Genomic DNA, 55,256 nt, shown 5'->3' on the forward strand with positions numbered 1-55,256 from the left:
TGATACGATCGCCCACCTTCCATCGGGTGACATCCCGCCCCACCTCCGCCACGATTCCCGCCAATTCGTGACCGGGCACATGGGGCAGTTGAATGTCAGGGTCATGACCTTTCCAGCCATGCCAGTCGCTTCGGCATACGCCCGTACCCAGGACTTGAACAACCACACCGTGACGCTCGGGGGTCGGGTCTTCGACTGTCATCAAACGTGGGGGTTGGGAAAAGGCTTCGTAAACTACGGCTTTCATGAGAATCCCTCTACTTTAGAAAAGCGCTCTGTCTGAATCCTGGCTCGCGGACCGACCTTGCCGCGAACCAACGCCGACAGTAACCACAAATCCCCCGACACGTAAGAATCCCCGTCACTTATAGGTTGCAGCTGTACTGATATTCGAAGGGGAAGAATACGGTATCGACCACCAGTGAGAACGGTGCGTCGATAAGCAAGAAAGGGATCAGCTTTCCTTTGGACGTGCCCACCAGCCACCAGTCAAAGCGCAGGCCAATATAGGGGCACCGATGCTTGTCGTAATCCATCCGCATCGCGGTGGCCATGCAGCCGCCTAAGCTGGCGACCAGAATCAGCAGAATCACTTTCTGTAGCACGTAATGTCCTTATTACTTCTTTGCGAAGAGCTGCATAGACGCTTTCGCGAAAAGCGAGTCCCCCCTTCCAAGTCACCAACGTAGCCACCCGCAGCCTAGTTGGTGCGCTTACGCTCCACGCTCCATGCCGGGCGCGCAAAACGTGGACTTGAAGAAGATGCGCAATGTATAAATCGTTTTTTTACAACCACGGAAGGAATCGACAAACGATGCACAGACAACTTTTAATGGCTGCAATGTCACTGACTTTTTACTGTACCTCTGCAGCAGCCCACTCCTATTCGGACCTCAACACCCCCGACAAATCGGGTTTCATGTGGGGGCAGGTCTATCAGCATACAAAAGCAGCGTGCGGCACCTTGCCCGAAGATCTCGAAGACGACTACGCGAAAGCAATCCGACTCCTTTCGGAGGCCAGTCCTGAGTTTGGCCCAACCTATCAAGATGGCCTGAAACCCAGCGCAAAGAAGGATCCTTTGAGGTCAGTCGAGGAACTGGAGGATTTATGCGTAAAAGGTCAGGTAGGCCTTAGAACCTAGGTGAAGCTCGCACGATACTGGTTTTCTGGAAAATGGTAGGCGGGCGGGCAGACCGTCGGCGTTGATTCAGAGCGCTGCACTATCCTGCTATCGACGTCCAAGCTTCCACCGAGTGACATCCCTCCACGATCCCTGCCAATACATTGAGCGTAACCCATACCACCACGGACAGGGCTCACAACGCCGCCGAGATAAAATCCGAACAGACACTGCTGCACAATAAAGTCGACAACCTGATCAGCCTCGGCATCAAGACCGCCAGCGGCAAGACGGTCACCTTCAGCCTGACCAGCCAGGACGATGGACTTGGCGTTCAGGCTACGATGGACGGCGGCCCGCTGAGCGAGGACGAACTCAAGGCGATTGGCGTTCTGGGCAGCGCCTTTCAAGCGGCTGTCGACTGGCTGACCGCCGAGCCGCCCAAGCTCGACCTGAGCAAGCTGACGCAGTTCGACTCCAGCGTATTGGCTCGCCACCCTCCACAGTTCGGTGCTGAACTCGGCAACGAGACACTGAATGCTGGTCAGGATCACCGGTAAGCGGGGGTATCACGGCGGACCTCAATCCGGTGTCGTCTCTTACGACAATGGAACAACCCTGAGCCTGTTTGATTCGACCGTCGCAGCCATCTGCATTGCCTGCGGATAAGCCAGCAAACACTCAGCGATGGCAGGCTCCAGCTCAACCCGCACTTGCCTTGTCAGGGCCCGAGCACCGAAGCGTGGGTCATGCTTTTGGCACAGCCAGTCGCTTGCCGCAACGTCCAGGACCAGCGTACGGCGATGCTGACCGAGACGTTGGTTGAGTTTGTTCAGTTCGATCTGCAACAACGCTTCCAGCCATTGGGTTTCGATGCGTTGGAAAACCAGGATGCGATCAATACGGTTTAAAAACTCCGGTTCGAACCACGCGTGCAACGCCAGCTCCAACATAGCCTGCTCACCTTGTGGGGCGATGCCGAGCCAGCGCCGCCAACCGCGTGAAAAACGTTCCCTGTAGGTGGTCGCTTGCCGGGCTCCAATGTTGCTGGTCATGAAGATCAGGCTATTGCGAAAATCCAGTGTTCGGCTACCGCCCGCCAAGGTCAGTTGGCCGTTCTCAAGAATGCCCAGCAAACTGCGCACCACTTCCTTGCTGGCTTTTTCCAGCTCATCGAACAGCACGATGCCTGGGCGACTGTAGGTGCCTTGAATCAATTCGCTATTGAACAGACTGACGCCCTCTTTGCTCCCCACATAACCAGGTGGCGCTCCGGTGAGCGCCGCCGAGTAATGCTCCTGGGCCAAGGTGTGCATGTCGATGCGACAAAAAGCATCGGCGCGACCGTGTATGGCCAGTGCCAGCAGACGTACTATTTCGGTCTTGCCGACACCGGTCGGCCCCATGAACAGGTTCACCGTCAACGGTCTCTCACGTTCACCAATATCGACCTTAACCACGTTTAGCAACGCCTCGACTGCGCTCATGGCGTGTTCTTGGCCGACAATTCGACTGCGCAACAACGCCATGACTTGGGCGGGATTGAAGACGAAGCGTGAGGTCAACACATCTGCTGCCGGTGATGCGCTGGTCAGGCTAGGCTGGGGGTGGTTTGGGTCGATGCGATCTTTCACGAAAGGCATGGTTTAGCCTGCGTGTTTTTCTTTACCGTCGTGGGGAAGCTCTCCCACCGGGCAATGAGCCACGCCGACGGTGCTACGGGTCAGTTTTTCGACGTTTTCCTGGGCTTTCTGCGCGTCCAGTACCCAGGTGCGGTAAAAGTCGAACGGGCAGTCAGCCACTCCCTTGTCGCCGTCCCCGGAGTGATAGACCCCGGTGTAACCGCGATGCAGCAGCTTGAACAAATGATTCTGTGATTGGTCGTTCGCTCGCGCATCGCGGATTTGCGAAACGGATAATTGTGCGTACTGAATGCCCATTTCCTCTTCACCGCATTCGCCCAGGGTGCGACCGTCGAAGCCAATAATCGCCGAGTGACCAAAGTAGGAATAGACCCCATCGAAGCCGGCCGCATTGGCCACTGCCACATAGCAATTATTGGCCCAGGCCATGCTTTTGGACATCATCACCTGCTGCTCTTTGGCCGGGTACATATAGCCCTGGCAACGGACGATCAACTCCGCCCCTTTCATTGCACAGTCGCGCCAGATCTCCGGGTAGTTGCCGTCATCACAAATGATCAAGCTGATTTGCAGGCCCTTGGGCCCCTCGCAGACATAGGTCCGATCACCCGGATACCAACCTTCTATGGGGCACCAGGGAATGCACTTGCGGTACTTCTGGACGATTTTTCCCTGGTTATTGATCAACACCAACGTGTTGTACGGGGCTTTGTAGGGATGTTCCTCATGCCGCTCACCGGTCAGTGAAAACACCCCCCACGTGTCAGCCGCACGGCACGCGGCGGAAAAGATCGCAGTCTCTTCGCCTGGAATACTGGCGGCAGTCGCCATCATCTCATCGTGGTCGTACATGATGCCCATGGTGCTGTATTCAGGAAACACCACCAGGTCCATGCCGGGGAGACCGCTTTTCATCCCCGTGATGATGTCGGCAATCTTGCGGGCGTTTTCAATGACCTCGGCTTTTGTATGCAGCCGCGGCATTTTGTAATTGACGACCGCGACACCCACGGTGTCCGGGCTGCTGGAAATATCACCATGACGCATGAGATTAACCTCTGTTAATGACTGATCATCCAAGGTCTGGAGCCGGTTTTACGCTTGAGCCCCTGTGGATTTTCTTTGGTCGGGGCCAGCGGTTTGCTCGGTGTGCAACAACTGCACCCACTGGGATGACGACGGTTCTGCTGGTACTCGCCAAGCGTCTGCGGCGCGTGGGCACTTCGCTCGTTGGTCGCCATGGCCTGGCGTTGACTGCTCGACAACGTCGTCAGTGCCGGCGCAGACAACAGCAACCGCCCTCCCGGGCCCGCGCAAGACGGGCACTGGCACGACTCGTGCCGTTGGGCCATGGGCCGCAACATTGTGAAAGAACCACAGGTTTGACATTCGTACTCATAGGTCGGCATGACGCTCTCCAGATATTGATCGAGCTCGGGCGTGTCTCACAGGTCCGGGGCGATCGGCAGATCGATACTGCCGTCGAGGTGTTTGATGGGACCGTTGGCGTTGGGGTTGATGTCGAACTCGAAGATTTCGGTGGGTAACCAGAGGGTCGCGCAGGCGTTGGGGATATCGACCACGCCGCTGATATGCCCTTGCACCGGCGCAGAACCCAACAGGGCATAGCCTTGGGCGGGGGAATAACCAAACTTGGTCAAGTAGTTGATCGCATTCAGGCAGGCCTGGCGATACGCGATATTCACGTCCAGGTAGTACTGTTTGCCGGCTTCATCCACCGAGATACCTTCAAAGATCAGGTAGTTCTGGTAGGTCGGGATGATCGGGCTGGGTTTGAACACCGGGTTCTTGATCCCATACTTGGCCATGCCGCCCTTGATCAGCTCGACTTTCATATGAACCCAGCCGGCCATCTCGATAGCACCGCAAAAGGTGATCTCGCCGTCGCCCTGACTGAAGTGCAGGTCCCCCACCGACAACCCGGCACCTTTGACGTAGACCGGGAAGAAAATCTTCGAGCCCCGGGACAAGTCCTTGATATCGCAGTTACCACCATGTTCGCGCGGTGGCACGGTGCGCGCGCCCGTTGCCGCGGCATCATCCCGGGCCTGGCCCTTGAGCTTGCCCATGTGTGCGGTGGCAGCCAGCGGCGCGTTGGCCAGGGGCGGCACGCGGGTCGGGTGGGTGTCGATCAGTTCCTGCTCACGGCGGTTCCAGTCGCCGAGCATTACCGGGTCGGGCAGGCAACCGATCAATCCGGGGTGGATCAGGCCGGCAAAGTTGACCCCGGGAATGTGCCGCGAGCTGGTAAACATGCCTTTGAAATCCCAGATGGCTTTCTGTGCGCTGGGAAAGTGATCCGTGAGGAATCCGCCACCGTTCTGCCGCGAGAAGAAGCCGTTGAAGCCCCACATCGATTCGGTCTTGGCGCCGATGTCCAGCAGGTCGACCACCAGCAGATCCCCCGGCTCGGCGCCGTGCACGCCCACTGGACCGGACAGGTAGTGCACGGTGGACAGGTCGACGTCACGCACATCCGAGGCGTCGTCGTTGTTCTTGATCGCGCCAGCGGTCCAGTCGTAAGTCTCAAGAATAAAGTCATCCCCCGGCGTGACCCAGCAGGCCATGGGAATGTCCGGATGCCAGCGGTTGTGGATCTGTTCGTTCTCGGTGGCGGGCTGGTTGAGGTCGACTTTGATCAAGGTATCGGTCATGGCGAAGCTCCTGAACATTAGGGATGTACCGCGTTGGAACCAGTCTCGAATGGCGGCACGAATCGGCCAATACGTTGGATGACGTACCCCTTTGAGCTGGCTTGCCAGCTGCTACAAGGGGGCCGATCGCGCCTACACGCAGAGGTAGCGACTGATGGTGGATTCGTCGACCTTGTCCCGGGTCTCCTCAATCACGAAGCGCCCCTTCTCGATCACCAGGAAGCGGTCGGCGATTTCCAGGGTGAATGACAGCACCTGCTCGGAGACCACAATGGTCAGGTCGCGCAGGTGGCGGATCTCTTTCAAAGTGCGGGCGATGTCCTTGATGATCGACGGCTGGATGCCCTCGGTGGGTTCATCGAGCAACAACACCTTGGGATTGGTCGCCAGTGCCCGGGCAATCGCCAGTTGTTGCTGCTGCCCGCCCGAAAGGTTGCCACCCTTGCGCGAGCGCATGTCGTGGAGCACCGGAAACAACGCATAGAGATCTTCGGGCACCTGGCCCCGGGCCGATGCCGGCAGGCCGGTCTGTATGTTTTCCAACACCGTCATGCTAGGGAAAATCATCCGCCCCTGAGGCACATAGGCGATGCCGTGCTCCACCCGCTCGTGGGTTTCCAGATTCGAGACTTCCTGACCATCGACGCTGACCTGCCCCCGCCACTGCGGAAGGATGCCCATCAAGCTCTTGAACAGCGTGGTCTTGCCCATGCCGTTGCGTCCCATCACGGCGACGATTTCGCGTTTGGCCACGGCCAGGTCGAGGTCGTGAAGGATCTGACTCTGGCCGTAACCACAGGACAGCTTGTCTACGTTGAACATGCCTGCTTCCTCAATGGCCTAAATAGACTTCGATGACTTTCGGGTTGTTCTGCAGCGACTCCATGCTGCCCTCGGCCAGAACCCTGCCCTGATGCAGCACCGTGACCTTATGGGCGATGCTCTTGACGAACTCCATGTCGTGTTCGATCACCAGCACCGAGCGGCCCTGGCTGATGCGCTTGAGCAGTTCCGCAGTCTGTACGCGCTCGTTGACGCTCATCCCTGCGACCGGTTCATCGAGCATCAACAGGTCAGGGTTCTGCATCAGCAGCATGCCGATCTCCAGCCACTGCTTCTGGCCGTGGGACAGCAGGTCGGCCTGTTGCTGCAACAGCTCGCCGAGAAAGATCTCCCGCGCCACCTCTTCAACCCGGGCAATCACTGCGGCACTGCGCTTGAAGAACAACGCGCCAAACACCTTGCGCCCGGCCGGGTAGGACATCTCCAGGTTCTCGAACACCGTGAGGTTTTCGTAGATCGACGGGTTCTGGAATTTGCGCCCGACACCGGCACGGACGATGTTGTACTCGCGCATCTTGGTCAGTTCCTTTCCATCGAACTGGATGCTGCCGCTGGTGGCGCGGGTCTTGCCGCAGATCAGGTCGAGCACCGTGGTCTTGCCTGCGCCGTTGGGCCCGATCACCACCCGCACTTCATTGCGGTCTATGTACAGGTTGAGGTTGTCCACGGCCTTGAAACCGTCGAAGGACACCGTCAGCCCCTCGATAACCAGCACCGGCTTGTTCATCTGAAAACCTACGGCGGTCATGGCTGCGTCTCCAGCGAAGGGCGTTCAGAAGCAGGGGTCGGCGTCTCCGGCAGGGGCGCGGCAACGGCAGCTTGCTGCGGGGTACGCCGCAATAAACGGCCAAGGGTCTGGCGGCCATGGCTGTCCCAGAGTCCGGCCAAACCATTGGGGAAGTACATGACCACGGCAATGAACAGCCCGCCCATCAGGTACAGCCACAATTCGGGGAAGGACTCGGAGAAATAGGTCTTGCCGTAGTTCACCAGCAAGGCCCCATACACCGCGCCGAGCAGCGACATGCGCCCGCCGACAGCGGCAAAGATCACCATCTCGATGGATGGCACGATGCCGACGAACGAAGGCGACATGAAGCCCACCTGCAAGGCGAACATGGCGCCGCCTATGGCCGAGAAGGCAGCGGCGATGCAGAACACGAAAATCTTGAAACTGGCCACGTCATAACCGGAGAAGCGCACCCGCTCCTCTTTATCGCGCATCGCCATCAGCAGCCGCCCGAGCTTCGACGCAAGGACGAAACGGCCGATGAAAATGCAGCCGAACAACAAGGCCGCGTTGATGAAGTACAGCAGCAGCTTGGCGCTGTCACTGCGCAGGTCCCAGCCGAGCAGCGTCTTGAGATCGGTGATGCCGTTGACTCCGCCGGTCAGGCCCTGCTGGCCGACGATCAGCACCGTGAGAATCAGCGCGATGGCCTGGCTGACGATAGAGAAATAAACATCCCCCACCCGCCGCTTGAACAGCGCCATGCCAATGATGAAGGCCAGCACTACCGGCACCAGGATCACCGCCAACAGGGTGAAGCTGAAACTGTGGAACGGTACCCAGAGCCACGGCAGTTCGGTGATCTGGTTCCAGTCCATGAAATCCGGAATGCCCGGCGTCGACTGGATTTTGGTGCTCTGCGGGTCGGAGGCTTCGAGCTTGAGAAACATCGCCATGCAGTAGCCGCCGACGCCGAAGAACACCCCTTGCCCGAGGCTGAGAATGCCGCCATAGCCCCAACACAGCACCAGGCCGACAGCGACGAAGGCATAGGTCAGGTACTTGCCCACCATGTTCAGGCGAAAGGCATCCAGGGTCAGCGGGAAAACCACGAGAATCAGCAGCGCCAACAGGGCCAAGCCCAACAGGTTCTGCTTGCCCGCCAGCATCTTGTCTAAAAGCTTCATTGGCTCGCCTCTACTTGCGCACTTTGATGGAGAACAACCCTTGAGGGCGCAACATCAGGATCAGAATCACCCCGGACAGGGTCAGCACCTTGGCCATCGAACCACTGAGGAAGAACTCCGAGATCGATTGGGTCTGGGCAATGACGAACGCCGACGCAATAGTGCCGAACAGGCTTTGTGCGCCGCCGAAGACCACCACCAGGAAGGTGTCGACTATGTACTGCGAGCCCGCGGTGGGCCCGGTGGAGCCAATGGTGGTAAAGGCCGCGCCGGCCACCCCCGCGACACCACAACCGAGGGCAAAGGTCATGCGGTCGACCTTGCGCGTATTGATGCCCACGGCACGGCTCATCAGCCGGTTTTGCACCGTGGCCCGCACTTGCAGGCCCCAGCGTGAGCGGTAGAGCAAGAGAAAAATGGCCGCGGTGAGCAGCAGAGTCAGGGCCATCATGAACAGGCCGTTGCGCGGGATCTCGATGGACTCGGTGAAGTTGAACGAGCCCATCAGCCACTCCGGCGGCGTGGCGCTGACTTCACGGGCGCCGAACACCGAACGGAAGGTCTGCTGCATCACTAGGGACAGCCCCCAGGTCGCCAGCAATGTGTCCAACGGACGCTTGTAGAGCCGACTGATCATCGCCCACTCCACCAGCCAGCCGATGGCCCCGGCCACCAGAAACGACAAGGCGATGGCGATGAAAAAATAATAGGGTTGAAACCACGGGGCGAAATGACTGGTCAGGCTCGAACAGACATAGGTGGTGTAGGCGCCGATCGTGAGGAACTCGCCGTGGGCCATGTTGATGACCCCCATCTGGCCGAAAATGATCGCCAGCCCCAATGCCATCAACAGCAGCACACAGAACACGGACAAGCCGTTGAACCCCTGCATCGCCGCGATGGCACCAAATTCCGATAGCCATTCCATGATGATGGACTCCTGCTTGGAGGAAGGATGTGGAAAAACGTTGGAGCTCCATCGCCGGCAAGCCAGCTCCTACAGAGTGTTGGAGTCGGCCTGCCGCGATGGCCCAGACCTTACTGATAGCCTTTAGGGAACGGATTCGGCTCGATCAGATCGGACTCGTACACCACTTTGAACTGGCCATCGGGCTGCACTTCACCGATGCGGGTCTTGCTCCACAGGTGATGGTTTTCATGCACTTTGACGTAGCCTTCAGGCGCGGTTTTCAACTCGATGCCCGGCGAGGCTGCAACCACTTTGTCGACATCGAAGCTGCCGGCTTTTTCCACCGCAGCCTTCCACAACCATGGGCCCAGGTACGCGGCCTGGGTCACGTCGCCGATCACCGAATCCTTGCCGTACTTGGCCTTGAAAGCGTCGACGAAGGCTTTGTTGTTGGGGTTGTCCAGGCTCTGGAAGTACTTCATCGAGGCATAGAAACCGGCCATGTTCTCGCCGCCGATGCCCAGCAACTCATCTTCGGTGACCGAGAGAGTGAGCAAGGTCTGCTTGGCCGAATTGACACCCGCCGCATTGAGTTGTTTGTAGAAGGCCACGTTGGAGCCACCCACCACTGCCGCGAACACCACGTCGGGCTTCTTCAACTTGACTTTGTTGATCAGCGAACCGAACTGGGTGTTGCCGAGCGGGTAATAGTCTTCGCCGACCACGGTGCCGTGCAGCACGTTTTCAATGTGCTTGCGGGCAATCTTCATCGAGGTGCGTGGCCAGATATAGTCCGATCCCACCAGGTAGAAGGTTTTGGCGCCTTTGGTCTTGGCGATCCAGTCGAGGCTGGCGAGGATTTGCTGGGTGGCTTCCTGGCCGGTGTAGATCACGTTCTTCGACTGCTCCAGCCCTTCGTAGAAAGTCGGGTAGTAGAGCAGGCCGTTTTCTTTCTCGAAGATCGGCAGCACAGCCTTGCGCGACGCCGAGGTCCAGCAGCCGAACACCGTGGCCACCTTGTCGTTGACCAGAAGCTTCTTGGCCTTCTCGGCGAAGGTCGGCCAGTCGGAGGCGCCGTCTTCTTGGATCACCTTGATCTGCCGACCGAGGATGCCGCCTGAAGCGTTGATCTGCTCAATGGCCAGGCGTTCGGCCTGGATCGAACCGGTCTCGGAAATCGCCATGGTGCCGGTGGCCGAGTGCAACTGGCCGACCGTGACTTCAGTGGCGGTCACCGCCAGGCCGGTGCTATTGGCCTCGTCGGCCCATACACCCTGGCTGAACACACTGGCAGCCAATAGCGACAGGGCCGCCGCCCCCAGCGCCAGGCGGCGCGGCAACAGGCCTTTGGTCCGGATCAATCGTGGTTCCATGCTGCTACTCCTCTGCGGTGACGCTGACAGCTCGCCTTGGGACGGCCGGCAACGGTGGTGGCATCAGCATGGCGGCGCGGATCGGCGACGGGTATACGCAGCCTGACGTAAGCGCATACGTCATTTGACGTAGGGAAAAATGCACCAAGGCGGCGCAGGCTATCGCTCCAGGCACCGCCTGAACGGAACTGCGCGGACACGCGCGCAGCCAACAGTTGGCGCGGCACGACGGCGCGGCGCGGGGCATGAAAATTGCTCGGTTATCCGCCACGGGCACACCCGCCAGGCACGGAGCGCCTTGACCCCAGGAGTCTTTCGCCGTGCTTCCACCTGGCACCCAGCGCATCGCCAAGATCCGTCGCGACTACAACAGCTGGGTCGCCGACGAAACCATGGAAGACTACGCCCTGCGTTACACACCAAAGTCCTTTCGCAGATGGTCGGAGCTGCGCATCGCCAACACCGCCCTGGGCGCGGTGTCGTTCCTGGCCCTGGAGGCGATTGGCGGGGTGCTGGCCCTGAGCTACGGCTTCACCAACACCTTCTGGGCGATCCTCGCCGTGAGCCTGATCATCTTCCTCACCGGCCTGCCCGTCAGCTACTACGCCGCCCGCTACGGCGTCGATATGGACCTGTTGACCCGCGGTGCCGGCTTCGGCTACATCGGCTCGACCATCACCTCACTGATCTACGCCAGCTTCACCTTTCTGTTCTTCGCCCTGGAAGCAGCGATCATGGCCCTGGCCTTGGAGCTGTACTTCCATATCCCATTGGCCTTTGCTTATGTGATCTGCTCTGTGCTGGTGATCCCCCTGGTGGCCTATGGGGTGACCCTGATCAGCCGCCTGCAACTCTGGACCCAGCCGTTGTGGCTGGTGCTGCTGGTGCTGCCCTATCTGTTTGTGCTGCTGAAAAACCCCGAGGCCTTCAGCGACTGGACCAGTTTCCAGGGCCGTGATGCCAGCGGCGACTTCAATCTGCTGGCGTTTTGCGCTGCCTGTACCGTGGCCCTGTCCCTGGTGACGCAGATCGGCGAACAGGTCGACTACCTGCGCTTCCTGCCGGAAAAAACCGCGTCCAACCGCAAGCGCTGGTGGGCCGCCCTGATCTGCGCCGGCCCCGGCTGGATCCTGCCCGGCGCCCTGAAAATGTTCGCTGGCGCCTTCCTGGCGTTTCTCGCCCTGCAACACGAGATCCCCATCGAGCGCGCTACGGAGCCGACCCAGATGTACCTGGTGGCCTTCGGTTATGTGTTCGCCTCGCCGGAATGGGCCCTGGCGGCCATGGTGCTGTTCGTCTTCGTCTCGCAGATGAAGATCAACCTGACCAACGCCTACGCCGGCTCCCTGGCCTGGTCGAACTTTTTCGCCCGGGTCACCCACAGTCACCCCGGCCGCGTAGTTTGGCTGGTGTTCAATGTGGCGATTGCCCTGATGCTGATGGAGCTGGGGGTATTCGACGTCATCGACCAGGTGCTCGGTCTCTACGCCAACATCGCCATCGCCTGGATCGGCTCGGTGGTCGCCGACCTGGTGATCAACAAACCCTTGGGGTTGTCACCGAAATACATCGAGTTCAAGCGCGCTCACCTCTACGACATCAACCCGGTGGGCGTCGGCTCCATGCTGATTGCCTCGCTGCTGTCGGTCCTCGCCCACTTCGGTCTGTTTGGTGCGCTGGCCCAGGCCGCCCCGCCCTTCGTCGCCCTCGGCACCTCGCTGGTCATGACCCCGCTGCTGGCCTGGGCCACACGCAGCCGCTATTACATTGCCCGCACCCGCGATCCGCTACTGCTGCAACCGGTGGCACCGAGCACGCTGATCACCTGCGGCCTGTGCAGCAACCCGTTCGAAACCGCCGACATGGCTTTCTGTCCGGCCTACAGCACGCCCATCTGCTCACTTTGCTGTTCGCTGGACGCGCGTTGCGGAGATCGCTGCAAACCTCACGGGCGTCTGTCGGCGCAGTTCGAAGCGCTGTTGCATTGGTTGCTGCCCAATGCAACGGTGCCACGCCTGCACACCCGGCTAGTGCATTACCTGGGCCTGCTGCTCGCGCTGATCCTGATGCTCAGCGGCGCTCTGGCGCTGATCTATGGCCAGGCCTCCCAGGGACTGCCCCACTCGCCGCAAGCCCAGGCGACGCTGTACCAGGCATTTTTCCAGGCCTTCCTGACGCTCTCGGTACTGGCGGCCATCCTCGCCTGGTGGGTCGTTCTGACGCGGGAAAGCCGCCGCGTGGCCCAGGAAGAATCGGACCGCCAGACCCTGCTGCTGATGCAGGAAATCGAAGCCCACCGCTTGACCGACCAGGCCCTGCAAGATGCCAAGGAGGCTTCCGAGGCGGCCAACGCGGCCAAGAGTCGCTACGTCACCGGACTGTCCCACGAACTGCGTACGCCGTTGAACAGCATCCTCGGTTTTACCCAGATCCTGCAGCGCGACGCGGCCATGCCGGAGCAGCATCAGGATGCCCTGGCGACCATCCTGCGCAGCGGCTCGCACCTGCTGTCGCTGATCGACGGCCTGCTCGATGTGGCCAAGATCGAGGCTGGCAAATTGCGCCTGGAGCCGACGGAAATCCCCTTCCCGGAACTGATCCACGATCTGGAGCTGATGTTCACCCCACAAGCACGGGACAAAGGGTTGCGCTTTAGACTGGAGCTGATCGGCAAGATGCCGGCGGTGGTGCGAGGTGACGAAAAGCGCGTCCGGCAGATCCTCATCAACCTGTTGGGCAATGCGGTCAACTTCACCGACAGCGGCGAGGTCTGCCTGCGGGTCAGTTACATGCGCGAGACGGCAACCTTCGACATCATCGACACGGGTATCGGCATCGACCCCGAGCACATCGAGCGAATCTTCCAGCCTTTCGAACGCGGTGATCTGATGCGCCAGGACAAGGGCGTTGGCCTGGGCCTGACCATTACCCGCATGCTCACCTCGCTGATGGGCGGCGAGTTGCAGGTCAAGAGTCAGCAGGACAAGGGCACCTGTTTCCAGGTGCGCCTGTTTCTCTCGCAAGTACGGGTGCCGCAAGCGGTGATCCATGTCGAACACGACATCATCGGCTACCAGGGGCCGCGACGTCTGGTGCTGGTAGTGGACGACCATGTGGACCATCGCAAGGTCCTCAGCGGCATGCTTACGCCCCTGGGCTTTGAAGTGGTCCAGGCCAGCAACGGCCAGGAAGCGATTCGCCAGGTCGCCCTGCTGGGGCCGGACCTGATTCTCATGGACCTGTCGATGCCGACGATGGATGGCTGGGAAACCAGCCGGCTGATCCGCCGCAATGCGTTGTCCACGGCACCGATCATCGTGATATCGGCCAATGCCTTTAACGACGAGCGCGAGCGCAGCCTGGCCAGTGTCTGCAACGACTACCTTGCCAAGCCGGTACACACCCCGGAGCTGCTTGAGCGGATCCAGAAACAGCTCGACCTGCACTGGCTGCGCCGCGAAAAACCAGCCCCTGCGACATTCCCCGAACCGGGGATATTGCCCTCACAACCTGACCTCATCGCCCTCGGCGAACTCAGCGCCATCGGCTACGTACGCGGTCTGCACGAAAAACTCGACGCCATCCAGGCCGAGACGCCAGCCACCGCCCCTTTCATCAGTTCGCTACGCAAGCTGCTGAAAAATTTTCGCCTGGACGAAATCAACCGCGCCCTCAAGGAGGCAGAAGATGAATGCACTGACCACAGTCGCTGAACCCGGTGTCGTGTTGATTGTGGACGACACCCCGGACAACCTCGCCATGCTCTCCGACGCCCTCAACGATGCCGGCTACATGGTGCTGGTGGCCCTCGACGGGCTCAGCGCCCTGAACCGCATCGAACGCCGGCGTCCAGACCTGATCCTGCTGGATGCGATGATGCCGGGCCTGGACGGCTTCGAGACCTGCCGGCGGATCAAGGAGCAACCGGCCAACGCCGATATTCCGGTGCTGTTCATGACCGCGCTGACGGAAAGCAGGCATGTGGTCCAGGGCTTTGAAGTGGGTGGCAGCGACTACGTGACCAAGCCGATCCAGACCGACGAAGTGCTGGCCCGGGTCGCCGCGCACCTGCGCACCTCGCGCATCCTGCTGTCGGCCCGAGCGGCGTCACAGCCAGCCCCGCCGAGCCTGGACGACGAGCCGGCGCACAGGGTGCTGTCGGCACGCTTTCAGCTCACCGGTCGGGAAGTCGAGGTTCTGCGCTGGGTGGCCTGCGGCAAGACCAACCGCGACATCGGCACCATTCTTGATCTGAGCCCACGCACCGTGAACAAACATCTGGAACATGTGTATGTGAAGTTAGGTGTAGAAACACGCACAGCAGCGACCTCCGTGGCCTTGTCGGCCATGACCGATTCTCGCAACAGTGCTTCAAGGTAAGCCACGATAACCGGACGTATTGTTGGATGAGCACTGGGGCCGTTTTCGTCCATGACAGAACCTGGTGGATGAAGCAGGAACGTTGGAAACGGCTCTGGATTTTCAGCCCTGCCACCCAGGCAATGCGGGGGTATTTTTTAGGCATGAAAAAGCCCAACCTTTCAGATTGGGCTAAGTCATTGAATAATATGGTCGGGACGGAGTGATTCGAACACTCGCCCCCTAGCACCCCATCTCCTTTTGCATACTTCTTGAAAGCTTCGAAAATTTCACTCTGGATTTTTCCAAACGAGTATTTACTTGAGCTCCAGCGGTGTTCTGCTCTACGAGAGTCCAGTAACGTCCATCAAGAGCCGATGTTTTTGTGGGGGGAAAAGTAGGGGTAACTCATCTTATGGCCAAAATCACCATCAAAGAACTCGAGTCGCTGACCGCATGACCTGCGCCGCACGGGGGCGATCCACTCGATATCTTCGGCAGACAACGCCAGCAGACCTGGCTTATCGCCGCAGCCCATGGCTGCAAAAAAAAAACTTCACAGTCTGGACATTCTCTTGGGTGCTCATCGAAATCTCTCCATATCCTTTACCCAGGATCGTGTCCGATCTAATCGGGCACGTTGTGGGCCTGCTGGTGAGGACGTGGTGTCGGTGATTCAGCCGATATCGACATTCATGGCGATATCCCAGGTGCCGCCGCCGTTTTTAGCCAGGCCGATCATCATCAGACCGAGCCACTCGAGCGACTGGGCCATCTGCAGGCCGCCAACATCCAACGGACGTAGCCCGAGACTTTCGAGGAAGGTCGAGACGCGTGCCTTGGCGTCCACATCGTCAGCCGCGATGTACGCGTCGAGGCGTTCATCCTTGGCAAGTACTCGGCCGAAGAGGGTATTGAACGCTTTGACGACATGCGCGCTGGCCGGTGCGCCCTTGGCGATCTCCTGCGCGCCGGAGCTGCCGTAGGGGGTAACGAGGCCCGAGAGATCGGGAGCGATCGGGTTGGTGATATCGATGATCACCTTACCGTCGAGCGCATTCCCGAAGTCGGCCAGCACCGCCACCGCACTGGTGTATGGCACGGCGAGAATGACGATGTCGCCCGCCGGACTGGCGCCGTAAGTGCCGGTGATCGCTGCGGATGCGAGCTTGTCGGCAAGCGCCTGCGCCTTGGCGGGATCGCGGCTGGTCACCTCGACGGTGTGTCCGGCCTTGGCGATACGGCCAGCCACTGCCGTGGCCATGCCTCCCGAACCGATGATGCTGATGGTGCTCATGTTCAGTCTCCGTTATGAAATCAGGTGTTTTCCAGATTTTCCGGACGGGTTACGCCGTCGCGGCCTGGCCACCCGCCGGGCGCAGTGACCCGACGGTTTGCCGTCATCAGTCGGCCGGGAAGTAATGACCGTTATCAAGATCGGCGAAGAGTCCGGGCTGGGTCGGTTCCCAGCCAAGAACCCGGCGCGTGATGGCGTTCGACGCGGGGAGGCCTAGCGTGGCCATTGCCCGCGCCTTGGCGGCGTCACGACTCATCACCTCGACAATATGTCCGGCCTTGGCGGCGAGGCCGCCGATCGCTGCGGCCACGTCACCCGAGCCGATGCTGCTGATAGTGCTCATGTGCAGTTCCCTTACAGAGATGGGTTGAGCATTCGAAAGACTGCCGGCGTGTTCCGTCGACCTCATTCAACGTACGATCCATGCTGGTCGCATCACTTGCAAAAAGCAAGTGAACAACAGAAATTTACTTGCACGACGCAAGCGATGCTAAGATCCCGCCATGAAAAAGACCCTTAAAGAAGACTTCCGGTCCCATTGCGCGGTGAACTACGGCGTGGAGATTTTCGGCGACCGGTGGTCGCTCCTGATCATTCGCGACATCATTTTTGTTGGAAAGAAAACCTATGGAGACTTCCTGAAATCGGAAGAGGGAATTGCAACCAATGTCCTTGCTTCCCGACTTGCCTTCCTGGAGGAACAAGGCGTTCTCTCGAAGGCCCCCAGCCCCGACGACAGACGCAAGGACTTCTACACGTTGACCGAGAAGGGTCTGGACCTCATTCCCATCGTGATCAACATTGTGCTCTGGAGCGCGAAGCATGATTCGAAGTCGTACGTGCGGCGCCGCGAGGAGTTTGTTGCTCGATTAAGTCAAGATCCGATGCGGGTGAGCGAGGAAGTGAAGGCGCTGGTCCGCAATGGCGGGTGCATCTTTCCCGAGGGTGGGGGGTGAACAAGGCGGTAAAATGCGCCCTGTTACCGCGCAATTGCCACCTGTCCAATCAATCGAACTTGATCAAATCCTTAAAGATCAGTTGTCCCCAGCTATTGCCGCGCGCCTGCACCAGCAGTCCACCTTCCGAAAGCCCGCCAAGTTTGACCGGCGAAAAACCGAGATTTTCCGCAAGCGCACCAATCTCCGTGGCGGCGTCGTCATCGTCGCTCGCCAGGAACACGACTCTCCTGCCTCCCTGTACGGCCGGGTCCTGACCTAGAACGGCAGCGACCAAATGGTTGAAGCCCTTGACCAGTCTTGCGCCCGCGAAGGCCTGCGCAACGACCTTGGAGGAAGGCTGTCCTCCCAGTTCCTCAGGAGGCACACCGTAGGCATTGGTCACATCGATGATGGTCTTGCCCTTCCAGATCGGCAGCGCCTTTGCGACTTCCCGGTGCGACTCGTAACGGACCGCCAAGAAGACGATGTCCGCTTCGATGGCTTGCGCCAGTGTTTTTGGAATAATCCCGGGGCCTATCGCGGCCGCATCGGCTGCAAAACTTTCCGGGTCGCGTGTGGTTGCAACGGATACTTCGATGCCTTTGCGGGCAAACGCCTTGGCAAGCGCCTGGCCGAGCTTGCCGAAGCCGATGATTGCGTAACTCATAAAAATCTCCTTTGGTCTGCCACGCCCTGCGGGCTCCAAGGATGGAGTGGAGTCACCGCCCGGGCGTAGCGAATCAGATTTGCGCCAGGCCGCCGTCGACGGCGACCTCACTGGCGGTCATGAAGCTGCTGTCCTGCGACGCGAGAAAGGCGGCCACCGCTCCGATCTCCACCGGCTCGGCCATGCGCTGGAGCGGATTCATCGAGGCAAAAACCTTCATGCCTTCCTCGCCGAGCGCTGCCTTCGCGAGTTCGGTCGCCGTCGGCCCGGGCGACAGCACGTTGATCCGAATGCCGGAGCCCTTCAGGTCCTGCGCCCAAGTCCGGGCGAGGTTGCGCACTGCCGCCTTGCTTGCGCTGTAGACGCTGAATGCCGGGGCGCCCGTGGTGCCGGCGCTCGATCCGGTCAGGATGATCGAACCGCCCTGCCCCATCAGCGGCAGCGCCTTCTGGACCGTGAAGATCAAGCCCTTCACGTTGGTCTCGAAAGTTTCGTCAATGTGCTCGGCGGTAATATTGCCGAGCGCAAGCGGGCTTCCCGTGCCGGCATTGGCGAAGACGATGTCGAGGGTTCCGCGCTCGGCCTTTACCGCCGTGTAGAGTCGATCGAGGTCGGCAAGATCGGAGACCGAGCCCTTCACCGCGCGGGCATTGGGCCCGAGGTCGGCCATGGCGGCGTCGAGCGCTTCCTGGCGGCGGCCGAAGATGAAGACGAAGGCGCCTTCCTCGATGAAGCGCTTCGCGGCGGCGAGGCCGATACCGGTAGCGCCGCCGGTGATCACGGCGGTCTTTCCATTCAGTCTGGTCATGATGTGCATCCTTCGTTGGCGTTGTAACCAAGCAGGAAATTGCTTGCTTGAGACGAGGATGCAGCGCTGATAACCTAAGGACAAGTATGCACCTTTTGGTAAGTATCAAAAAATGACAACGACATCTGAAATCTGCGACACCGGTTGCGGGCTCAACGCCACGCTACGCATCATCTCGGGCAAGTGGAAACCGCTGGTCCTGTTTTTCCTGCGCGGCGGCCCGAAACGCTATGGCGAGCTCAAGCGTTTGATGCCTGGCGTCAGCGACAAGGTCCTGATCCAGCAGTTGAAGGATCTGGAAGCCGATCAGGTGCTTGCACGGACCGATTACAAGGAAGTGCCCCCGCGCGTGGACTACACGTTGACCCCCCTGGGCCATAGCCTGGCTGAGGCGATCGTTCCCCTGTGCACCTGGGGAACCGAGAACGCTGCGCAAATGGCAAGCATCTTCGCCAAGCGCGACGCGTTGGCGTAGATGGATGCAGACAAATCGCTGATTGGTTGGGGGGCAAGTCTCGAGTATTTACGCTTTTTGCTTCATCAGATCCCGCTGAACCAGTTATAGCCCTGATCTTCCCAATACCCGCCTGGATTATCATGGCTGACGAAAATCTCAACGATATGCTTGGGATTTTTGAAGCCCAGCTTGGTCGGTACTCGAACCCGTAGTGGATAGCCATACTCCGGCGGCAACGCGACTTCGCCGTAATCCAGTGCCAGAAGCGTTTGCGGATGCAATGCCGTCGGCATGTCCAGGCTGGAGTAATAACGGTCAGCACACTTGAAGCCGACAAATTTAGCCGTGGTGTCGGCCCCAATGTGTTCCAGGAAGGTTTTCAGCGGCACGCCACCCCACTGCCCGATGGCGCTCCAGCCTTCAACACAGATCAGACGCGTAATGTCAGTGCGCTGCGGCAGTTTGCGCAAGCCTTCGAGCGTCCACGGCGCCTTGTCCCGTACCCGTCCGGAGACGGCCAGCGAATAATCGGACAGGTCCACCTCAGGTATATCGTCCTGACCGTAGAATGCATTGAATGGAAATGGCGTGGTCATTTGCGCCTTGGTGAAGGTCGGCGCCAGTTTCTGCCCGCTGAACAGCCAGGCCTGAACCCGGTCGTTCCAGCGCGACATCGCCCACAGCACCTTATCGACCTGATCGCCGTCCTGCAGGTTACAACCGCTCAGCATCGCCATCGCACCGACGGTCAAGCCACCCCGGAGAAAGTTCCGGCGCTGGATATTTTCCAGCTGAAGCTGCTGTGCGGGCTCAAGCTTGATGCGCTGAATCGCGTGCTTTTCGGGTTCAATCATGGTCGGTTTTTCCGCTTTCAATGGGCCGTACGCCACCCGTGATCATGGGCAGCAAGGTTTTCGGCACCAGCATCACCAAAGTCAGATGCACAATCACGAACGCGCCAATCACCGCCATCGCCGCGAAATGCACGTACCGGGCAATGTCGTAGCCGCCCAGGAGCGCGACCAGTTCTTGCAGTTGGATGGGCTTCCAGATCGCCAGCCCCGAGACGACGACCAGTACCCCTGCCGCCAGCACCATCCAATACATCAAGCGCTGCACCGCGTTGTAAACGCCCTTCTCGTGCACCAGTCGAAAACGCAGTGCATCGGTCAAATCATGTTTTAGCGCCGGGAGGCTGATCGGCAACCAATCACGTTTGAAATGGCGGCTGATCAACCCGTACAGCACATAGACAAGGCCGTTGATGAACAGCAGCCACATAAACGCAAAGTGCCAGGCCAGTGAGCCGCCAAGCCATCCGCCCACCGTCAACGCCACCGGAAACTTGAAGGCGAACAACGGAGAGGCGTTGTAAATCGCCCAACCGCTCATGAACATGCAGGTCATGCCGATGGCGTTGAGCCAATGGGTGAGGCGGACGGGCCAGGAATGGATTGATTCTTTACTCATGTTTTTCCCACTCAGAAACCATCCGTGCGCTGGAGCGATGCCGGACGACGTCGCTCCAACCTGTTCAGGTGATTACATCGGTGGCTGGAACCCATCCTTACCGACGGCAATACCGCGTGCGGTTGTGCCGCCCTCGGCCGGGAACACGACAATTTTCGCGCCTTTGACCAACTCACTGGCTTTGCCTGGTTCTACGTAGGCGATGGGTACATCTTCCGGCACGACGAGTTGCTTCTCGCCGCCCTTGTAATTGACGGTCAGCGTGCGGCCATTGGTTTTGGACAATTTGCCCACGGTGCCGTTGGTCATGGTGCCTGTGCTGCCATCCGCGTTTTGCCAGCCATAGTGACCTTCACCGCTGCCCTTGAGGCTGGACTCGAATACGGTGACTTCCAGCGCCTTCAGCGAACCGTCGGCCTGTGGAATGGCCGCAGAGCCAACGAAGCTGTCGGCTTTGATCGAATCGATATCAGTCTTTGATACCCGGTTGATACCGGTCTTGTCAGTCAGGCCTATGGTCTGCTGTGCGCCGGAACGGGTGGTGAAGGTCAGCGTGTTGTTGCTGACACTTTCGACGGTGCCCCGCAGCGGCTTGATCACCGGCATATCGGCCGCAGTGGCCATGACAGCGGCACTGAGCATCAGCAAACCGAAGGTGGTGGACAGAGCAGTCTTGAGCTTCATTGCGACAATTCCTCACGGGTTTAAGTGCCGCTATCCTCGCCCTCGGATCGGGACCTCACGATGACCGCCGAATGACATTTCTGTCATTCGCAACGACGCCTTTACGAATGACAGAAATGTAACCGACTCAACCTTCTCAGCTGGTTACACTGCAATTCTGAAACACCGATACCGCGGGTTGAATCCCGTTATACAAGAGACCCGAGCGCCCCCTGACGATGCATATCCTGCTGATCGAAGACGACACCAAAACCGGCGAGTACCTGAAAAAGGGACTTGGCGAGTCCGGCTACAACGTCGACTGGACCCAGCACGGCGCCGATGGCTTGCACATGGCGCTGCAAACGTCCTACGACCTGATCGTGCTGGATGTGATGTTGCCCGGCATCGACGGATTTCAAATCATCGAGCTATTGCGCGCCAAGCAAGATGTGCCGGTGCTGTTTCTCACCGCTCGCGATCAGTTGCATGACCGTATTCGCGGTTTGGAACTGGGCGCCGATGACTATCTGGTCAAACCGTTTTCCTTCACCGAATTGCTGTTGCGCATTCGCACCATCCTGCGCCGTGGCGTGGTGCGCGAAGCCGATCATTTCCACATCGCCGACCTGGAGCTGGACCTGGTGCGTCGCCGCGTCACGCGCCAGCAGCAAGTGATTGTGTTGACCAACAAGGAGTTCGCCCTGCTGCATCTGTTTCTGCGCCGCGAAGGCGATGTCCTGTCCCGGGCGCAAATTGCTTCGGAAGTCTGGGACATGAATTTCGACAGCGATACCAACGTCGTGGACGTGGCCGTCAAACGCCTGCGCAACAAGGTCGACCAGCCCTACCCGATCAAACTGATCCATACCATTCGCGGTATCGGCTATGTGTGCGAGGTGAGGCCATGCGGACCCGACGCCAACCATCCCTGACCCTGCGCTCGACCCTGGCGTTCTCGCTGGTGGCCATGCTCGCCGTGGCCGGGGCCGGGTTTTATCTGTACCAGTCGATGAAAGCCTCGGTACTGATCTACAGCGATCACGCGGTCATGGGCCGTCTGGATCACTTCCGTAAATTGCTGCATTACGAACTGGCCATCGAGAAGCTGCGTGACAGCCCGCAGATTTTCAAGAACATGCTCGACAGCGAAGACGATATTTTCATCATCGAGGAGCCCGGGCAGCAGCCGGTGATCCTGGTCAATCCATTGAACGTCACGCTGCCCGATCTGCCCGTGATCGGCCCAGAGGCGAAACCGAGCGTCAACGACCTGCGCAGCGGCGTGACCGACTCCGGAGCACCGCTGCGCGCCGCTTCCGTACAAACCACCTCGGGCGGGCGCGAAGTTCGCCTGACTGCCGCGCACATCATGGGCAAGGAAATGGCCATGCTCGCGGCGTTTCGCGAACGTATTTACCTGGCCGTGACCTTGGCCTTTCTGCTCACGGCGGTGCTCGGTTACGTGCTGCTACGACGCGGTCTGCGCCCGTTGCGCAAAATGGCCGCCCATGCGGCAAACATAACGCCTGAGCGGCTCGACAGCCGGATGGACAGTGCCGACACGCCGGTTGAACTGCAACAATTGAGTGACGCCTACAACGCGATGCTCGACCGCCTTGCCAAGGGTTATCAACGACTGACGCAGTTCTCCGCCGACCTGGCTCACGAAATACGCACGCCGGTGGGTTCGTTGATGGGGCATTGCCAGGTCGCCCTGCGCCAGCCCCGTAGCGAGGATGACTACCAGGCGCTTATCGCCTCGAACCTTGAGGAACTGGAGCGTATTTCCCGGATCGTCGAAAGCATCCTGTTCCTCGCTCGCGCCGACGAAGCGCAATCGCTGGTCGAGCGCCAGCCACTGTCGCTGCATGACGAATCACAGCGCATCGCGGGTTATTTCGAAGGTCTGGCCGAAGAGCGGCAGATGTCCATCAAGATTCTGGGCGATGGCACCGTGCACGCGGACCCTTTGCTGCTGCGCCGAGCGCTGAGCAATCTGGTCGCCAACGCGATTCGCTACGCCGACGAAGGCAGTGAAATTCTGATGCGCGTCGTTGCAGTCGACGGCGGATGCCGAATTGAAGTGGAGAATCAGGGCCCCGTGCTAAGCGACGAAACCCTGAGCAAACTGTTCGACCGGTTTTACCGCGGCGATGCCTCCCGCCACCAAAGCTCCGACTCCTACGGCCTCGGCCTGGCCATCGTCATGGCGATCATGCAATTGCACGGTGGTACTGTGAGTGTCGAACAGCCCAAGCCCGGGACCATCCGTTTTTCGCTTTTATTCCCCACTGCCTGAGTGACACAACCGGACATCGCTTAGATTTGTGAGAGGCCACCGTCGACCATCAGTTCTACGCCGTTGACATAACTGGCGTCAGCGGAGGCAAGGAACAGTGCGGACGACGCTATTTGTTCCGGCTGGGCCATGTAGCCCAGCGGCACGATTTGTCCTACATGATTTCTGAGGGCTTCGATCTGGCTCTCATCCATCTTCAGTCCGTTGTCCATCAACGGCGTCCGGGTAAAACCAGGGCTGAGCACGTTCGCGCGAATCTTTCGGCCTTTGAGTTCATTGGCCCAAGTACGTGCAAATGAACGCACCGCCGCCTTTGACGCATTGTAAAGACTCAGGCCTTCCATCCCGTTGCTGGAACAAATGGAAGCGGTCAGCACGATTGACGAGCCATCCTTCATCAATGGCAACAGCGTCTGCACAGTGAAAAATACGCCCTTAACGTTAATATCGAACATCGTGTAATAAGCGGCTTCAGTCGTTTCGCCTACGGGATTTTTTTCGCAGATACCGGCATTGGCAAACACCGCGTCGAGTTGGCCATCACGGCTTTCGACCAATGCCTTGAGCGAATCCAGATCGGCCTGCTGAGCGACATCGGACACCACTGCCACGGCATTCTCGCCCAATGCGGTAACCGCGGCGTCCAACGTCGCCGCCGAGCGACCAGTGATATAGACGCGTTTGGCGCCCTCGGCTAACAGCGCGTGGGCAATCGCAAAGCCGATTCCAGTCGAGCCGCCCGTGACGACCGCTACTTGATTGATAAATTTACCCGTCATGTTTTGACTCCTAAGTAACGTATTTAGGCTGAGTTGAACAGTTGGCTGCTGCTCGGCGCTGGCGTCAGTCACGGTTCGGGCTGATCGAAACGCCGAAAGGAGCAGCCGATTTTGTTGAACAAGGCATCGAGGCATAAACGGACAGCAGCGCTGAAACGACCAGGCAAGCAGCGATACCCAGCAGGGTGGCAATGAATCCGGTGGCAAGGGAGGAAGGGCTTTGCGCGGGAGCGGCCAGTGCGTAAAACACACCACCTAGGACCGCCACCCCAAGCGCGGCGCTGATCTGCAAGGCCGAATTGACTACCCCGGAGATCATTCCCGATCCGCCGGGTGGTGCGCGATCTATCACGGTTCGAATAAGGGTTGGCAGCGCCCAGCCCTGGCCAAACCCGAGCAAGCCCACCGCCAGGATCACTAGCGCCAGTCGAGGGCTCTGTCCTGTCGGCGCGGCTGCGACCGCCGCGCTCAGGATCAGGCATCCCAGGACCTCGAGCATCATGCCCATGGCGGGTACAAAACGGCCGAACAAGCGGATGGCAAAGGGCGTTGTCAAAGGGCCGATCAGAAAGCCCGCGCCAAACGGGACGAACATCATCCCCGAGATCAATGGCGTTGCACCCAGCGCGTCCTGTAGATAAATCGAAAACGTCAGGAAGAATGCCGATACCACGTAGAAGAACAGTACACCCGTCAGTCCGGCCACCAAGCCGCGTGCTCGACTGAGTTGCGGACTGACCAAGGGCGTGCCGCCCCGACGCTCCAGCGCGATCTCGTAGCGCCAAAAGACAGCAGCGGCTAGCGGCGAGCCGAGCAGCAACAGACAAAGCCACCAGGGCCAACCGGCTTCCCGGCCTTCAACCAACGGTACCACCAGCAGCCCGACCGTCAGCGCACACAGCAGCACGCCAATGCGATCCAGCGGCACCGGAACTTGGCTCCGGGTATCGGGAAGCAACCGTATCCCGCCCATAAACACAGCGATGACGATGGGCAGATTGATCAAGAAAACTGCACGCCATTGCAGGCCCCAGACATTCATCGATATCAGCCAGCCCCCCAGTGCCTGGGCGACCACCGCCGCGAAGCCGATCGTTGCGCCATACACCGCTAACGCACGCGAACGTTCATGCTCCGGGAACAGGCTGTGGATGGACGCCAGTCCCTGCGGTGCCATCGCCGCAGCGCTCAGACCTTGCAACACACGTCCGCCGATCAACACCGTCGGCGAGTTGGCCAGGCCACACATCAAGGAAGCAACGCCGAAGCCGGCCATGCCCGCGAAGAACACTCGGCGGCGGCCAAACAGGTCACCCAGCCGACCGCCCGTGATCAGGAAGACGGCGTAAGTGGCGGCATAGCCTGAAATGACCCATTCGACCTGCGCCGGTGTAATCGCCAGGCCGCTGCGAATGGACGGCAACGCCACATTGACGATGAAAAAATCCAGCGGCGGAAGAAAGGCGCCGACGAGAAGAACAGCGAAAGCAAACCATCGGCGCGACTCGGCTGCTGGGCCGCGATCCAGTTTGGATGTCATTGGGCAACTCCAGAAAGTTACGACTAGCGCAGGCTGACTTCATGTTCACTCAGGTGCGCTGCCTGACAGATGAAACGGCAAGCCTCAGGGTTTGTTGCCGTCGTTGAGGTCTATTGTCGAAGTCAACGAGCGATGGCGGCACTGCCAGGGATGCACATTCCTCGTACATTTTTGTAAGGCCGCCACCCGTTGTGCGGAGCGTCTTCAGTCAGGGGCAAAAGCCGACTTGAAATGCTCGCTTCCAGCAATGGGCATATGCGGCAACTTCCGCCAGCTCTGTTGCGCCATGGGGTTGCAACGGGACTGCCATTGCGGCATCTTCGCCGTTCATTTTTGTTGGGGGGAGCCCATGGACTGGAACGACTTGCGCGTCTTTCTGGCGATTGTCCGCACCGGCTCGCTGGGCGCTGCCGCGAAGCAACTGGGCGTTAGCCACCCCACCGTAGGACGGCGGCTTCACGTCCTTGAGCAGCACAGCGGGCAGGTTTTTTTCCGCCGCACCGGGCAAGGTCTGGTGTTGACGGACAGCGGTGAAAAAATTCTGGGGCTGGCTGAGGAAATGGAGCGAAGCGCTCTCTCCATTGAGCGGCACCTGGCAGGCGACAGCGATCAACCTGAAGGACTGTTGCGAATTTCATCGGCGGACTGGTTCGCCTGCTATGTGCTCGCCCCTGTACTCGACGAAATGTCGCGAAGGTACCCGCTGATCGTTCCAGAGGTGATCCCCGGACATCGCCTGTTCGATCTGACTCGCCGCGATGCGGATATCGCCTTTCGCATCGTGCCGTTCACCGAACCGGACATCGTTCAACGTCGACTGACCACACTCAGCTACGGACTGTACGTTGCCGCGCACTTGCCCTTCTCACCCTCGGAAGATGGAAAAGACCTCGGGTTGATCCTCATGAACACGGCGCAAGCTCACTACCCCGACGTGCTTTGGCTCCAGCAGATGTTTCCCCGCGCCAAAACCGTGTTCACCAGCAGCAGCCGTACCGTTCAGGCGCAGATGTGCGGCCGCGGATTGGGTATGGCGGTCTTGCCACGCGTGCTTGGCGATCAGTTGACCGCCCTGAGACGGGTAGACGTCGGCAGTGAACCACCAGGACGTGATATCTGGATGGGTTATCACCACGACATGAAGCAGATGGACAGGCTCCGCGCCCTGGCGGATCTCGCGGGTGAAATGATTGGTACGTAGGGTCTAATCGCCGTGCAACCAAGGCACACGCCATGGTAAAGACCAGACGTGAAGCCAGGGTCTGCACCGGCTAGGCGGAAGCCATGAGAGTTTCACAGGGCAGGGGTGATGATGGCGAAGGTCATCTTGAAGCGAACACCCTTCTGGAATATCTCCCACCAGGCTCTCAGGGTCATGCCCACCAAGGAGTGGCTTTTTTTTATCGCGGTGAAGCAACATTGGCCTGAGCCTTTCGAATACATCACCTACGCCGTTCAAGACTCTCAATAAATCGTTTGGCCCAAGGAGAAGCCTCACACACCTTGTTCGGATCGATAAGCCCCAGCAGCTTGAAGGAGTGTTCTCCCTTGCCATACTGACTCTTGGATTTACAGCCGCGTGTGGCCTTGGCAAGAGCATCGTAGACCTGCACCTTGGGCACATACTCAACGGAGTTTCCAGGTGCTGGTAATTGATTCTCTTGAAAACCCTGTCCGAAAAACTCCTTCAGTGTCCGACGATCCGCCAAAAACCAGCTTTCCATGCACTGCACCATCAAGTGACACTGCCAATCGTCCGAACCCACTGGTTTTTGCCAACCATCACCCTGACGTTGCTGCAAATGCTGCCACGGTAGCCACCGAGCACGATCATCAGGTTGCTGGGCATCGCCAGGTTGCACAAATTCAGGCAATGGCGCTTCGCTATCCACCAACAGCATCGCTGGCTCTTGATTGCGTATTGCCGTACAAAATGAATCAAACGCGTCGCCACGACTACCACACGCTACTATCCTGGGCATGCGCCCCTTGAAACCAGCTTTATCAAGAAATTTCGAAAACCCTTCTCTACAGGCCGTTTTCAACGATGCAGCGTCTCCACCCCCCTCTACGTAGAGTTTCACCAGCGCGTTCCTCCAATCTCACCCCGCGTCCACAACTGCCCAAGCCTGTACTTCTCAAGCCAGGGTTTCAGTTTTTCGGCATCCAGCCGCGTCAGGGTCGTACCGGCTTCCGTTTTTTCCGCCACTAGAACAGATTCCGGCTGATCGCTCATCGCATCTACCAGCACATCGGAATGCGTAGTCACGATAAGTTGGGTACGTGTAGCAGCTTCTTTCAGCAACTCTGCCAAGGTCGGCAAGATATCCGGATGTAGCCCCAGTTCGGGCTCTTCGATGCAAATCAGCGGCGGTGGGTTGGGATGACACAGCACGGCCAGTAGGCACAGATAACGCAAAGTACCGTCAGACAACCGGGTCGCCGGTACTGTAAATCCACCCTCGTGGAAAAATACCTGCACCGTGCCACCCTCAATTTGCACGTCGTAGTCATCAATGCCGCTGTAAAGCGCCTGCAAGGCCTTCAGCAAGCGCTGCTTGACAGCAGGATCACGGCGCAGCCGGTTGAGCACCAGCCCCAGGTTGCTGGAATCTGGCTCCAACACGTCGTTGGGCAAATCTACCTTTTGCGGCAGCCGGGGGGCCGTGTAACGACCAAAACTCCACTCTCTATAGAGCTGAATCTTGCCTAGCGTCTGCCCCAAATAGGTAACTTCCGGGTACTGATCCGGGTCACGCCGCTGAGACAAAATGGACTTTTCCAGATCGATATCTTCCTGCTGCAGGGAACGAGTTCCCCCGCCCTTCAGGTTAAGAACCGGTCTGCCTTTGTTGAAATGGTAAAAAAAGTACGGTTGAGGATGCTTCGGACCATCCGGCTTCTCATTTTCGATCCGCTCATCCGCGATTTCGAAACGCTGGCCTACCTCGGTAAAAGCCAAGTGATAACGCAGGTTTTGCGCTCCCTTGGGATGGGCAAGCAGGACATCCAATGAAGCAATTGGTGTACCTTTTGCGCCTTTCCACAGCCAGTCACGAACCCCACCACCCTCGCGTATGGGCTTCAGCAATTGCTCCGGCGCACTACGCAGCAGCTCGATGGACTCCAGCAGGTTGGACTTACCCGATCCGTTCGGCCCGATAATGACATTCAACGCCCCCAAGGGAATGGCGGTTGATGAGGCGCCAAAGCTCAGAAAGTTCGTCAGTTGAATAGACTGGATCAGCATCACATCTGCTCCTTGGTTAAACCTGATTAGTCTTCCGCTTCGCAGCCCATCATAGAGGGAGCATTTGAGGATACCTACACAAAACAGGTTTTCTGCGGGCATGAAAAAGCCCAACTGCTAAAGCTGGGCCAGATCAATGAAAATATGGTCGGGACGGAGTGATTCGAACACTCGACCCCTAGCACCCCATGCTAGTGCGCTACCGGACTGCGCTACGCCCCGACTAGGCGTGAATCTTGTTCCGCTTCTCAACGGAACGCTCAGGAATATATCGCAAGCTTTTGAAAACTGGAAGTATTTAAAGCAGAAATTTTATTTCTTGAGCACCACCAGCACATCTTCAAGCTCGGCGATCATCTGGCGGATCATTTGTTTGTACTGGGTTGTATCGTCCTTGGCCTCATCACCGGAGAGACGCAGGCGTGCGCCGCCGATGGTGAACCCCTGATCATACAGCAGCGCGCGGATCTGCCGGATCATCAGCACGTCTTGTCGCTGATAATACCGGCGGTTTCCGCGGCGCTTGACCGGGTTGAGTTGAGGAAACTCCTGCTCCCAATAGCGCAGCACGTGCGGTTTTACCGCACACAGCTCACTGACTTCACCAATGGTGAAGTAGCGTTTGCCCGGGATGACGGGTAGTTCGTCGTTATGACTTGGTTCCAGCATAAGCCTCAACTCGGGCCTTCAACTTCTGCCCTGGACGAAAGGTGACCACACGGCGAGCCGTGATCGGGATTTCTTCTCCCGTTTTCGGATTGCGGCCAGGCCGCTGGCGTTTGTCCCGAAGGTCGAAATTGCCGAAACCGGACAACTTGACCTGTTCGTTGTCTTCCAGAGCGTGCCTGATTTCTTCGAAAAACAGTTCGACCAATTCTTTGGCCTCCCGTTTATTCAGGCCCAACTCCTCATACAGACGTTCCGCCATCTCAGCTTTCGTCAGAGCCCCCATACGTCACTTCCTTAACGTGGCGTTCAACCTGTTTTCGAGCGAGGTGAGGATATTCTGCGTTGCGGTATTCACCTCATCGTCATTAAGAGTGCGCGATGGATGCTGCCAGGTCAAGCCAACTGCAAGGCTTTTTCTATGCGGATCAATGCCTTTACCCTGATACACGTCAAATAGCCTGAGGTCCGTCAGCCATTCGCCTGCATTTTCACGGATTACCTCCAGCACGGCGCTGGATGCAACGTCGCGATCGGCCAGCAACGCAAGGTCACGACGCACTTCAGGAAAGCGCGATAACTCTTGGAATTTCGGCATTTTCCCTTGGGCCACTTCGGCCAGAACCAGCTCGAAAACGAAGACTGGACGATCGAGGCCCAGGGTTTTCGACAGTTCCGGGTGGATGGCGCCAACATAGCCGACTTCACGCCCGTCTCGCTCGATGCGTGCGGTCTGCCCTGGGTGCAGCGCCGGGTGCCTGCCTGGCACGAAAGTGAATGCGTCGAGCGCGCCGGCAAAGCCCAGCACCGCTTCCACGTCAGCCTTGACGTCGAAGAAGTCGACGACATCGCGACCTTGCGCCCAACCTTCCGGCAGACGGCTGCCACAGACGACACCGGCCAGCATCGACTCCTGCTTCAAGCCGTCCAGCTGACCGACGAAACGCAGGCCGCTTTCGAACAGACGCACGCGATCCTGCTGACGGTTCAGGTTGTGCTGCAGCGACTTGACCAGGCCCGGCCACAAGGACGAGCGCATGGCCGCCATGTCGTTGGAAATCGGGTTGGCCAGCAACAGCGGCTCGACACCCGGATTGAACAGCTCGAACTGGCGCGGATCGATGAAGCTGTAGGTGATCGCTTCCTGATAACCGCGGGCCACCAGCAGGCGGCGCAGTTCCGGCAGGTCGCTACGGGCTTCGGCCTTGGCTTGCGGGGCCAGGCGCGCTTGCGGGTAGCGGACCGGCAGACGGTTGTAGCCATACAGGCGAGCCAGCTCTTCGATCAGGTCGACTTCCAGGCTGATATCGAAGCGATGGCTTGGCACTTCGACGCGCCACTGCCCTGCCCCATCGGCGCTGATGTTCAGGCCGAGGGCGCTGAGCAGGCGTTCGACTTCGGCCGGCGCCATTTCCATGCCCAGCATCTGGGTGATGCGCTGGGCACGCAGGGTGACCGGTGCAATCTTTGGCAGGTGCTGTTCGCTGACGGTCTCGATGATCGGGCCGGCTTCACCGCCAGTGATCTCCAGCAGCAGGCCAGTGGCGCGCTCCATGGCTTCACGGGCCAGTTGCCAGTCCACACCACGCTCGTAGCGGTGCGAGGCGTCGGTGTGCAGGCCATAGGAACGCGCCTTGCCAGCGACGGCGATCTGGTCGAAGAACGCGCTTTCCAGGAATATATCGCGGGTCGTGGCGGATACGCCACTGTGCTCGCCGCCCATGACGCCAGCAATCGCCAAGGTGCGGGCGTGGTCGGCAATCACCAGGGTGTCGCTGCGCAGGGTCACTTCCTGGCCATCGAGCAACACCAGCTTTTCACCCTCTTCGGCCATGCGCACGCGGATGCCACCGTTGATTTCGGCGAGATCGAACGCATGCAGCGGTTGACCCAGCTCCAGCATCACATAGTTGGTGATGTCGACAGCGGCGTCGATGCTGCGCACATCGGCGCGACGCAGGCGCTCGACCATCCACAGCGGTGTTGGCTTGGACAGGTCGACGTTACGGATCACGCGGCCCAGGTAACGCGGGCAAGCCGCTGGCGCCAGGACTTCAATCGAACGCACTTCGTCATGCACGGCCGGCACGGTCGCGACCACCGGACGCGTCACGGGGACGGCATACAACGCGCCGACTTCGCGGGCCAGGCCGGCCAGGGACAGGCAGTCGCCACGGTTCGGCGTCAGGTCGACCTCGATGCTCGCATCGTCCAGGCCCAGGTACTCACGGATGTCCTGGCCCACCGGCGCATCAACCGGCAGTTCCATCAGGCCATCGTTGCCTTCGCCGATCTGCAGTTCGGCCTGGGAGCACAGCATGCCGTTGGACTCGACGCCACGCAGCTTGGCTTTCTTGATCTTGAAGTCGCCTGGCAGCTCGGCACCGATCATGGCGAACGGGATCTTCAGGCCTGGGCGCACGTTAGGTGCGCCGCAGACCACCTGGAAGGTCTCCGCGCCATTGCTGACCTGGCAAACCCGCAATTTGTCTGCGTCCGGGTGTTGCTCGGTGCTCAACACCTCGCCCACCACCACGCCGCTGAATTCGCCGGCGGCCGGCGTGACGCTATCGACCTCAAGACCGGCCATCGACAGGCGAGCAACCAGCTCGTCCCGGCTTACCTGCGGGCTTACCCAGCCGCGCAGCCATTGTTCACTGAATTTCATCCTGCTCTCCTAATAGATTCGTTACCAACTGCGACCTAGCGAAACTGCGCAAGGAACCGCAAGTCGTTGTCGAAGAACAGGCGCAAGTCATTCACACCGTAACGCAGCATGGCCAGGCGCTCGGCGCCCATGCCGAAAGCAAAACCCGAGAATTCCTCCGGATCGATACCGGACATACGCAGCACGTTCGGGTGAACCATCCCGCAGCCCATCACTTCCAGCCAGCCAGTCTGCTTGCAGACACGGCAGCCTTTGCCGCTGCACATCACGCACTCCATGTCGACTTCAGCGGAGGGCTCGGTGAACGGGAAGTACGAAGGGCGGAAACGCACCGCCAGTTCTTTTTCGAAGAACACCCGCAGGAACTCTTCGATCGTGCCTTTGAGGTCGGCGAAATTGATGTCGCGATCGACCAGCAGGCCTTCGACCTGGTGGAACATCGGCGAGTGGGTGATATCGGAGTCGCTGCGGTACACACGGCCTGGGCAGACGATGCGGATCGGCGGCTGCTGCGATTCCATGGTGCGGACCTGTACCGGCGAGGTATGGGTGCGCAACAGCATGTTCGCATTGAAATAGAAGGTGTCATGCATCGACCGGGCCGGGTGATGGCCTGGGATGTTGAGTGCTTCGAAGTTGTGGTAGTCGTCTTCGACCTCAGGGCCTTCGGCAATGCCGTAGCCGATGTGGGTGAAGAACTGCTCGATGCGTTCCAGGGTCCGGGTCACCGGATGCAAGCCACCGGAGGTCTGGCCACGGCCAGGCAGGGTCACGTCGATGGACTCGGCGGCGAGCTTGGCAGCCAGGTCCGCCTCCTCGAGCAATGCCTTGCGCGCATTGAGGACTTCTGTGACACGCTCCTTGGCAACGTTGATCAGCGCACCGACCTGCGGACGCTCTTCGGCTGGCAGGTTCCCCAGGGTCTTCATCACCTGAGTCAACTCGCCCTTCTTGCCAAGGTAGTGAACCCGGATTTGCTCCAGGGCATTGATATCTTCAGCGCTTTGCACAGCCTCTAGTGCTTGAGCGACCAGCGCGTCCAGGTTTTCCATGTACAGACTCCAGATACAAAATAGGGGAAGAGCTTTAAGGCTCTTCCCCTATTTATGACGTTTGACACCTGGGCCCACAGAGGTGAGCCCTGGTGACTGCCGGGGGTACTTAAGCCAAGGTGGCTTTAGCTTTCTCGACAATCGCAGCAAACGCCGCTTTTTCGTTCACTGCCAGATCAGCCAGAACCTTACGGTCGATCTCGATGGACGCTTTTTTCAGGCCAGCGATGAAACGGCTGTAGGACAGACCGTTAACACGAGCACCAGCGTTGATACGAGCGATCCACAGAGCGCGGAACTGACGTTTTTTCTGACGACGGTCACGGTAGGCGTATTGGCCTGCCTTGATTACCGCTTGCTTGGCAACACGGAATACGCGGGAACGCGCGCCGTAGTAGCCTTTAGCAAGTTTCAGAATTTTTTTGTGACGCTTACGGGCAATGACGCCACGCTTTACACGAGCCATGAGTTACTTCCTCTATTCTTGATCCAAAAATTAACGAAGGCGCAGCATGCGCTCGACTTTTGCCACGTCAGACGGATGCAGCAAGCTGCTACCGCGCAGTTGACGCTTACGCTTGGTCGACATTTTGGTCAGGATGTGGCTCTTGAAAGCGTGCTTGTGCTTGATACCGTTAGCAGTTTTCAGAAACCGCTTAGCAGCACCACTTTTGGTTTTCATCTTTGGCATGTTCGGATACTCCGCATTCAGTTGATAAACATAATCGCAAGGCCTGCCGTGCCCTGTTGATTACTTCTTCTTTTTCGGGGCGATGACCATGATCAGCTGGCGTCCTTCCATCTTAGGATGCTGTTCGACCGAACCGTACTCGAGCAGGTCTTGTTCAACCCGCTTGAGGAGTTCCATCCCCAGCTCCTGGTGGGCCATCTCACGGCCGCGGAATCGCAAGGATACCTTGGCCCTGTCCCCGTCACTCAGGAAACGTACCAGGTTGCGCAGTTTTACCTGGTAATCCCCTTCCTCCGTCCCTGGACGAAACTTGATTTCTTTTACCTGAATCTGCTTCTGGTTTTTCTTCGCTGCGGCAATCTGCTTCTTCTTCTCGAAGATCGACTTGCCGTAGTCCATCACCCGGCAAACCGGTGGGACTGCGTCCGCGGAAATTTCTACCAGATCAAGCTTTGCTTCTTCAGCAATACGAAGCGCTTCATCAATCGAGACGATGCCAATCTGCTCGCCGTCAGCGCCAATTAACCGAACCTCGCGTGCCGAGATATTCTCGTTGATCGGGGCTTTCGGTGCAGCTCGTTTATCTTGTCTCATTTCACGCTTAATAATAATTACTCCAAATCTGGGCGACCACGCCGGGAAACCGCTTGCGCGAGGAACTCAGCGAATTCGGCGACGGGCATCGAGCCCAGGTCAGCACCTTCACGAGTACGCACAGCGACAGTCTGCATCTCGACCTCCCGATCTCCAATAACCAAGAGAAAGGGAACCTTGAGCAAAGTATGCTCGCGGATTTTAAAGCCGATCTTTTCATTTCTCAAGTCGGACTTGGCACGAAATCCGCTTTGGTTGAGAGTTTTTTCGACTTCGGCGGCAAAATCTGCCTGTTTATCAGTGATATTCATAATCACTGCCTGGGTCGGTGCCAGCCACGCAGGGAACGCACCTTCGTAGTGTTCGATCAGAATCCCGACGAAACGCTCGAACGAACCGAGGATCGCGCGGTGAAGCATGACCGGGTGCTTGCGGCTGTTGTCTTCGGACACGTATTCGGCGCCCAGACGGATCGGCAGGTTAAAATCGAGCTGCAGGGTACCACACTGCCAGACGCGACCAAGGCAATCTTTCAGCGAGAACTCGATCTTCGGACCGTAGAAAGCCCCCTCGCCCGGCTGCAGGTCATACGCAAGGCCCGCGCTATCGAGGGCGGCGGCCAGGGCCGCTTCGGCGCGATCCCACAGCTCGTCGGAGCCGACGCGTTTTTCCGGACGAGTGGACAGCTTCATCTCGACTTCGGTGAAGCCGAAGTCCCGGTAGACGTCCATGGTCAGCTTGATGAAAGCGGCGGATTCGGCCTGCATCTGCTCTTCGGTGCAGAAGATATGGGCATCGTCCTGGGTAAACGCACGCACGCGCATGATGCCGTGCAGCGCACCCGACGGCTCGTTGCGGTGGCAGGCACCGAACTCGGCCAGGCGCATCGGCAGCTCGCGGTAGCTTTTCAGGCCCTGGTTGAACACCTGCACGTGGCACGGGCAGTTCATCGGCTTGATGGCGTAGTCGCGGTTTTCCGACTGGGTGGTGAACATGTTGTCGGCGTAGTTGGCCCAGTGCCCGGATTTCTCCCACAGGCTGCGGTCGACCACTTGCGGCGTCTTGATTTCCAGGTAGCCGTTCTCACGCTGGACCTGGCGCATGTACTGCTCGAGCACCTGGTACAGGGTCCAGCCGTTCGGGTGCCAGAACACCATGCCCGGGGATTCTTCCTGGGTGTGGAACAGGCCCAGGCGCTTGCCGATCTTGCGGTGATCGCGCTTTTCGGCTTCTTCGATGCGCTGGATGTAGGCCGCCAGTTGCTTCTTGTCCGCCCAGGCAGTGCCGTAGACGCGCTGCAACTGCTCGTTCTTCGCATCGCCGCGCCAGTAGGCGCCGGACAGCTTGGTCAGCTTGAAGGATTTGAGGAAACGCGTGTTCGGCACGTGCGGACCGCGGCACATGTCGACGTATTCTTCGTGGTAGTACAGGCCCATGGCCTGCTCGTCCGGCATGTCTTCCACCAGACGCAGCTTGTAGTCCTCGCCACGGGCCTTGAAGACTTCGATGACTTCGGCGCGCGGGGTGACTTTCTTGATGACATCGTAGTCTTTCTCGATCAGCTGCTGCATGCGCTGTTCGATGGCGGCCAGGTCGTCCGGCGTGAAAGGACGCTCGAAGGCGATGTCGTAATAGAAGCCTTCGTCGATGACCGGCCCGATGACCATCTTCGCGCTCGGGTACAGTTGCTTGACCGCGTGGCCAACCAAGTGCGCGCAGGAGTGGCGAATGATCTCCAGCCCCTCTTCATCCTTGGGCGTGATGATTTGCAGCGTGGCGTCGCTGTCGATGACGTCACTGGCGTCGACCAGTTTACCGTTGACCTTGCCGGCCAGGGTGGCCTTGGCCAGGCCCGCGCCGATGGATGCGGCGACCTCGGCTACGGAAACCGGGTGATCGAACGAACGTTGACTGCCGTCGGGAAGAGTAATAGTTGGCATGGCGCCTCCTCTCCTAGTGGTGACCCCTACCAAAGGTCACGTGGGTTGGGATGAGCCAGTACAAGATCCAGTCCAGGCCATTCAATGACGAACGCCTGCCTTACAGCGGCAGGAGCCTTGCGGCCAACCGGGAAAACCGAACCAGAGTGACTGGGATTCAAATCAGGGTTATTCGGACTCTTTGCCACCGGGACGAACGATCATCCGCAGCCTGGAAATAGCCGAGCCCGGCATGCTAGCACAGATGAACGGTCATCGATGCACAAGGCTGTCACAGGAAGGCAAATCGTCCGCTTTTATGCCAGAGTGCTGAACTTGATCGGCCCTAGCGCCCTCGAATCACAGAACATCGACCCACAAGGAGCATCCCCGCATGCGTCTCAATACCCTGTTCGCCGTAGTCGCCCCCATTGCTCTGCTGCTGCCGTTGAGTGCCCACGCCGAATGGCCGAAGGGCGAGCGGGACAAATACATGGCCCAATGCACGCAGGCGGCTACCCCGCAGATTGGCGCGGCGGCGGCCAAATCCCACTGCGCCTGTGGTGCCGACGCCATCAAGTCCTACCCGGCGAGTGATATCCAGGCGCTGATGGACAACAAGGCCACCCCCCAACTGCAGCAGAGAGCCCTCGGCGAGATCGCCAAATGCAAGGCCAATGTGCCTGCGAAAAAGTGAATGACTGGAGTCTTTAAGGCCGCCCGGGGCTGATAAAAGGCCAAAAAAAGCGCTTTTTCGTACTATTTATGCAGGTTTTGCAGCTTTTTTTATCGTCTTTACTTTCGGCTCAAAGCCTTTAAAACCGGGCCTTTCAGCGGGCAAGGGCGATAAAGCAAACACGACTGATTGGCAAACAGCGCCTGCGGGGGGCTCCCAAATCGAACATTTCGACTATGATACCCGGGTGTGCCCAGTTGGCCTGAGCAGCACAGTACACTGAAAATATATGTTTCTTGGAGATACACCATGTCTAATCGCCAAACCGGCACCGTTAAATGGTTCAACGATGAAAAAGGCTTCGGCTTCATCACTCCTCAAGGTGGCGGTGACGACCTGTTCGTACACTTCAAAGCTATCGAAAGCGACGGTTTCAAAAGCCTGAAAGAAGGCCAGACCGTTTCCTTCGTGGCTGAGAAAGGCCAAAAGGGTATGCAAGCTGCACAGGTTCGCCCAGAGTAATTTCTCGGCGCACAAAAAACCCCGTCCATGTGACGGGGTTTTTTATGGGCGATTGAAAACCCTCAATCAGCCACAGTTCACCCGATTGATCACCAGGTTGGCATCGGTATTGAGGTTCAGGCGATCGGAGCGGTACTCGAGCGTGACCATGTCGTTGGGCTTGAGGATCCGGGCATTCTGCGCGCCGGCACGGGTACGGGCCTGCTCCAGCAACTGTGGCGAGGCCTTCTGGCCAATGGCGAATTCGGCGGCCTTTGCTTCGCAGCGGCTGTGACCGGTCTCGGCCGCTACAGGTTCGGGGGTCGACTCAGAGGTGCTGCTGCAACCGCTCAAGAGCATGACGGCCAGCAAAGTACTCAATGACGCGAGCTTCCAAGGCATGAAGCCTCCTTTTTTCGATGAATAAACAGAGAGCGTGCGACAGCCCGAACAGCGCTTGGTTTCAACAGCGCAACCATCAGGCCGGGAAAGCTGGCAGTTTGCCTGAGCCCCCAGCCCTGTTCAGGCCTGAATCGTGACTGGATATGAATGCGGCTCAATAAACGTCAATGTAATCGAAGGGCGGATTGGGCCAGTTGTCCTTCAGCGCGTTGTAGATCTGCATGACCCAGACCTCGTCGCTGGCAGCGACCCGGCCGACGTACCCCGAGCCCTTCGCCCACGTTTCGAGCCGAAACCGCAAACCCTCGATGTCAACGCCACCGACCACACCCGAGGACAGATAGGCGATGCCGTCCTTGGTCACGCGCAGTTGGGTATGCTCGTCGTCACTGGCCGAGGCCAGCAATTGACGAACCGCCTCGATGGTCAGGCCATCAGGAGCGTTCAAATCTATCTGCACGGCGAAGCTCCTTTGAAAAATAAAAGAACAAGTGTCGCACAGCCCTCCCCCAATGCCTAAGTCGCAGTGCCAAATCCCGGGCAAAAATGTTTAACTCAGCCTACAGACCTTCAACTCGCGAGCCCGACCATGAGTACCGTCAGTATCGAAGCCACCATCAATGCCAAATGGTCGGAGGGCCACAGCTCCTATAGCCCGGGCAGCCCGGAGGAGCTGGCAATCATCAGCATAGAATTGTTGGTGAAGGAGCTGGGGATAGAAGTCGCCCGCAACTTCATCCAGCAGACATTCGAGCGCTACCCGAGCATCGTCGACGCCGTGGATTGAGGCACGCGCCCGCAGGTCCAGCCTGGGGGCGCGCGATAGCCAGGCAGGTTACTTCAGGCGCGCCAGGCGCTCGGTCAGCAGGTCAAAGAACCCTTGGGCATCACCGTTCTCCACCCAGAACGCGTTCTTCGGCGCCTTCAGGCCGTCGTACCAGTCGACGATGGTCTGCCCGAACGTCGGCCCCTCGCGACTGTCCACGACGACATTGACTGAACGGCCAGTGAACAATTGCGGCTTGAGCAGGTAGGCAATCACGGTCGCGTCATGCACCGGCCCGCCCGTCATGCCGTAGTGCTCCATGTCGCCCTTGACGTATTCGTTGAGGATATCGCCCACCAGCTTGCTGGCATTGTTGTTCAGCGCCGCGATCTGCTTCAGGCGCGCCTCGCTGGTGAGAATCTTGTGGGTCACGTCCAACGGCAGATAGGTCAGCTTCACGCCGCTCTTGGCCACCACCTCGGCCGCCTGCGGATCGGCGAACAGATTGAACTCGGCCACCGGCGTGATATTGCCGCCGTTGAAGTGCGCACCGCCCATGATCACCACTTCCTTGATGCCCTGGACAATGTCCGGCTCCTGGACCAACGCCAGCGCCAGGTTGGTCTGCGGCCCCAGCATGGCGATGGTGATGCTCTGGGGCTTGGCCGCCTTCAGCGTGTCGATCAGGTAGTTGACGGCATTGCCTTCGGCCAGCCCCTTCTTCGGCTCATGCACCGTGACACCCGACAGACCTTCCTTGCCATGGATGTTCTCTGCGTAGATGGGCGTGCGCATCAAGGGTTTCGGTGCACCGGCGTAGACCGGCACATCTTCGCGCCCCGCCCATTCACGGGCCAGGCGAGCGTTGCGCGAGGTCTTGTCCAGGCGCACATTGCCGGCGACGGTGGTCAGCGCACGGATATGCAGCTCCTCGGGCGACGCCAGGGCGAACAGCAGCGCCACCACGTCGTCGGCACCTGGGTCGGTGTCGATGATCAGGTCGATCTTTTCCGCCGCCTGGGCGCTCGTTGCAGTGATCAATGACAAAAGCAGCAGACTCCGGATCAATTGACGCATTTTCTCAGCATAGCGGCGCATGGCGCACTCCTTGTGCAGGGTTGAACGGGATTTAGAACGTCACTCCAGCGACCAGCACGATATTGCAGTACGGCGAGCATTCGCCTGTGCGAATGATCGCCCGCGCCTGTCGGCTGATGACCTTGAATTGCTCATGGCTGACCAATGCCCGCTCACCCAACGCCCCCTCGGCATTCAGCGTCTCCAGGGTTGCCAGGGCCAACGGCTGTTTGTCGAGGATCTCCTCGGCCAGGACATGGCTTTCCACCTGCATTTCGCTGAGCACCACCTTCAAGGTGCTGACGAAGTCAGGAATGCCATGGGTCAGGGCCAGGTCGATCAATTCGACCTGGGGCGGCACGGGCAGGCCGGCATCACCGATGACGACCTTGTCGCCATGGCCGAGGGAAGCGATCAGTCGGGACAGTGCCACATTCAATAACGGCGTCTTTTTCATGATTTGAAAGCCTGTACTTCCAGCAACGTAGGGATTGAAGGTTGCGCGCCGGCGCGGGTGACCGACAGCGCGGCGGCGACCTGGCCGAAACGAATCGCATCGACCTCACTTTTGCCGCTGGCCAAGGCTGCCGCGAAGCCGCCGACAAAGGTATCCCCGGCGGCTGTGGTATCCACTGCCTTGACCCGCGGGGCCGGGAAATGCTCGAAGCTGGCGCCGCTGGCGAACATCAGCCCCTGGGCCCCCAGGGTGACGATCACCTTGCCAGCACCGGCGGCGATCAAATGCGCCGCGGCGGCCTCTGCGGTTTCCAGGGAATCCACCGCCAGCCCGCTCAGCACCGCGGCTTCGCTTTCATTGGGAATCAGGTAGTCGATGCAGGCGTACCAGTCGGCGGGCAAGGCATGGGAAGCCGGCGCGGGGTTGAGGATGACGATTTTGCCCAACTCACGCCCGCGCTTGAGGGCATGGCCGACGGTGGCATCCGGCACTTCGAGCTGGCAGATGATGACATCGGCGCTTTTCAGCACGTCATCGACACCGTCCAGGACCTCGGCGGTGAGCGCACCGTTGGCACCGGCGACGATAACGATCGCATTCTGGCTGTTGTCGTCGACGACAATCAGCGCCACGCCGCTGGAGCCCTTCTCCACGCGGACTGCCTGGCAGTCGATGCCCTCGGCCAGCAACGCGCCGCGCAATTGTTCGCCATAGGCATCGTCACCCACGCAGCCGACCATCGACACCTGCGCCCCCAGGCGCGCGACGGCTACCGCCTGGTTGGCGCCCTTGCCACCGGGGATGGTGGCGAACGACTCGCCGATCAGGGTTTCACCGCCACGGGGCAAGCGCGGCGCCCGGGTCACCAAGTCCATGTTCAGACTGCCTATTACCACTACTTTTGCTGGCATACATCACTACTCATCAATTCGGTTCAGCGGTATTGGGCGAATGTACCGGACAGCGGTGCAGTCGACTCTCGCAAGACAATACTCGGCGTCACGATCCGCTGGTCGGTGGCAAGGCCCGGCGTAGCGATACGCCGCAGCAGTACTTCGGCCGCCATTTCCCCGAGCTGCAGGATCGACTGCCCCACCGTGGTCAACGCCGGGTAGACATAGCGGCTCATCTGGATGTCATCGAAACCGATGACCGACAGTTCGCTGGGCACACGTACATTGCGCTCGGCCGCGGCGCGCAGCACACCGATGCCGATCATGTCGTTGGCCGCGAAGATCGCGCTGGGCGGCAGCTGGTCAAGCAGTTGCGCGGCGGCGCGGTAACCGCCGGTACTGGTGAAATCGCTCTCGAGCATGCGCTCGACGGGCAGTTCGATCCCGGACTCTTTCAGCGCCCGGCAGTAACCGGCCAGGCGCATTTGCGCCACGCTGGTATCGGCCGGGCCGCCGATGAAGGCGATATCGTGGTGTCCCAACTCCAGCAAGTGCCGGGTCGCCAGGTAGGCACCGTATTCATGATCGATGCGCACCAGGTCCGCGTCGACGCCATCGAGTCCGCGGTCGACGATGACCATGGGCGTGCGCACGCTGGCCAGGCCCTCGGCCAGGCCGACATCGCCTCCGGCGGACGCGAAGATCAGGCCATCGATGCGTTTTTCCAGCAGTACCCGCAGGTAGCTGCGTTGCTTGTCCGGGTTGTCGTCGGAGTTGCACAGAATCACGCAATAGCCGTTGCGCTCACAGTAATCCTCGATGCCCCGGGCCAACTCGGCAAAGTAAGGGTTGAGGCTGTTGGGCACCAACAGGCCGATGGTCGCCGTGGTCTTGGCCTTGAGCGACCGGGCCACGGCGCTGGGCACATAGTCCAGGCGCTCGATGGCCGCCTCGACCTTGAGCCGCACTTCCTCGCTGACCGGCCGCGTCTTGTTCACCACGTGGGACACGGTGGTGTAGGAGATCCCCGCGAGCGCTGCTACATCCTTGATCGTCGCCATGGTTCAGCCCCGCCGACTGGCGCGCTGACTGCGATAGGTATCGAGCACGACCGCCACCACGATCACCGCGCCGGTGATGATGCGTTTGGTCGGCTCGGTAGCGCCGATCTGCGCCAGGCCCGCCGCCAGCACGGAGATGATCAACACGCCGAAGAAGGTACTGATGACCGAGCCGCGCCCACCCATCAGGCTGGTACCGCCGATGACCACCGCCGCGATCACCTGCAGTTCCAGCCCTGAGCCGGCGTTCGGGTCCGCGGCCTCCAGGCGGGAAATCTGGAACAATGCCGCCACGCCGGCCAGCAAGCCCATCAGGCTGAACACCAGGATCTTGTAGGGTTTTGGATTGATGCCGGCCAGGCGCACGGCTTCTTCATTGGTGCCGATGCCGATCAGGTAGCGACCGAACACCGTGCGGGTCAGCACCGCCTGGGCAATGAAAATCACCAGCAAGGCGATGATGAACGAAGGCGAGATACCGAAGGCGATGGGGTTGGACAGCCAGGCGAACGAGTCGCCGATGTAGGCGGTCCGGGACCCGGTCATCTGGTACGCCAGGCCCCGGGCCATTTCCAGCACGCCGAGGGAGACGATGAACGATGGAATCCGCCACGCAACGGTGATCGAACCGGTGACCGTACCCGCCAGCGCCGCCACGGCCATGCCGAGCAAGGCCGATGGCCAGACGCTCCAGCCCCAGCCGAGCACGGCCACGCTGACCGTCGAGGCCGCCAGTGCCAGCACCGAGCCCACCGACAGGTCGATGCCGCCGATGATCAGGATGAAGGTCATGCCGACCGCCAGCACCATCAGGTCGGGAATCTGGTTGGCCAAGGTGCTGAACGTGTCATAGGACAGGAAGTGGCTGCTCAGGGTTGAGAACAGCGCGACCATGGCCAGCAGTGCGCCAGCCAGGCCCAGGTAGGTCCCGAGGCCATAGAAGTTGCCACTTGATTTGCCGACGGCAGATGCGGTTTTCATGAAAAATCCCTAGGCGCTGCTTCGTTGAGCAACGCATCACGTTTCTGGTAGCCGGCGAATGCCGCGGCAAGCAAGTCATCCTGGGTCCAGCTGTCGCGCTCGAAGGTATCGATCAGGCGCCCGGCGGACAGCACGCCGATTCGATCGCAGATCAACATCAGTTCCCGCAGGTCACTGGACACCACGACCAGCGCCTTGCCCTGGCGAGTCAACTCGCCGAGCAGCGCATAAATGTCGAATTTGGCGCCGACGTCGATGCCACGGGTCGGCTCGTCGAACAGCATGACCGCGCAATCGCGTTCGAGCCAACGACCGATCACGACCTTCTGCTGGTTCCCGCCCGACAGCTCGGACACCAACTGGGTCGGGCTGGAACTGCGGATGCGCATGGCATCGACCTGGCGCTGCGCCAGGGCCAGTTCGGCGCTGCCATTGACCAGGCCGGCGCTGGAAATCTCCGGCATGTTACCCAGGGCAATGTTGGCGGCGATGGACTGCGTCAGCAGCAAGCCTTCGCCCTTGCGGTCTTCGGTAATCAACGCGATGCCATGGGCCACGGCATCGGACGGCGAGCGAATGCTCACCACCCGGGCCGGCGAACCCAGCGCCACCGTGCCGCTGTCGGCCGGATCGGCACCGAAGATCAGCCGCAACAGTTCGGTGCGCCCTGCCCCGATCAGGCCGGAGATGCCGAAGATCTCGCCACTGCGGACTTCGAAGGACACGTCGCGGACCTTGTCGGAACGGGTCAGGCCTTTAACGGTCAACGCCGGCGCGCCGACCTGGCGAGGGCCAAGGTCGATATGCTCGCCCAGTTCCCGGCCGACCATCAGGGTCACCAGTTGCTCGCTGTCGTAGTTGGCCATCGGCTCGACGCAGACCAGGTTGCCATCGCGCAGTACCGCAATGCGCTGGGCGACCCGCGCCAGTTCTTCGAGGCGATGGGAAATGTAGATGATCGACACGCCACGCGCCTGCAAACGAGTGATCTGCTCAAAGAGCATTTCGACTTCGCGGGCCGTCAGCATGGCGGTCGGCTCATCGAGAATCAGCACATGGCAATCGCCAATCAGGTTGCGGGCGATCTCGACCATCTGTTGGTGACCGATCCCCAGCTCGCCGACCAGCGTGTCGGGATCGATCGCATCGAGCCCCACCTGAGCCATGGCCTCGATGGCCGCCTTGCGCAATTGCTTGCGACTGATCCAGCCGCCGTGGCTGGGCAGGTTGTCGAGGAACAGGTTTTCAGCCACGGACAGGGTCGGCAGCAGGTTGAGCTCCTGCATCACCATGCGTACGCCCAGCTCTTCAGCCTGGGTCCGGCTGCCAGGACGATAATCCTGCCCTTGAAATTGCATCTGCCCGGTCGTCGGCGTCACCAGCCCGCCGATGATCTTGGACAGGGTGCTTTTGCCGGCGCCATTTTCACCGGTCAGCGCCAGCACTTCACCGCGCATCAACGTCAGGTTGATATCGGTCAGTACCGGCTGGGCATAGGTCTTGCCGATACCGCTGACGCACAGGACAGCGTTCGGGTCGCGAACGGACATAACAAACTCTCCAATGCGCTCGCCCGGACGGGCGAGCACCGTTGTGTCGCCAGGATTACGGCTTGGTCACCAGCTCGACCGGAGTTTCGATAACGCCGTTGGTACCGCTGTCGACTTTTTCGCCCTTGAGCATCTTCAGCGCTGTTTCGATGCCGAACACGGCCTGCTTGGCGGCGAACTGGTCGGCAGTCGCCAGGACACGACCGTCCTTGAGCATTGGCTTGATGGCGTTGATGTTGTCGTAGCCGACCACCTGCACTTTGCCCGCCTTGCCCGCCGCGCGCACGGCCGATACGGCACCGACCGCCATGCTGTCGTTACCGGCCAGCAGTGCCTTGATGTTCGGGTATTCGCTGAGCATCGACGCGGCAACCTGGTTGCCCTTGTTGATTTCCCAGTCGCCGGATTGCAGGGACACGACCTTGATCTGCGCCGCTTCCATCGCATCCTTGAAGCCCGCGGTGCGTGCCTGGGCGTTGGTGGTGGTGGAGACACCTTCGATGATGCCGACTTCGTCACCGGCCTTGAGTTGCTTGGCCAGGTACTCGCCCACCAGCCGCGCGCCCTTGCGGTTGTCAGGGCCTACGAACGGCACGTTGATGTTCTTGCTCTTGACCACGGCCGGATCGAGCTGGTTATCGATGTTGATGACCGTGATGCCGGCATCCACGGCTTTCTTGATCACCGGCACCATGGCCTTGGAGTCCGCTGGCGCGATGATCAGGGCATCGACCTTGGACACGATCATCTGCTCGACGATGCGGATCTGGTTGGCGGTGTCGGTTTCATCCTTGATCCCGTTGGAGATCAGGTCGAAATCGGCGGAGTGTTCCTTCTGATAAGCCTTGGCGCCGTCTTCCATGGTCAGGAAAAATTCGTTGGCCAGGGATTTCATGACCAGGGCAACCTTGGGTTTTTCTGCGGTCTGGGCGAATGCCGAGGAGAGAGGCAGCGTGGCGGACGCGGCCGCGAGCATGGCAACAGCGAGAAGGCGTCCAGCGAATGGCAACTTCATGGGTTCACTCCGATCTTATGATTATTGTGAGCAAATCAATGCACGGAACGCCGCGCAAACGTTTGCGTGAAGTGAACTATGGTAAGGCTTCGCAGATTTGTCAACGTTGCGGTTTGATCCGCAACGTTGACATTCAGGCCGTCGTATTGACCACCGAACCCGAACCGCTGCCCTTGGACAACTCCGTGACCAAGTGGCCAGTGACTTCCAGCAAAGCGCCACTGGTGTCGGCGATCTGCCCCTGGATGGCCATGACCGCCGAGGTCCTGGCTTCCTCCGTCGAATAGTTACGCGCCTGGGCGGCGGCCAGTTGTTGTTGCTGCTCCCTGAGCTGCTGCTGAAGCTCTTGCATCCGCTTGAGCAGCACCTGGACCGCCACGCTCTGGCTGCTGCCGCTCTCCTGCGCCTGGTCGGTTGCTTCAGCGCCAGCGCCCATGCCCGTGCGGACCTTGCCCGAGTCTTGCGTTGCACCCAGGGCCTCGTCGGCGGCCTGGTCTTCTGCCTCGCTCAAAGCCTCCAGCGTGCCGGCGGATTTTCCGCCAATGGTCACCGCTGCCGCATTGGGAAAGCCGATGGAAAACGACATGTCAAAACTCCATAGAAGGGGATTCCTACGAAGGACATCGCCCGCCGAAGCACTTTCTTTAGCGCCCGATGAAATCAGTCAATAGCTTCGCCACCTTGAGCGGGTGACAACCTGTTTACGCAAGCCGATAAAAAATTCCTTTCTCCTACACCAAAACGAAAAAAGTGCTGTCAGACGATTTTCTTGAATTTTAAGTAGTTGCGTAAATGCCTACGGTTAAATACTGTATGCCCGTACAGCTTAATAAGGATAATCCTGTGGCCACCCCCTCCGCTGCAACTACTCCCTTAGATTCCTATACGCGACTCGGCCTCCGGGTCTCGAAAATCATCAACGCCCCCACCGCGCAAAAAGCCAAGGCCGCGCTGATCTTCCGTCTGCCCGACGAGCCGGTGGATGAATGGGAACGTCTCCTGGAAGAAATCGACGAGAACGACAACGTGACCCTCGCCTATCGCGACGATGGTGGTGTGCAGGTTTTCTGGGTTGTGCCGAAGGAAGATTGAGCCTGATGAGTGTTCGCTGTTTAGCTTTTTTGCTTGTGTTCATCACCATGGGCGCACAGGCCGGTGCCCCACGCACCTTCAACGAAGCCAAGAAAATCGCCTGGAAACTCTATGCCCCGCAATCCACCGAGTTCTACTGCGGCTGCAAATACACCGGCAATCGCGTGAACCTGGCCGCCTGCGGTTACGTACCGCGCAAGAATGCCAGCCGTGCCGCCCGCATCGAGTGGGAGCATATCGTCCCGGCCTGGCAGATCGGCCATCAGCGTCAATGCTGGCAACAAGGCGGTCGCAAGAACTGCACCCGCTATGATCCCGTCTATCAACGGGCCGAGGCCGACCTGCACAACCTGGTGCCGAGCATCGGGGAAGTGAATGGCGATCGCAGCAATTTCAGTTTCGGCTGGCTGCCGGAGCAAAAGGGCCAATACGGCTCATGCCTGACCCAAGTGGATTTCAAGGCCAAGAAGGTCATGCCCCGCCCCTCCATCCGGGGGATGATCGCCCGGACCTATTTCTACATGAGCAAGCAGTATGGCTTGCGCCTGTCGAAACAGGACCGGCGCCTGTACGAAGCCTGGGACAAGACCTACCCGGTCGAAAGCTGGGAACGCCAGCGCAACCAGAGCGTGGCGTGTGTCATGGGACGTGGGAACGAGTTCGTGGGACCGGTGGACATGAAGGCCTGCGGTTGACCTCGCATTCGTGAACAGCACAAAACCAACTGTGGGAGCGAGCTTGCTCGCGATAGCGGTGGATCAGCCAACGTTGATGTTGACTGACATGTCCCTATCGCGAGCAAGCTCGCTCCCACAGGTTTTGGGGCTTGGCTGACTTTTTTGGGCTGCCCGATTATTGAGCCGTCGGGTAATCCACCACCAACGTCTCGATGTTGCGCTTCTTCGCCCGGACCAGGGCGGCCGTGACCTGTTCCTGCTTGGCTTGGGCTTCGGCCTCGGAGCTGAAAGGGCCGACCAGGACGCGCTCCTTGCCGTTCTCCCGCACCACGTTGGACATGAAGCTGTGCTCGATGAGCCAACCGGTCAGGTCGCTGACAGCCTGCGGTGTCTCGCCACGAACCTCGACGGCCCACTGCGGCGCGGCAGCGACGGCCGGTGCGGAGGTGGCGGCGGGTTTCGGCTTCGGTGCTTGGACGTCACGCCCCTCACCGCATCCTGCCAGCACACATACCGCGATAACCCAAGCCAATTTACGCACAACGTTTCCCCTGGAAGACATGAGGCAAGGATTTTAGCACTCGTGCCCGTCAAGATCGCCGCAAACAATGCTCAAAACACGAGAATCCTGCCCGGCGTCTCTGTATAGTCGCACCCTGGGAATTAATGCTGCGTCTGCACGTCAGAAAGAGGCACCCACATTGTGACACTTAGCACTAATCTATAAGCAGTACCGACATCTGCACTGTCTGAATCAGGTGCCCTATAAAGCAATCAAGGAGAACACCATGCTGATACTCACCCGCAAAGTCGGTGAAAGCATAAACATTGGTGACGACATCACGATCACCATTCTGGGCGTTAGCGGCCAACAAGTACGGATCGGCATCAACGCCCCGAAAAACGTTGCGGTGCATCGTGAAGAGATCTATCAGCGTATTCAGGCCGGCCTTACCGCCCCTGATAAACCGCAAACTCCCTGAACATTGCAGCAGTCCGCAGCCAGCCCGTTTGCATCGTCGCAGTGGCTGGCTAAAGATTCTGGCCGACTGCGCCGCCCCCTGCCCCTCCCCGCCTTCTTTCACCCCATCCGTGAATCGATACTAATGGCATGGCGCTTGGCAAGGCTGTCAGACGTTTCGTTTTAATGATGACGAAGCAGGCGTTCGCGGCCGGTCAGCCCAAGCCCACGCCGCGCGCCATGCCTGTGGCGGCGACGACCATCAGGATCAGCAACAAGGCTTCGATGTGGCTGATCCGTGCGAGTCGACCGGCTTTCGAAGGATCGATCGCCAGCCCGTTGCGCAGTGCCATCCGCCATTTGATCAGGGCGATCATCGGTACGATCTCTAGCAGCAGAATCAGTAGCAGCAACGTCATCTTCAAGTGAAAAAGCGGTTGATGCAGGTAATAGTCCGTGCCTTTTTCGTACCCGCCGAACGCGCGCATCCCCCCGGTCACCAACAGCACCAGCGCCGACAGGCCCCACAGGTTGTCAGCCACCAAGACACCCCGGACCGCGTCCACACCGCCCGCCAGGCGCCGTAGCGCCGTGCCGCGGGTCAGCACCGCCCAGAACCCGAGGGCGAACGCCAGCAGGTGAATTGCCGCAAGGGACCAATGAGCCAACATGGAAGACTCCTGACAGTGGGAATGTCGAATCGACCAGACAGTACTAGCTCATAAAGGAATGATTGCCAGGCTGAGCACAAAAAAACTGTGGGATTTTCAATGAATGCGATGCCTGTGGACCGCTCAAAAAAACTGTGGGAGCGAGCTTGCTCGCGATGGCAATCTTTCATTCAACATGATCGTTGACTGATCCGACGCTATCGCGAGCAAGCTCGCTCCCACAGGGGATTGGATTGTGCGCGCTAAGAAATCCTAGTCCGCCAATCGCCAGGTCGTCCCGCCCTTCCCGTCTTCCAGCACCACGCCCATGGCGGTGAGCTGGTCGCGGATGCGGTCGGATTCGGCCCAATCCTTGTTGGCCCGCGCCGCCAGGCGTGCCTGGATCAATGTCTCCACCTCGGCCGCGTCCACACGGCCTTCGGCACCGGCCTGCAGGAAGTCATCGGCTTCGAGCTGCAACACACCCAGCACACTGGCCAGCTCCTTCAGGCGGGCCGCCAGGCCGGCCGCGGCATTGAGATCGCTCTCACGCAGGCGGTTGATCTCACGCACCATCTCGAACAGCACCGCGCAGGCTTCCGGCGTGCCGAAGTCGTCGTTCATCACTTCGGTGAAACGCGCCACGAACGCTTCGCCACCGGCAGGCGGCACGGCGGGCAGGCCCTTCAACGCATGGTAGAAACGCTCCAGGGCACCCTTGGCGTCCTTGAGGTTGTCTTCCGAGTAGTTGATGGCGCTGCGATAGTGGCTCGACACCAACAGGTAACGCACGACTTCCGGGTGGTACTTGTCGAGCACGTCGCGGATGGTGAAGAAGTTGTTCAAGGACTTGGACATCTTCTCGCCGTTGATCCGGATCATGCCGCAATGCATCCAGGCATTGGCGTAGGTCTTGCCGGTGGCCGCTTCGCTCTGGGCGATTTCGTTTTCGTGGTGCGGGAACTCCAGGTCGCTGCCGCCGCCATGAATGTCGAACGTCTCGCCCAGGCAGCAGGTGGACATCACCGAGCATTCGATGTGCCAGCCCGGACGCCCGGCGCCCCATGGCGATTCCCAGCTCGGCTCACCCGGCTTGGCCGCCTTCCACAACACGAAGTCCAGCGGGTCCTGCTTCGACTCGTCGACTTCAATGCGTGCGCCGATGCGCAGGTCTTCGATCTTCTTGCGCGACAGCTTGCCGTAGCCCATGAACTTGGCGACGCGGTAGTACACGTCGCCATTGCCCGGCGCGTAGGCATAGCCCTTGTCGATCAAGGTCTGGATCATCGCGTGCATGCCCGGAATGTGGTCGGTGGCACGCGGCTCCATGTCCGGCTTCTTGATATTCAGGCGCGCTTCATCTTCATGCATCGCGGCGATCATGCGCTCGGTCAACGCTTCGAACGACTCGCCGTTCTCGTTGGCGCGGTTGATGATCTTGTCGTCGATGTCAGTGATGTTGCGCACGTAGGTCAGGTCGTAACCGCTGAACCGCAGCCAGCGGGTCACCAGGTCGAAGGCGACCATGCTGCGGCCATGGCCGAGGTGGCAGTAGTCGTACACGGTCATGCCGCAGACATACATGCGCACCTTGTTGCCATCCAGCGGCTTGAAGACTTCTTTGCTCTTGGTGAGCGTGTTGTAGATCGTAAGCACGGTGTTTCCTTAAGACTTGATCACTGGCCCCACGAATCACGCAGGGTCACGGTACGGTTGAATACCGGCTGGCCTGGTTTCGAGTCCTTGATATCCGCGACGAAGTAGCCTTCGCGCTCGAACTGGAAACGGTCTTCCGGCTGTGCATTGCCCAGCGAGGGTTCAGCACGACAACCGGTCAGCACTTGCAGTGAGTCAGGGTTGATGTTGTCCAGGAAACTCGCGCTGTCTTCGGCCTTCTCCGGGTTCGGAGAGCGGAACAGGCGATCGTACAGACGCACTTCGCACTCGACGCTGGCAGCGGCCGGCACCCAGTGGATCACGCCCTTGACCTTGCGGCCTTCAGGGTTCTTGCCCAGGGTATCCGGATCGTACGAGCAACGCAGCTCGACGATGTTGCCGTCGGCGTCCTTGATCGCTTCGTCGGCACGGATCACGTAGCTGCCGCGCAGACGCACTTCGCCGTTCGGCTCCAGGCGCTTGTAGCCTTTTGGCGGCTCTTCCATGAAGTCATCGCGGTCGATGTAGATTTCACGGGCGAACGGCAGTTTGCGCACGCCGAGTTCTTCTTTTTGCGGATGACGCAGCAGTTCGAGGTTTTCGACCTGGTCTTGCGGGTAGTTGGTGATCACGACCTTCAACGGACGCAACACGCACATGGCGCGCGGGGCATTCGCGTCCAGATCCTGACGGATGCTGAACTCGAGCATGCCGAAATCGACCACGCCGTCGGAACGGTTGGTGCCGATCATCTCGCAGAAGTTGCGGATCGACGCCGGCGTGTAGCCACGACGGCGGAAGCCCGACAGCGTCGACATGCGCGGGTCGTCCCAACCGTTGACGTGCTTCTCGTCCACCAGTTGCTTGAGCTTGCGCTTGCTGGTGATGGTGTAGTTCAGGTTCAAGCGGCTGAATTCGTACTGGCGCGGGGTGGCCGGCACGGGCAGGTGCTCGAGGAACCACTCGTACAGCGGACGATGGCTTTCGAACTCCAGGGTGCAGATCGAGTGGGTGATGCCCTCGATGGCGTCCGACTGACCATGGGTGAAGTCATAGTTGGGGTAGATGCACCATTTGTCGCCGGTCTGGTGGTGATGGGCGTGACGGATGCGGTACATGATCGGGTCGCGCAGGTTCATGTTCGGCGAGGCCATGTCGATCTTGGCGCGCAGCACCCGTGCGCCGTCCGGGAACTCACCGGCGCGCATGCGCGCGAACAGGTCCAGGTTCTCTTCCACGCTGCGCTCACGGAACGGGCTGTTCCTGCCCGGCTCGGTCAGGCTGCCGCGGTACTCCTTGGCCTGCTCGGGGGTCAGGTCGCACACGTAGGCGTTGCCAGACTTGATCAGTTCTACCGCCCAGTCGTGCAACTGGTCGAAATATTGCGAGGCGTAGCGCACCTCACCGGACCATTCGAACCCCAGCCACTTGACGTCGCTTTCGATCGCGTCGATGTATTCCTGGTCTTCCTTGGCCGGGTTGGTGTCGTCGAAACGCAGGTGCGTGACGCCGCCGAACTCCTGGGCCAGGCCGAAATTCACGCAGATCGACTTGGCATGGCCGATGTGCAGGTAGCCGTTGGGTTCCGGCGGGAAACGAGTGACGATCTGTGTGTGCTTACCCGAGTCCAGGTCCGCCTGGATGATCGGGCGCAGGAAATTGACCGGCACGGCCGGGCCGGTCTTGGAATTCGAGGTAGGGTCGACAGTGGGCTTGCTCATAGGATCCTTGAACAGACAAGTGCGCGGCCGGGTGCGGCCTGATAAATCAAAGCCCGTATCATAGCCGATGCTGTCAAGTACCTGACAGGCCAGGCCGGCAAACGATTGAATTTAATCGACAGCCAGATGAAAAACTGCCTCGAAATTCGTGCCCGGCACGCTAAACTGCCCAGCCTGGCCGATTGCAGCCAGACCGGTTGCGGGCGTTTGTGCCCCGAAACCCACGAATTCCTTGAAAGAGTACCGACCATGAGCAAAGTCAAACTGACCACCAACCACGGCGACATCGTCCTGCAACTGAACGCCGAGAAAGCCCCGATCACCGTTGCCAACTTCATCGAGTACGTCAAGGCCGGCCACTACGAGAACACCGTATTCCACCGCGTCATCGGCAACTTCATGATCCAGGGCGGCGGCTTCGAACCGGGCATGAAGGAAAAGAAAGACAAGCGCCCGAGCATCCAGAACGAAGCCGACAACGGCCTGCCGAACAAAAAATACAGCGTTGCCATGGCCCGTACCATGGAGCCGCATTCGGCCTCTGCGCAGTTCTTCATCAACGTGGCCGACAACAGTTTCCTGAACCACAGCGGCAAGACCGTACAGGGCTGGGGCTACGCGGTGTTCGGTGAAGTGATCGAAGGCACCGACGTGGTCGACAAGATCAAGGGCGTCGCCACCACGTCCAAGGCTGGCCACCAGGACGTCCCGGCAGACGACGTGATCATCGAGAAAGCCGAGATCATTGAGTGATATTGCTGATTTCAGACTTGCATCTGGAAGAGGAGCGCCCGGACATCACCCGGGCGTTTCTGGATTTACTCGCCACACGCGCCCGCTCGGCGCAAGCGTTGTACATTCTGGGCGACTTTTTCGAAGCCTGGGTCGGCGACGATGCCATGACACCGTTCCAGCGTTCCATCTGCCAGGCCCTGCGCGAATTGAGCGACAGCGGCACGGCCATCTTCCTGATGCACGGCAATCGCGACTTCATGCTGGGGCAGGCCTTTTGCAAAGCGGCCGGCTGCACCCTGCTCAAGGACCCGAGTGTCGTGCAGCTCAATGGCGAACCGGTGCTGCTGATGCATGGCGACAGCCTCTGCACCCGCGACGAAGGCTACATGAAGCTGCGGCGCTGGCTGCGCAACCCGGTCACGCTGTTCATCCTGCGTCACCTGCCGCTGGGCAGCCGCCAGAAACTGGCGCGCAAACTGCGCAGCGAAAGCCGCACGCAGACACGCATGAAAGCCAATGACATCGTCGACGTCACGCCCGAAGAGATCCCGCGGATCATGCAACAATACGGCGTGAAGACCCTGGTCCACGGCCACACCCACCGCCCCGCCATCCACAAGCTGCAACTGGGCGAACACGCCGCCCGGCGCATCGTGCTGGGGGATTGGGACAAGCAAGGCTGGGCGTTGCAGGTGGATGAACAGGGGTTTGCGTTGGCGCCGTTTGGGTTCGCCCCGCCGCCGCTGTTATCCGCGCCCGACACAATCTCCAGCAGCCCAACCTGATTCCCCCCTGTGGGAGCGGGCTTGCTCGCGAAAGCGGTGTGTCAGTCACTATCAAAGTGACTGTCATGCCCTCTTCGCGAGCAAGCCCGCTCCCACATTGGATTGCATTTCACTTCTGGATCAGTGCCCCGCCGACGCAGGCCCCGCCTTCGCCGCAAACGGCGGCTTGGCCAGCCACACCAGCAGGATCAACCCCATGAATGCCCACCCCAGCAGCGTGAAGTAATCCACGGTGGAGAGCATGTACGCCTGGCTGTTGAGAACCTGCTCGAGCCGGGCATAGGCCGGGGCGCTCGCGCCTCCAAGCTGGTTGAGCGCCTCGCGGGTGGCCGGCTCGAAAGTGCTGATGCTTTCGCTCAGGTAGGCGTGATGCTGGTCGGCCCGGCGGATCCAGATCCAAGTGGTCAACGATGCGGCAAAGCTGCCGCCCAGGGTCCGCAGGAACGTCGCCAGCCCCGCGCCGTCGGCAATCTGGTGCGGCGGCAGGTCCGACATCAGGATGCTCAAGGTCGGCATGAAGAACAGCGCCACACCAATGCCCATGAACAACTGCACCAAGGCAATGTGCTGGAAATCCACCTCGTTGGTGAACCCGGCGCGCATGAAACAGCTCAGGCCGATCGCCAGGAACGCCAGCCCCGCCAGCAAACGCAGGTCGAACTTGTGGGCGTACTTGCCGACGAAGGGCGACATCAACACCGGCAGGATACCGATGGGGGCCACCGCCAATCCGGCCCAGGTCGCGGTGTAGCCCATCTGGGTCTGCAACCACTGCGGCAGGATCAGGTTGATGCCGAAGAACCCGGCGTAACCGCCCACCAGCACAATGGTGCCGATGCGGAAGTTGCGATAGGCGAACAGGCGGAGGTTGACCACCGGATGGCGGTCGGTCATTTCCCAGATCACGAACACCGCCAGGGCAATGACCGAAATCACAGCGCCCATGATGATGAAGTTCGACTCGAACCAGTCCAGGTCGTTGCCCTTGTCGAGAAT

General features: G+C 59.6%; 61 protein-coding genes, 1 tRNA gene and 1 pseudogene (2 of these 63 running past the window's edge). 17 read left to right on the forward strand and 46 right to left on the reverse strand.

Annotated elements, in window-relative coordinates; genetic code table 11:
• Together BM321_RS07935 and BM321_RS07940 are read right to left on the reverse strand one after the other, a co-directional pair.
• A protein-coding gene (locus tag BM321_RS07935) for a zinc-dependent alcohol dehydrogenase family protein (RefSeq protein ID WP_092442124.1) crosses the window boundary here: on the reverse strand, positions 1-247 show its 5' end (the start). It extends 794 nt beyond the left edge of the window; the window shows 247 of its 1,041 coding nt (coding positions 1-247); the start codon lies at positions 245-247; its stop codon lies beyond the left edge, outside the window.
• 118 nt (positions 248-365) lie between these two features.
• The gene (locus BM321_RS07940) at positions 366-605 is read right to left on the reverse strand and encodes a YceK/YidQ family lipoprotein (protein WP_092442125.1); all 240 of its coding nucleotides are present in this window, start codon (positions 603-605) and stop codon (positions 366-368) included.
• A gap of 209 nt (positions 606-814) precedes the next feature.
• Here BM321_RS07940 and BM321_RS07945 point away from each other — a divergent pair, with 209 nt between their 5' ends.
• The gene (locus BM321_RS07945; RefSeq protein WP_092442126.1) at positions 815-1,144 is read left to right on the forward strand and encodes a hypothetical protein; all 330 of its coding nucleotides are present in this window, start codon (positions 815-817) and stop codon (positions 1,142-1,144) included.
• A 146-nt stretch (positions 1,145-1,290) separates the two neighbouring features.
• Positions 1,291-1,614: pseudogene (locus BM321_RS07950) on the forward strand (lactate dehydrogenase); the annotation flags it as partial.
• A 108-nt stretch (positions 1,615-1,722) separates the two neighbouring features.
• Here the strand turns inward: BM321_RS07950 and BM321_RS07955 are convergent.
• From BM321_RS07955 to urtA, 9 genes are all read right to left on the reverse strand, one after another.
• Complete coding sequence (locus BM321_RS07955) at positions 1,723-2,766, reverse strand: AAA family ATPase (RefSeq protein WP_092442127.1); 1,044 nt, start codon at positions 2,764-2,766, stop codon at positions 1,723-1,725.
• A 3-nt stretch (positions 2,767-2,769) separates the two neighbouring features.
• A complete protein-coding gene (locus BM321_RS07960; protein WP_092442128.1) occupies positions 2,770-3,813 on the reverse strand; it encodes an aliphatic amidase in 1,044 nt (347 codons plus the stop codon).
• A gap of 14 nt (positions 3,814-3,827) precedes the next feature.
• Positions 3,828-4,175, reverse strand: coding sequence for an FmdB family zinc ribbon protein (locus tag BM321_RS07965; RefSeq protein WP_092327466.1), 348 nt, complete (start codon positions 4,173-4,175; stop codon positions 3,828-3,830).
• A gap of 36 nt (positions 4,176-4,211) precedes the next feature.
• Positions 4,212-5,441: a formamidase gene (fmdA, locus tag BM321_RS07970; protein ID WP_092442129.1), complete on the reverse strand. Its 1,230-nt coding sequence runs from the start codon at positions 5,439-5,441 to the stop codon at positions 4,212-4,214.
• 132 nt (positions 5,442-5,573) lie between these two features.
• Positions 5,574-6,263 (reverse strand): urea ABC transporter ATP-binding subunit UrtE, encoded by a 690-nt coding sequence (urtE, locus tag BM321_RS07975; RefSeq protein WP_063320404.1) that lies wholly within the window; start codon positions 6,261-6,263, stop codon positions 5,574-5,576.
• A gap of 10 nt (positions 6,264-6,273) precedes the next feature.
• Positions 6,274-7,032, reverse strand: coding sequence for an urea ABC transporter ATP-binding protein UrtD (gene urtD, locus BM321_RS07980; RefSeq protein ID WP_092442130.1), 759 nt, complete (start codon positions 7,030-7,032; stop codon positions 6,274-6,276).
• On the reverse strand, positions 7,029-8,201 hold the full coding sequence (gene urtC / locus BM321_RS07985; RefSeq protein WP_092442131.1) for an urea ABC transporter permease subunit UrtC: 1,173 nt from the start codon (positions 8,199-8,201) through the stop codon (positions 7,029-7,031). Before urtC ends, urtD begins: the two co-directional genes overlap by 4 nt.
• Positions 8,202-8,211: 10 nt before the next feature.
• Positions 8,212-9,129 (reverse strand): urea ABC transporter permease subunit UrtB, encoded by a 918-nt coding sequence (urtB, locus tag BM321_RS07990; RefSeq protein ID WP_063320401.1) that lies wholly within the window; start codon positions 9,127-9,129, stop codon positions 8,212-8,214.
• Between the two features lie 110 nt (positions 9,130-9,239).
• Positions 9,240-10,484, reverse strand: a complete 1,245-nt coding sequence (gene urtA / locus BM321_RS07995; protein WP_058542510.1) for an urea ABC transporter substrate-binding protein — start codon at positions 10,482-10,484, stop codon at positions 9,240-9,242.
• 320 nt (positions 10,485-10,804) lie between these two features.
• Here urtA and BM321_RS08000 point away from each other — a divergent pair, with 320 nt between their 5' ends.
• Together BM321_RS08000 and BM321_RS08005 are read left to right on the forward strand one after the other, a co-directional pair.
• Positions 10,805-14,197 (forward strand): ATP-binding protein, encoded by a 3,393-nt coding sequence (locus BM321_RS08000; protein WP_092442132.1) that lies wholly within the window; start codon positions 10,805-10,807, stop codon positions 14,195-14,197.
• Positions 14,172-14,864 (forward strand): response regulator, encoded by a 693-nt coding sequence (locus tag BM321_RS08005; protein WP_092144399.1) that lies wholly within the window; start codon positions 14,172-14,174, stop codon positions 14,862-14,864. Before BM321_RS08000 ends, BM321_RS08005 begins: the two co-directional genes overlap by 26 nt.
• 655 nt (positions 14,865-15,519) lie before the next feature.
• Here the strand turns inward: BM321_RS08005 and BM321_RS08020 are convergent.
• Positions 15,520-16,140: an NADPH-dependent F420 reductase gene (locus tag BM321_RS08020; RefSeq protein ID WP_092442134.1), complete on the reverse strand. Its 621-nt coding sequence runs from the start codon at positions 16,138-16,140 to the stop codon at positions 15,520-15,522.
• Between the two features lie 106 nt (positions 16,141-16,246).
• The gene (locus BM321_RS30800) at positions 16,247-16,483 is read right to left on the reverse strand and encodes a hypothetical protein (protein ID WP_092442176.1); all 237 of its coding nucleotides are present in this window, start codon (positions 16,481-16,483) and stop codon (positions 16,247-16,249) included.
• Positions 16,484-16,643: 160 nt separating this feature from the next.
• Between BM321_RS30800 and BM321_RS08030 the strand changes: the two genes are divergently transcribed.
• Positions 16,644-17,096, forward strand: coding sequence for a winged helix-turn-helix transcriptional regulator (locus tag BM321_RS08030; RefSeq protein ID WP_092327453.1), 453 nt, complete (start codon positions 16,644-16,646; stop codon positions 17,094-17,096).
• A 49-nt stretch (positions 17,097-17,145) separates the two neighbouring features.
• Here BM321_RS08030 and BM321_RS08035 read toward each other — a convergent pair whose 3' ends face one another.
• Both BM321_RS08035 and BM321_RS08040 read right to left on the reverse strand, forming a co-directional pair.
• Positions 17,146-17,745 (reverse strand): NADPH-dependent F420 reductase, encoded by a 600-nt coding sequence (locus BM321_RS08035; RefSeq protein ID WP_092442135.1) that lies wholly within the window; start codon positions 17,743-17,745, stop codon positions 17,146-17,148.
• A 73-nt stretch (positions 17,746-17,818) separates the two neighbouring features.
• Positions 17,819-18,553: an SDR family NAD(P)-dependent oxidoreductase gene (locus tag BM321_RS08040; protein ID WP_092442136.1), complete on the reverse strand. Its 735-nt coding sequence runs from the start codon at positions 18,551-18,553 to the stop codon at positions 17,819-17,821.
• A gap of 112 nt (positions 18,554-18,665) precedes the next feature.
• On the opposite strand from BM321_RS08040, the gene BM321_RS08045 reads away from it, so the two are divergent.
• The gene (locus BM321_RS08045) at positions 18,666-19,028 is read left to right on the forward strand and encodes a winged helix-turn-helix transcriptional regulator (RefSeq protein ID WP_092327449.1); all 363 of its coding nucleotides are present in this window, start codon (positions 18,666-18,668) and stop codon (positions 19,026-19,028) included.
• A gap of 65 nt (positions 19,029-19,093) precedes the next feature.
• On the opposite strand, the gene BM321_RS08050 is transcribed toward BM321_RS08045, so the two are convergent.
• The 3 genes from BM321_RS08050 to BM321_RS08060 form a co-directional block, all read right to left on the reverse strand.
• Positions 19,094-19,864: a molybdopterin-dependent oxidoreductase gene (locus tag BM321_RS08050; protein ID WP_092442137.1), complete on the reverse strand. Its 771-nt coding sequence runs from the start codon at positions 19,862-19,864 to the stop codon at positions 19,094-19,096.
• On the reverse strand, positions 19,857-20,480 hold the full coding sequence (locus BM321_RS08055; protein ID WP_092442138.1) for a cytochrome b/b6 domain-containing protein: 624 nt from the start codon (positions 20,478-20,480) through the stop codon (positions 19,857-19,859). Before BM321_RS08055 ends, BM321_RS08050 begins: the two co-directional genes overlap by 8 nt.
• A gap of 72 nt (positions 20,481-20,552) precedes the next feature.
• Positions 20,553-21,164: a hypothetical protein gene (locus BM321_RS08060; RefSeq protein ID WP_092442139.1), complete on the reverse strand. Its 612-nt coding sequence runs from the start codon at positions 21,162-21,164 to the stop codon at positions 20,553-20,555.
• A 218-nt stretch (positions 21,165-21,382) separates the two neighbouring features.
• Here BM321_RS08060 and BM321_RS08065 point away from each other — a divergent pair, with 218 nt between their 5' ends.
• Together BM321_RS08065 and BM321_RS08070 are read left to right on the forward strand one after the other, a co-directional pair.
• On the forward strand, positions 21,383-22,078 hold the full coding sequence (locus BM321_RS08065; RefSeq protein ID WP_092442140.1) for a heavy metal response regulator transcription factor: 696 nt from the start codon (positions 21,383-21,385) through the stop codon (positions 22,076-22,078).
• Positions 22,051-23,445, forward strand: coding sequence for a heavy metal sensor histidine kinase (locus BM321_RS08070; RefSeq protein ID WP_092442141.1), 1,395 nt, complete (start codon positions 22,051-22,053; stop codon positions 23,443-23,445). The genes BM321_RS08065 and BM321_RS08070 overlap by 28 nt, the downstream gene beginning before the upstream one ends.
• Before the next feature lie 20 nt (positions 23,446-23,465).
• On the opposite strand, the gene BM321_RS08075 is transcribed toward BM321_RS08070, so the two are convergent.
• Positions 23,466-24,224, reverse strand: coding sequence for an SDR family NAD(P)-dependent oxidoreductase (locus BM321_RS08075; protein ID WP_092442142.1), 759 nt, complete (start codon positions 24,222-24,224; stop codon positions 23,466-23,468).
• A gap of 64 nt (positions 24,225-24,288) precedes the next feature.
• Complete coding sequence (locus BM321_RS08080) at positions 24,289-25,764, reverse strand: MFS transporter (RefSeq protein ID WP_092442143.1); 1,476 nt, start codon at positions 25,762-25,764, stop codon at positions 24,289-24,291.
• Between the two features lie 349 nt (positions 25,765-26,113).
• Here BM321_RS08080 and BM321_RS08085 point away from each other — a divergent pair, with 349 nt between their 5' ends.
• Positions 26,114-26,965: a LysR family transcriptional regulator gene (locus tag BM321_RS08085; protein ID WP_092442177.1), complete on the forward strand. Its 852-nt coding sequence runs from the start codon at positions 26,114-26,116 to the stop codon at positions 26,963-26,965.
• 241 nt (positions 26,966-27,206) lie between these two features.
• Here the strand turns inward: BM321_RS08085 and BM321_RS08090 are convergent, their stop codons facing one another.
• The 11 genes from BM321_RS08090 to thrS all read right to left on the reverse strand — a co-directional run bounded on the left by BM321_RS08090 (position 27,207) and on the right by thrS (position 36,625).
• Positions 27,207-27,848, reverse strand: a complete 642-nt coding sequence (locus tag BM321_RS08090; RefSeq protein WP_092442144.1) for a DUF4276 family protein — start codon at positions 27,846-27,848, stop codon at positions 27,207-27,209.
• On the reverse strand, positions 27,845-29,014 hold the full coding sequence (locus BM321_RS08095) for an AAA family ATPase (RefSeq protein WP_092442145.1): 1,170 nt from the start codon (positions 29,012-29,014) through the stop codon (positions 27,845-27,847). The genes BM321_RS08090 and BM321_RS08095 overlap by 4 nt, the downstream gene beginning before the upstream one ends.
• A 145-nt stretch (positions 29,015-29,159) precedes the next feature.
• Positions 29,160-29,236, reverse strand: a tRNA-Pro gene (locus BM321_RS08100).
• A 90-nt stretch (positions 29,237-29,326) separates the two neighbouring features.
• Positions 29,327-29,683 (reverse strand): MerR family transcriptional regulator, encoded by a 357-nt coding sequence (locus tag BM321_RS08105; protein ID WP_003179985.1) that lies wholly within the window; start codon positions 29,681-29,683, stop codon positions 29,327-29,329.
• Positions 29,664-29,966, reverse strand: coding sequence for an integration host factor subunit alpha (gene ihfA / locus BM321_RS08110; protein ID WP_002553164.1), 303 nt, complete (start codon positions 29,964-29,966; stop codon positions 29,664-29,666). The genes BM321_RS08105 and ihfA overlap by 20 nt, the downstream gene beginning before the upstream one ends.
• Before the next feature lie 3 nt (positions 29,967-29,969).
• Entirely contained in the window at positions 29,970-32,348 is a 2,379-nt protein-coding gene (gene pheT, locus BM321_RS08115) for a phenylalanine--tRNA ligase subunit beta (RefSeq protein ID WP_092442146.1), read from the reverse strand.
• Between the two features lie 35 nt (positions 32,349-32,383).
• Positions 32,384-33,400 carry a phenylalanine--tRNA ligase subunit alpha gene (gene pheS, locus BM321_RS08120; RefSeq protein ID WP_092198998.1) on the reverse strand — a complete coding sequence of 339 codons (1,017 nt, stop codon included), beginning with the start codon at positions 33,398-33,400 and terminating at the stop codon, positions 32,384-32,386.
• A gap of 109 nt (positions 33,401-33,509) precedes the next feature.
• A complete protein-coding gene (gene rplT, locus BM321_RS08125) occupies positions 33,510-33,866 on the reverse strand; it encodes a 50S ribosomal protein L20 (protein WP_002553161.1) in 357 nt (118 codons plus the stop codon).
• Positions 33,867-33,896: 30 nt separating this feature from the next.
• Entirely contained in the window at positions 33,897-34,091 is a 195-nt protein-coding gene (gene rpmI, locus BM321_RS08130; protein ID WP_002553160.1) for a 50S ribosomal protein L35, read from the reverse strand.
• Positions 34,092-34,151: 60 nt separating this feature from the next.
• Entirely contained in the window at positions 34,152-34,703 is a 552-nt protein-coding gene (infC, locus tag BM321_RS08135) for a translation initiation factor IF-3 (RefSeq protein ID WP_169432615.1), read from the reverse strand.
• Entirely contained in the window at positions 34,703-36,625 is a 1,923-nt protein-coding gene (gene thrS / locus BM321_RS08140; protein ID WP_092199001.1) for a threonine--tRNA ligase, read from the reverse strand. The genes infC and thrS overlap by 1 nt, the downstream gene beginning before the upstream one ends.
• Before the next feature lie 373 nt (positions 36,626-36,998).
• Here thrS and BM321_RS08150 point away from each other — a divergent pair, with 373 nt between their 5' ends.
• Both BM321_RS08150 and BM321_RS08155 read left to right on the forward strand, forming a co-directional pair.
• Positions 36,999-37,301 carry a TrbG/VirB9 family P-type conjugative transfer protein gene (locus tag BM321_RS08150; RefSeq protein ID WP_092442147.1) on the forward strand — a complete coding sequence of 101 codons (303 nt, stop codon included), beginning with the start codon at positions 36,999-37,001 and terminating at the stop codon, positions 37,299-37,301.
• Positions 37,302-37,589: 288 nt separating this feature from the next.
• Positions 37,590-37,802: a cold-shock protein gene (locus tag BM321_RS08155; RefSeq protein WP_003179963.1), complete on the forward strand. Its 213-nt coding sequence runs from the start codon at positions 37,590-37,592 to the stop codon at positions 37,800-37,802.
• A gap of 66 nt (positions 37,803-37,868) precedes the next feature.
• On the opposite strand, the gene BM321_RS08160 is transcribed toward BM321_RS08155, so the two are convergent.
• Both BM321_RS08160 and BM321_RS08165 read right to left on the reverse strand, forming a co-directional pair.
• Entirely contained in the window at positions 37,869-38,183 is a 315-nt protein-coding gene (locus tag BM321_RS08160; RefSeq protein ID WP_092442148.1) for an I78 family peptidase inhibitor, read from the reverse strand.
• A 154-nt stretch (positions 38,184-38,337) separates the two neighbouring features.
• Complete coding sequence (locus BM321_RS08165; RefSeq protein ID WP_092327427.1) at positions 38,338-38,643, reverse strand: hypothetical protein; 306 nt, start codon at positions 38,641-38,643, stop codon at positions 38,338-38,340.
• A gap of 129 nt (positions 38,644-38,772) precedes the next feature.
• Here BM321_RS08165 and BM321_RS08170 point away from each other — a divergent pair, with 129 nt between their 5' ends.
• A complete protein-coding gene (locus tag BM321_RS08170; RefSeq protein ID WP_092442149.1) occupies positions 38,773-38,970 on the forward strand; it encodes a hypothetical protein in 198 nt (65 codons plus the stop codon).
• Positions 38,971-39,018: 48 nt separating this feature from the next.
• Here BM321_RS08170 and BM321_RS08175 read toward each other — a convergent pair whose 3' ends face one another.
• The 8 genes from BM321_RS08175 to BM321_RS08210 all read right to left on the reverse strand — a co-directional run bounded on the left by BM321_RS08175 (position 39,019) and on the right by BM321_RS08210 (position 46,569).
• Positions 39,019-40,047: a nucleoside hydrolase gene (locus BM321_RS08175; protein ID WP_092442150.1), complete on the reverse strand. Its 1,029-nt coding sequence runs from the start codon at positions 40,045-40,047 to the stop codon at positions 39,019-39,021.
• Positions 40,048-40,078: 31 nt separating this feature from the next.
• Positions 40,079-40,483 (reverse strand): D-ribose pyranase, encoded by a 405-nt coding sequence (gene rbsD / locus BM321_RS08180; protein WP_060738181.1) that lies wholly within the window; start codon positions 40,481-40,483, stop codon positions 40,079-40,081.
• Entirely contained in the window at positions 40,480-41,394 is a 915-nt protein-coding gene (gene rbsK / locus BM321_RS08185) for a ribokinase (protein ID WP_092442151.1), read from the reverse strand. Before rbsK ends, rbsD begins: the two co-directional genes overlap by 4 nt.
• 23 nt (positions 41,395-41,417) lie before the next feature.
• Positions 41,418-42,437: a LacI family DNA-binding transcriptional regulator gene (locus BM321_RS08190; protein ID WP_092442152.1), complete on the reverse strand. Its 1,020-nt coding sequence runs from the start codon at positions 42,435-42,437 to the stop codon at positions 41,418-41,420.
• A 3-nt stretch (positions 42,438-42,440) separates the two neighbouring features.
• Positions 42,441-43,418 (reverse strand): ABC transporter permease, encoded by a 978-nt coding sequence (locus tag BM321_RS08195; protein WP_060738184.1) that lies wholly within the window; start codon positions 43,416-43,418, stop codon positions 42,441-42,443.
• A complete protein-coding gene (locus BM321_RS08200; protein WP_092442153.1) occupies positions 43,415-44,968 on the reverse strand; it encodes a sugar ABC transporter ATP-binding protein in 1,554 nt (517 codons plus the stop codon). Before BM321_RS08200 ends, BM321_RS08195 begins: the two co-directional genes overlap by 4 nt.
• A 55-nt stretch (positions 44,969-45,023) precedes the next feature.
• Complete coding sequence (locus BM321_RS08205; protein ID WP_092442154.1) at positions 45,024-45,983, reverse strand: sugar ABC transporter substrate-binding protein; 960 nt, start codon at positions 45,981-45,983, stop codon at positions 45,024-45,026.
• A 133-nt stretch (positions 45,984-46,116) separates the two neighbouring features.
• Positions 46,117-46,569, reverse strand: a complete 453-nt coding sequence (locus BM321_RS08210; RefSeq protein ID WP_092442155.1) for a hypothetical protein — start codon at positions 46,567-46,569, stop codon at positions 46,117-46,119.
• Between the two features lie 206 nt (positions 46,570-46,775).
• Here BM321_RS08210 and BM321_RS08215 point away from each other — a divergent pair, with 206 nt between their 5' ends.
• Together BM321_RS08215 and BM321_RS08220 are read left to right on the forward strand one after the other, a co-directional pair.
• Complete coding sequence (locus BM321_RS08215) at positions 46,776-47,075, forward strand: DUF1654 domain-containing protein (protein WP_053121397.1); 300 nt, start codon at positions 46,776-46,778, stop codon at positions 47,073-47,075.
• 5 nt (positions 47,076-47,080) lie between these two features.
• On the forward strand, positions 47,081-47,770 hold the full coding sequence (locus BM321_RS08220; RefSeq protein ID WP_092199034.1) for an endonuclease: 690 nt from the start codon (positions 47,081-47,083) through the stop codon (positions 47,768-47,770).
• Positions 47,771-47,927: 157 nt separating this feature from the next.
• Here BM321_RS08220 and BM321_RS08225 read toward each other — a convergent pair whose 3' ends face one another.
• Positions 47,928-48,293, reverse strand: coding sequence for a penicillin-binding protein activator LpoB (locus BM321_RS08225; RefSeq protein WP_092327418.1), 366 nt, complete (start codon positions 48,291-48,293; stop codon positions 47,928-47,930).
• A 247-nt stretch (positions 48,294-48,540) separates the two neighbouring features.
• Between BM321_RS08225 and csrA the strand changes: the two genes are divergently transcribed.
• Complete coding sequence (gene csrA / locus BM321_RS08230; RefSeq protein ID WP_003179932.1) at positions 48,541-48,735, forward strand: carbon storage regulator CsrA; 195 nt, start codon at positions 48,541-48,543, stop codon at positions 48,733-48,735.
• Positions 48,736-48,928: 193 nt separating this feature from the next.
• Here csrA and BM321_RS08235 read toward each other — a convergent pair whose 3' ends face one another.
• From BM321_RS08235 to BM321_RS08245, 3 genes are all read right to left on the reverse strand, one after another.
• Complete coding sequence (locus tag BM321_RS08235; protein WP_092327416.1) at positions 48,929-49,384, reverse strand: DUF2214 family protein; 456 nt, start codon at positions 49,382-49,384, stop codon at positions 48,929-48,931.
• Positions 49,385-49,636: 252 nt separating this feature from the next.
• Complete coding sequence (gene cysS / locus BM321_RS08240) at positions 49,637-51,019, reverse strand: cysteine--tRNA ligase (protein ID WP_092442156.1); 1,383 nt, start codon at positions 51,017-51,019, stop codon at positions 49,637-49,639.
• 20 nt (positions 51,020-51,039) lie between these two features.
• Entirely contained in the window at positions 51,040-52,740 is a 1,701-nt protein-coding gene (locus BM321_RS08245) for a glutamine--tRNA ligase/YqeY domain fusion protein (RefSeq protein ID WP_092199046.1), read from the reverse strand.
• A 249-nt stretch (positions 52,741-52,989) separates the two neighbouring features.
• Here BM321_RS08245 and BM321_RS08250 point away from each other — a divergent pair, with 249 nt between their 5' ends.
• Together BM321_RS08250 and BM321_RS08255 are read left to right on the forward strand one after the other, a co-directional pair.
• A complete protein-coding gene (locus BM321_RS08250; protein ID WP_092442178.1) occupies positions 52,990-53,493 on the forward strand; it encodes a peptidylprolyl isomerase in 504 nt (167 codons plus the stop codon).
• Positions 53,490-54,260, forward strand: coding sequence for a UDP-2,3-diacylglucosamine diphosphatase (locus BM321_RS08255; RefSeq protein WP_092442157.1), 771 nt, complete (start codon positions 53,490-53,492; stop codon positions 54,258-54,260). Before BM321_RS08250 ends, BM321_RS08255 begins: the two co-directional genes overlap by 4 nt.
• A gap of 120 nt (positions 54,261-54,380) precedes the next feature.
• Here BM321_RS08255 and BM321_RS08260 read toward each other — a convergent pair whose 3' ends face one another.
• A protein-coding gene (locus BM321_RS08260; protein ID WP_092442158.1) for a DHA2 family efflux MFS transporter permease subunit crosses the window boundary here: on the reverse strand, positions 54,381-55,256 show its 3' portion. Its footprint extends 654 nt past the window's final position; only the last 876 of its 1,530 coding nucleotides appear in the window; the start codon falls outside the window, past its right edge — the gene reads right to left on this strand; the stop codon is at positions 54,381-54,383.

Source organism: Pseudomonas sp. NFIX10 (genome assembly GCF_900111955.1).
Taxonomy (GTDB): Bacteria; Pseudomonadota; Gammaproteobacteria; order Pseudomonadales; family Pseudomonadaceae; genus Aquipseudomonas; species Aquipseudomonas fluorescens_AA.

Excerpts from the sequence above, each read along its gene's own strand:
- BM321_RS07945 (WP_092442126.1), top strand. The coding sequence starts at position 815 with ATGCACAGACAACTTTTAATGGCTGCAATGTCACTGACTTTTTACTGT.
- BM321_RS07955 (WP_092442127.1), bottom strand. The coding sequence starts at position 2,766 with ATGCCTTTCGTGAAAGATCGCATCGACCCAAACCACCCCCAGCCTAGC.
- BM321_RS07960 (WP_092442128.1), bottom strand. The coding sequence starts at position 3,813 with ATGCGTCATGGTGATATTTCCAGCAGCCCGGACACCGTGGGTGTCGCG.
- BM321_RS07965 (WP_092327466.1), bottom strand. The coding sequence starts at position 4,175 with ATGCCGACCTATGAGTACGAATGTCAAACCTGTGGTTCTTTCACAATG.
- fmdA (WP_092442129.1), bottom strand. The coding sequence starts at position 5,441 with ATGACCGATACCTTGATCAAAGTCGACCTCAACCAGCCCGCCACCGAG.
- urtE (WP_063320404.1), bottom strand. The coding sequence starts at position 6,263 with ATGTTCAACGTAGACAAGCTGTCCTGTGGTTACGGCCAGAGTCAGATC.
- urtD (WP_092442130.1), bottom strand. The coding sequence starts at position 7,032 with ATGACCGCCGTAGGTTTTCAGATGAACAAGCCGGTGCTGGTTATCGAG.
- urtC (WP_092442131.1), bottom strand. The coding sequence starts at position 8,201 with ATGAAGCTTTTAGACAAGATGCTGGCGGGCAAGCAGAACCTGTTGGGC.
- urtB (WP_063320401.1), bottom strand. The coding sequence starts at position 9,129 with ATGGAATGGCTATCGGAATTTGGTGCCATCGCGGCGATGCAGGGGTTC.
- urtA (WP_058542510.1), bottom strand. The coding sequence starts at position 10,484 with ATGGAACCACGATTGATCCGGACCAAAGGCCTGTTGCCGCGCCGCCTG.
- BM321_RS08005 (WP_092144399.1), top strand. The coding sequence starts at position 14,172 with ATGAATGCACTGACCACAGTCGCTGAACCCGGTGTCGTGTTGATTGTG.
- BM321_RS08020 (WP_092442134.1), bottom strand. The coding sequence starts at position 16,140 with ATGAGCACCATCAGCATCATCGGTTCGGGAGGCATGGCCACGGCAGTG.
- BM321_RS30800 (WP_092442176.1), bottom strand. The coding sequence starts at position 16,483 with ATGAGCACTATCAGCAGCATCGGCTCGGGTGACGTGGCCGCAGCGATC.
- BM321_RS08030 (WP_092327453.1), top strand. The coding sequence starts at position 16,644 with ATGAAAAAGACCCTTAAAGAAGACTTCCGGTCCCATTGCGCGGTGAAC.
- BM321_RS08035 (WP_092442135.1), bottom strand. The coding sequence starts at position 17,745 with ATGAGTTACGCAATCATCGGCTTCGGCAAGCTCGGCCAGGCGCTTGCC.
- BM321_RS08040 (WP_092442136.1), bottom strand. The coding sequence starts at position 18,553 with ATGACCAGACTGAATGGAAAGACCGCCGTGATCACCGGCGGCGCTACC.
- BM321_RS08045 (WP_092327449.1), top strand. The coding sequence starts at position 18,666 with ATGACAACGACATCTGAAATCTGCGACACCGGTTGCGGGCTCAACGCC.
- BM321_RS08050 (WP_092442137.1), bottom strand. The coding sequence starts at position 19,864 with ATGATTGAACCCGAAAAGCACGCGATTCAGCGCATCAAGCTTGAGCCC.
- BM321_RS08055 (WP_092442138.1), bottom strand. The coding sequence starts at position 20,480 with ATGAGTAAAGAATCAATCCATTCCTGGCCCGTCCGCCTCACCCATTGG.
- BM321_RS08060 (WP_092442139.1), bottom strand. The coding sequence starts at position 21,164 with ATGAAGCTCAAGACTGCTCTGTCCACCACCTTCGGTTTGCTGATGCTC.
- BM321_RS08065 (WP_092442140.1), top strand. The coding sequence starts at position 21,383 with ATGCATATCCTGCTGATCGAAGACGACACCAAAACCGGCGAGTACCTG.
- BM321_RS08070 (WP_092442141.1), top strand. The coding sequence starts at position 22,051 with ATGCGGACCCGACGCCAACCATCCCTGACCCTGCGCTCGACCCTGGCG.
- BM321_RS08075 (WP_092442142.1), bottom strand. The coding sequence starts at position 24,224 with ATGACGGGTAAATTTATCAATCAAGTAGCGGTCGTCACGGGCGGCTCG.
- BM321_RS08080 (WP_092442143.1), bottom strand. The coding sequence starts at position 25,764 with ATGACATCCAAACTGGATCGCGGCCCAGCAGCCGAGTCGCGCCGATGG.
- BM321_RS08085 (WP_092442177.1), top strand. The coding sequence starts at position 26,114 with ATGGACTGGAACGACTTGCGCGTCTTTCTGGCGATTGTCCGCACCGGC.
- BM321_RS08095 (WP_092442145.1), bottom strand. The coding sequence starts at position 29,014 with ATGCTGATCCAGTCTATTCAACTGACGAACTTTCTGAGCTTTGGCGCC.
- BM321_RS08105 (WP_003179985.1), bottom strand. The coding sequence starts at position 29,683 with ATGCTGGAACCAAGTCATAACGACGAACTACCCGTCATCCCGGGCAAA.
- ihfA (WP_002553164.1), bottom strand. The coding sequence starts at position 29,966 with ATGGGGGCTCTGACGAAAGCTGAGATGGCGGAACGTCTGTATGAGGAG.
- pheT (WP_092442146.1), bottom strand. The coding sequence starts at position 32,348 with ATGAAATTCAGTGAACAATGGCTGCGCGGCTGGGTAAGCCCGCAGGTA.
- pheS (WP_092198998.1), bottom strand. The coding sequence starts at position 33,400 with ATGGAAAACCTGGACGCGCTGGTCGCTCAAGCACTAGAGGCTGTGCAA.
- rplT (WP_002553161.1), bottom strand. The coding sequence starts at position 33,866 with ATGGCTCGTGTAAAGCGTGGCGTCATTGCCCGTAAGCGTCACAAAAAA.
- rpmI (WP_002553160.1), bottom strand. The coding sequence starts at position 34,091 with ATGCCAAAGATGAAAACCAAAAGTGGTGCTGCTAAGCGGTTTCTGAAA.
- thrS (WP_092199001.1), bottom strand. The coding sequence starts at position 36,625 with ATGCCAACTATTACTCTTCCCGACGGCAGTCAACGTTCGTTCGATCAC.
- BM321_RS08150 (WP_092442147.1), top strand. The coding sequence starts at position 36,999 with ATGCGTCTCAATACCCTGTTCGCCGTAGTCGCCCCCATTGCTCTGCTG.
- BM321_RS08155 (WP_003179963.1), top strand. The coding sequence starts at position 37,590 with ATGTCTAATCGCCAAACCGGCACCGTTAAATGGTTCAACGATGAAAAA.
- BM321_RS08160 (WP_092442148.1), bottom strand. The coding sequence starts at position 38,183 with ATGCCTTGGAAGCTCGCGTCATTGAGTACTTTGCTGGCCGTCATGCTC.
- BM321_RS08170 (WP_092442149.1), top strand. The coding sequence starts at position 38,773 with ATGAGTACCGTCAGTATCGAAGCCACCATCAATGCCAAATGGTCGGAG.
- BM321_RS08175 (WP_092442150.1), bottom strand. The coding sequence starts at position 40,047 with ATGCGCCGCTATGCTGAGAAAATGCGTCAATTGATCCGGAGTCTGCTG.
- rbsD (WP_060738181.1), bottom strand. The coding sequence starts at position 40,483 with ATGAAAAAGACGCCGTTATTGAATGTGGCACTGTCCCGACTGATCGCT.
- rbsK (WP_092442151.1), bottom strand. The coding sequence starts at position 41,394 with ATGCCAGCAAAAGTAGTGGTAATAGGCAGTCTGAACATGGACTTGGTG.
- BM321_RS08190 (WP_092442152.1), bottom strand. The coding sequence starts at position 42,437 with ATGGCGACGATCAAGGATGTAGCAGCGCTCGCGGGGATCTCCTACACC.
- BM321_RS08195 (WP_060738184.1), bottom strand. The coding sequence starts at position 43,418 with ATGAAAACCGCATCTGCCGTCGGCAAATCAAGTGGCAACTTCTATGGC.
- BM321_RS08200 (WP_092442153.1), bottom strand. The coding sequence starts at position 44,968 with ATGTCCGTTCGCGACCCGAACGCTGTCCTGTGCGTCAGCGGTATCGGC.
- BM321_RS08205 (WP_092442154.1), bottom strand. The coding sequence starts at position 45,983 with ATGAAGTTGCCATTCGCTGGACGCCTTCTCGCTGTTGCCATGCTCGCG.
- BM321_RS08210 (WP_092442155.1), bottom strand. The coding sequence starts at position 46,569 with ATGTCGTTTTCCATCGGCTTTCCCAATGCGGCAGCGGTGACCATTGGC.
- BM321_RS08215 (WP_053121397.1), top strand. The coding sequence starts at position 46,776 with ATGCCTACGGTTAAATACTGTATGCCCGTACAGCTTAATAAGGATAAT.
- BM321_RS08220 (WP_092199034.1), top strand. The coding sequence starts at position 47,081 with ATGAGTGTTCGCTGTTTAGCTTTTTTGCTTGTGTTCATCACCATGGGC.
- csrA (WP_003179932.1), top strand. The coding sequence starts at position 48,541 with ATGCTGATACTCACCCGCAAAGTCGGTGAAAGCATAAACATTGGTGAC.
- BM321_RS08235 (WP_092327416.1), bottom strand. The coding sequence starts at position 49,384 with ATGTTGGCTCATTGGTCCCTTGCGGCAATTCACCTGCTGGCGTTCGCC.
- BM321_RS08245 (WP_092199046.1), bottom strand. The coding sequence starts at position 52,740 with ATGAGCAAGCCCACTGTCGACCCTACCTCGAATTCCAAGACCGGCCCG.
- BM321_RS08250 (WP_092442178.1), top strand. The coding sequence starts at position 52,990 with ATGAGCAAAGTCAAACTGACCACCAACCACGGCGACATCGTCCTGCAA.